This is a genomic window from Goodfellowiella coeruleoviolacea (assembly GCF_024171785.1).
Lineage (GTDB): Bacteria > Actinomycetota > Actinomycetes > Mycobacteriales > Pseudonocardiaceae > Goodfellowiella > Goodfellowiella coeruleoviolacea.
Genome location: NZ_JAMTCK010000005.1, coordinates 91,591 through 148,581 on the forward strand (window position 1 = coordinate 91,591; position 56,991 = coordinate 148,581).

Consider the following 56,991-nt stretch of genomic DNA (forward strand, 5'->3'; position numbering starts at 1 on the left):
GGCAAGATCAACACGCCACCCACCACCGGCAGCAACGCCGCGCCGCCCACCCCCACCGCGGGTACGGCCACGGGCGGTGGCGCACCGATCACCCCGCCGCCCACCACGCGCGGCCCGGCTACGACGCCGGGCACGGGTGCTGGCGGCAGCAACGCCGCGGGTGCCGGCGGGAAGGTCAACACCCCGCCCACCACGGGCAGCAACACCGCCGGCTCCACCACGTCCGGCGCCACCACCAGCACCGCCGGTGCCGGCGGCAAGGTCAACACCCCGCCCACCACCGGCACCAACTCCACCAGCACCACCACCTCCGGCACCACCACCGGCACCGCCGGTGGATCCGGTGCCGGGGCGGCCAGTCCGCCCCCCTCGGTGGGTGGCGGCAACACCGGCTCCGGTGGCGCGAGCGGCGGTGCGCACAGCACCGGCAACAGCGGCTCCGGGTCTGGTGCCGGCGGCAACGCGGGCACCGGCAACAGCGGCTCCGGGTCCGCTGCCGGCGGCAACGCGGGCACCAACACCGGCAGTGCCGGTAACGGCGCGGGCAGCGCCGGCTCGGGTGCGGGCAACGCGGGCAAGACCTGGAAGGAGCGGTGGGACGACTTCAAGACCGCCCTCAAGGACCTCGAGAAGGCGCCGCACCAGAAGATGGTCGACAAGCTCGTGAACAAGTTCGGCTGGACCCCGGAGCGGGCCGAGGACTTCGCCCGCTGGGTGAAGAACTTCGAGGGCGTTGCCGCGCCCGGCGGGACGATCAAGATCGGCGGGCGCGAGGTGCCCACCGGTAATGTCATGCACGAGGTGCACGAGATCTGGAAGGAGATCTCGGCCACCCAGAACGAGCACAAGAAGGACGACGGCAAGTTCATGACCGACCTGAAGGACTACCGCGACCAGCAGCAGAGCAAGGTCTGATCGGACCGCGCGCACCAGGCCGACGGCCGCTCCCGGGAGTCCTCGGGGGCGGCCGTCCGCGTCGGTGCGGCTCAGCCGCGGCCGAGCGCGGTGAGCACCCGGCACATCCGGTCCACCGCGGCCACCACGGTCCGCTGCTCCCAGGCGGTGAAGCAGAGCCGGAAGTAGCCGGGCCACGCGCAGGACAGGGTGGTGCCGGGCAGCAGCTTCACGTCGGCACGGGCCAGCAGGTGCTCGGCCAGCCGCTCCTCCGGGGTCGGCCGCAGCGTGGGGTCACCGAACAGCAGCGCGTTCGCCGGGGTGATCTCGGGCGGCTCGTCCGCCGGCAGGAACTCGCGCAGGTCCAGCCAGACGAACTGGGCGGTGTTGGCGTCCTCCCCGCGCACGTACCGGATGCCGTAGCCGTCCAGCACCTCGGCGACCGCGCGGAACGAGTCGGTCAGGTCCGCCTGGTAGCTCTCGACCGCGGTGTCCCAGAAGTCGCCGCCGTCGGCCGTGAGCAGGGTGGTGATGGCGAACTGCTTGAGCGAGTCGAACGGCGTGAACCAGGCCAGCGACCGGATCGACTTCGCCGTGCCCCTGGTGCCCAGCATGGCCTGGCGCACGTGCGGCGAGCGGGAGATGACGAAGCCGGTGCGGAACCCGGACAGGCCGAAGTCCTTGGCGAAGCCCCACACCACGTGCACCCGCTCCGGCGCCCGCTGGGTGGCGTTGAGGGCCAGTGCGCTGACGAACGGCGGCAGCGCGCCGAGCAGCTGCGAGTGGCAGTAGATCTCGTCGGACACGATGTGCATGTCCGTTTCGGACAGTGCCCAGTGGTAGACGGATTCGAGCAGGCCCTCGTCGTAGTTCACGCCCAGCGGGTTGTGCGGGTTGGTCAGCACCAGCAGCTTGGGCCGGTTGTGCCGGTCAAGGCGGTAGTAGGCGCGCTGGATGTCGGCCAGGGTCAGCCGGAAGTTCTCCGCGCCGGCGTGTTCCAGGTGGACCGGCACGCACCGCAGCTTGGGCACCTGCTCGAAGGACCAGTAGAAGCCCTGCCAGAACGGTGCCGGCAGCAGCACCGGACTGCGTCGGGGCACCGGCACCCTGGGCCGAGCCGAGCGTTGCGTCGGCACCACCACCGGCTTGTCCCGCAGCGGCTCCTGCAGGGCCAGCGCGACGCACTCCAGCGCCGAGGCCACACCCGCCGTGCCGAACACGTCGTCCGCGCGCACGGTCGCGCCCAGCGAGTCGGTCAGCCGCTCGGCCACCAGGCCGCGCAGCCCGCCCTCGCTGTCCGTGCCGTAACTGGTCGCGTACCGCATGGCGCTGGTCGGCAGCGCGTTCAGCTCGTCGAACACGTACTCGCGCAACTGGCCGGCCAGCAGCACGTTCTCGGCGACGGACAGGTCCGTGGGCGCGGGCAGCCGGCGCGCGCGGAGCAGTTCCCGGTAGAGCACCGAGCGCTGCTCCTCGTCGGCGGTCCTGGCAAGCAGGTCCTGCTGGGCCGCGGTCAGGTTGGCGACCGAGTGCTTCGGCTCGATCACGTCCAGTTGCCCGGTCATGTCCGCTCCTCGGCTCTGCCGGTGGCGTCCGCCTGTGCGCCCCAGTGTTGGCGGGCCGGTGGGCCGAGGACAACGGCGTGTGGCCGGAGCGTGCGCGGGCCGTACGGGGATCTCCCCCACCGGGGTGGGTACTACCCCGCCGCCGTGGGGGAGGTGGAAGGGATCACGGCCGGTTGCCGGCGGCGGCGCGGGCCGCCCTGGCCGCGCGGGCCCGGCGCTTGCGCAGGTACATCAGCAGGGCGACCACCAGGAACACGCCGGCGGCCACGGTCAGCGGCATGCCCACGTTGCCGAACGCCACCGACATCTGGTCGGGGGCGGGCTGGCCGGCGGCCTGCTGGGCGGCGTCGCGGGTGCCGTCGGACTGGGCGGCGTTGGTGGCGGTCGGGGCCTCGTCGACCAGCACGCCCACCGCCGGCATGTTCGCAGTGCTCAGCTCGAAGCCGTAGTCGAGCAGCCGGCTGGCCTGCACGTGCATCTGGACCTTGGCGGGGTCGCCGCGCAGCAGCACCACCAGCAGGCGGCGGCCGTCCTTCTCGGCCGCGCCCACGAACGTGCTGCCGGCGTCGTCGGTGGCACCGGACTTGCCGCCCAGCGCGCCGTCGTAGCTGGCCAGCAGCTTGTTGTCGTTGACGACCCGGACGGTCTTGCCGCTCTTGCCCGGCAGCGTGATCCGCTCGGTGGCCAGTGCCTCCTTGAACTTCGGGTTGGCCATGGCGGTGCGGAAGATCAGCCCGGAGTCGTAGGCCGAGGTGACCATGCCCGGACCGTCCAGTCCGGACGGTGTGGCCACCCGGGTGTCCAGCGCGCCGAGTTCCTTGGCCATCGCGTTCATCTTGCGCACCGCGTCGGTGGTGCCGCCCAGCTGGCGGGCCAGGGCGTGGGCCACGTCGTTGCCGGAGTCCATCAGCAGTGCCTGCAGCAGCTGCTCCACGGTGTAGCCGACGCCCGCCACCAGGCCGGTCTTCGAGCCCTCCTGGTTGGCGTCCTCGGCCGTGGCGGTGACCGTGGCCGCCAGGTTCAGCTCCTTGAGCACCACGTTGGCCAGCAGCACCTTGACCAGGGCGGCCGGCCGCTGCCGGCCGTGCGGGTCGGTGGTGGCCAGCACGTCGCCGCTGTCCAGGTCGGCGATCAGCCAGGAGGCGGCCGAGATGCCGTCCGGCGGCTGCTGGGCGTTGGGGGGCAGGACGAGACCGCACTGGCCCATCCGGTCACCCCCGACGGGTGTGGCGGGCACGGGCAGCGGCGTTGGCGTGGCCGCGCCGGGTGCCGGCTTCTCCGAGGTGTCCACCGGCGGGGGCGGCGTTTCCCGCCACTGGCAGGTGGAGTTGTCGACCGGGGCGGTGTCCCCGCCCGCCGTCCCGGTGGCCGAGCCGCTGGCGGAGCCGCTGGAGGAGGTCGGCTGGACCGATGACGACGGCGCGGCCGCCAGTGGCCGGAGGGGGGCCGCTGTGCCGGTTGGCGCGACGAGCACGGCAGCGGTCACCAGGGCGCTGAAGGAGAGGACCAGGGCAACAACGGGCCGGCGGGCTTTGTCAGGCACGGAATCCAGGCTAGCCACCCCGGTTGAGTGACGAACACCCACCACGGCGGATACTCACTGTTGTGAAGCTTTCCCGTGGAGCATCGCTGTTTCTGCTCGCGTTCGCGGTGTGGTCGTGGATCATCTGGCCGACGTTCCTCCGCAACATCTGGAACGACCCCAGGTCCTGGGACAACGGCCCCACCGGCTTCTTCACCGTGCACCTCGTTCTGGTGATCGTCTCGCTGGTGCTGGGCACCACGATCGGGGTGTTGGGGTGGCGCGGATTCGCGGCGAGCCGACGTAAGTAGACGCACTACATATTGGGAGAATGCTCGGGCGAGCTACCGGCCGCGCTCCTGACCACCACACCAAGGAGGCTTCACCCGTGGAATTCGTCCGGCTACTGCTGGTGTTCCTGCACCTGCTCGGCATGTCCCTGCTGGTGGCCATGTTCTTCGTGCAGCGCCGGGCCGGCGCGGACGCGCCGCTGAACAAGGGCTGGCTGCACGGCTCCGCGCTGCAACTGCTCACCGGCGCGGCGCTGTACGGGCTGATGCCGTTGACCCACGCCGACTACAACCACGCGAAACTCGGCGTGAAGATGGTGGTGCTCATCGTGATCGGCGTGCTGGCCGTCGCCAACGTCAACCGCAAGCGCATTCCCACCTGGCTGGCGCCCACCATGCTCGGCCTGGTCGTGCTCAACGTCGGGTTGGCCGTGTTCTGGCGGTGAGCCGCACCGCCGCCGGGCACCCCGGTCGGGGACGCACCACCCGGTGAACCCCGGCTGGCGCGGTGCCCGGTAACGGATCTTGATCCCCTGACGATCAACCGACCGTGCGAGCCCGGCGCACCCGGATCGGGAACCGGTGTCGCACGGTCACTTCGCGGCGGCTGGGCAGGGCAGCCGGCCGCGGAGGCAGCGGCTCACCCGGCACCGCCGGGTGAGGGCTGGAACAAGCGGAAGGGGCGCCAGGCCGACCAGCCTGACGCCCCTTCTCGTGTCACCGTTGTCGCCGTGTCGCCGCGGCCGTCGGCTCAGGTGCGGCGGAACAGCAGCGCCCGCTTGACCTCCTGGATGGCCTTGGTGACCTGGATGCCCCTGGGGCAGGCGTCCGTGCAGTTGAACGTGGTCCGGCAGCGCCACACCCCGTCCACGTCGTTGAGGATGTCCAGCCGCTCCTCGGCGCCCTCGTCGCGGCTGTCGAAGATGAACCGGTGCGCGTTGACGATGGCGGCCGGGCCGAAGTAGGAGCCCTCGGTCCAGTACACCGGGCACGACGTGGTGCAGCAGGCGCACAGGATGCACTTGGTGGTGTCGTCGAACCGGGCCCGGTCGGCCTGCGACTGCAACCGCTCCCGGGTGGGCTCGTTGCCGTAGGCGATCAGGTACGGCTTGACCGCCCGGAACGCCTCGAAGAACGGCTCCATGTCGACCAGCAGGTCCTTGTGCACCGGCAGGCCCTTGATGGGCTCGATGGTGACCGTGGTCTGCTTGCCGTCCCCGGCGAACAGGTCCTTCATCAGCACCTTGCACGCCAGCCGGTTCACGCCGTTGATCTTCATGGCGTCCGAGCCGCAGATGCCGTGCGCGCAGGAGCGGCGGAAGGTGAGCGTGCCGTCCAGGTACCACTTCACGTAGTGCAGCAGGTTGAGCACCCGGTCGGTGGGCAGCGCCGGCACCTCGAAGGACTGCCAGTACGGCTCCGGGTCGACCTCCGGGTTGAACCGGCGGATCTTCACCGTGACGGCCACGGCGCCCTCGGGCACCGGCGGCGTCGTGCCGCGCGAGCCCGACGTGGTCTGATCAGTGGGGCTGGTGGTGGACGCGGTCATCAGTACTTGCGCTCCATCGGCTGGTACCGGGTAAAGGTCACGGGCTTGTAGTCCAGCCGGATGTCGGCGGTCAGCCCCTCGCCCTGCTTGTAGGCCATGGTGTGCCGCATGAAGTTGGTGTCGTCCCGGTTGGGGTAGTCCTCGCGGGCGTGCCCGCCGCGGGACTCCTTGCGGGCCAGCGCGCCGACCACCAGGATCTCGGCCAACTCCAGCAGGAAGCCCAACTCGACCGCTTCGAGCAGGTCGGTGTTGAACCGCTTGCCCTTGTCCTGCACGGTGATGTGGGCGTAGCGCTCCTTGAGCGCCTGCACGTCGTGCAGCGCCTGCTTGAGGGTCTCCTCGGTGCGGTACACCGAGGCGTTGGCGTCCATCGTGGCCTGCAGCTCGGTGCGGATGTCGGCCACCCGCTCCTGGCCGTGCTCGGACAGCAGCAGCGCCAGCTGGTCCTCGACCAGCTTGGCCGGGGCCTCCGGCAGGTCCACGAAGTCGTGGTTGGCGGCGAACTCGGCGGCGGCGATGCCGGCGCGACGGCCGAACACGTTGATGTCCAGCAGCGAGTTGGTGCCCAGCCGGTTGGCGCCGTGCACGGACACGCACGCGCACTCACCGGCTGCGTACAGGCCGGGGACCACGTTCTCGTTGTCCCGCAACACTTCCGCGTGCACGTTGGTGGGGATGCCGCCCATGGCGTAGTGCGCGGTCGGGTAGACCGGCACCGGCTCCTTGACCGGGTCGACCGCCAGGTAGGTGCGGGCGAACTCGGTGATGTCCGGCAGCTTGGTCTCCAGCACCTCGGCGCCCAGGTGCGTGCAGTCCAGCAGCACGTAGTCCTTGTTCGGGCCGGCGCCCCGACCCTCCAGCACCTCCAGCGCCATGGACCGGGCCACGATGTCGCGCGGCGCCAGGTCCTTGATGGTGGGGGCGTAGCGCTCCATGAACCGCTCACCCGAGGCGTTGCGCAGGATGGCGCCCTCACCGCGGGCGCCCTCGGTGAGCAGGATGCCCAGGCCGGCCAGGCCGGTCGGGTGGAACTGGTAGAACTCCATGTCCTCCAGGGGCAGGCCCTTGCGGAAGACCACGCCCATGCCGTCACCGGTGAGGGTGTGCGCGTTGGACGTGGTCTTGAAGACCTTGCCGAAACCGCCGGTGGCGAACACCACGGCCTTGGCCTGGAACACGTGCAGCTCGCCGGTGGCCAGCTCGTAGGCGATGGCGCCGGTGCAGACCGGGCCCTCGTCCGTCTCGGTGAGACAGATGTCGAGCACGTAGAACTCGTTGAAGAACTCGATCCCGTGCTTGACGCAGTTCTGGTACAGCGTCTGCAGGATCATGTGGCCGGTGCGGTCGGCCGCGTAGCAGGCCCGGCGCACGGCCGCCTCACCGTGGTTGCGGGTGTGGCCGCCGAACCGCCGCTGGTCGATCTTGCCCTCGGGGGTCCGGTTGAACGGCAGCCCCATCTTCTCCAGGTCGAGGACGGCGTCGATGGCCTCCTTCGCCATGATCTCGGCGGCGTCCTGGTCGACCAGGTAGTCACCGCCCTTGATCGTGTCGAAGGTGTGCCACTCCCAGTTGTCCTCCTCGACGTTGGCCAGTGCGGCGCACATGCCGCCCTGTGCCGCGCCGGTGTGGGAGCGGGTGGGGTAGAGCTTGGTGAGCACGGCGGTCCGGGCGCGCTGCCCGGCCTCGATGGCCGCGCGCATGCCGGCGCCGCCCGCGCCGACGATCACGACGTCGTACTTGTGGAACTGCATTGCGGCTTCTTCTCCCTGGCCCGCACGGTCGGGTTCGTGGTGGTGGCGTCAGTCCCCGATGTTCGGGTCAAAGGTGAAGATCACGAACGTGCCGACCGCGAGGATCAGCACCATGGACGTGTACAGCAGCATCTTCAGCCAGAACCGGGTGGCGTCCTTGCGGGCGTAGTCGTTGATGACCGTGCGCAGGCCGTTGGTGCCGTGGATCTCGGCCAGCCACAGCATCGCCAGATCCCACAGCTGCCAGAACGGACTGGCCCAGCGACCGGCGACGAATCCGAAGTTGATCCGGTGCACCCCGTCGTCGAGGATGTTCATGATGAGCAGGTGGCCGAGCACCAGCACGACCAGCAGCAGGCCGGACAGCCGCATGAACAGCCAGCTGTACAGCTCGAAGTTGCTGCGCCGCGCGGCCGGCCGGCCCGAGGACCGGGGCTTGTCAATGGTGAGCGGCTGCTCCGTCGTCAACGCCATCTCAGTTGCCCCCGAACAAGTCCGTGATGGTGCGCTGCAGCATGAAGTAGGCGCCGGGGATCATCACCACGAGCCAGACGCCGACGATGGTCCAGAACATGCCGCGCTGGTACTTGGTGCCCTTGGACCAGAAGTCCACCAGCATCACGCGGACGCCGTTGAGCGCGTGGTAGAGCACCGCGCCGACGAGCCCGACCTCCATCAGGTTCACGACCGGGTTCTTGTACAGCTCGATGGCGCGGTCGTAGGCGTTGGGCGACACCCGCACCAGTGCGGTGTCCAGCACGTGGACGAACAGGAAGAAGAACGTCGCCACACCGGTGATCCGGTGCAGCACCCACGACCACATACCCAGGTCGCCTCGGTAGAGCCTCCCGCCGCCGCGAGAACTGCCCGCCCGCTCGGTTACATCCGCCGTCGCGGCGGAGGTGCTGGCCATGGTGAACGGCCTCCAACGTCACTGGTGGACTGTTGCCCGTCAATACTCTGTACGGGACCTTGACTCACCGGATGCTAGCCCCGCGTGCTCCAGTCGACCCAATAGCCGCCCCGCTCTGTGATCGATGGAACACGGCTGTACACGTTTGGGTGGAATCCGCCGCGCTCCGGCTCACGCCTGGTGGGGCCGGTCCTGGTGGCTGGCCTCGCGCAGCGCGGCCCGGCACAGCTGGTCGGCGGCCCTGGTGGTCTCGGGCAGCCGGTAGCGCGGGCACAGCCGCAGCACCTCGGCGCAGGCCCGGTCCAGGTCGATGCGGTGCCCCACGGACACGTACACCGGTTTGACCCCCGACCGGGTGCGCAGCGCCCGCCCCACCTCGCGCCCGCCGTCGTCGGTCAGCGGCGCGTGGTCACCCCGGTTCGGGCCGGGCGGCGGGTGGGCGGTCATCGGTGTCTTGGCCACGCCCGCGGTGGGCAGCCCGGTGACCAGCCCCAGGTGGCAGGCCAGGCCGAAGCGGCGCGGGTGGGCCAGGCCCTGCCCGTCGGCCAGCAGCAGGTCCGGGGTGACCGACAGCCGCTCCAGCGCGCCGAGCAGCGGCGGCAGCTCCCGGAACGCGAAAAGCCCTGGCACGTAGGGGAAAGCCGGCGCGGCCAGCGCGGTGGCCGAGTCGACGACGGCCAGGCTGGCCACGTCCAGCACCACCACGGCGGCGACCAGCAGGTCGCCCTCCTCGGCGTAGGCCACGTCCAGTCCGGCGGCGGTGGTCACGGTCAGTCCGTCCGGTGTGGTCGGATCGACCAGCGGGGCCAGTTCCCGTTGCAGCGCCTCGGCCCGCTCAACCGATTCAGGCCACTCGTGGGGCACGCTCACCCGCACGCGTCACCGCTCCTGGTCCGCGGGGTCCATTGGTCCACTCTCCTCGATGCGGGCCCGTGCCGTTGGGTGGCTGACGGCCAATGTAGTCACCGGGTTTCGGGTTGACCGGGCAACCCGTGGGTAACCCGGGGACACGCTGCGGTTACTCCGCGCTGTGCGCGCTGGGTTGCCGGGCCAACGATTAGGTCACGCGCGGGCCGGTCGATGTGAGCGGCCCCGGTCCACCAGGTACGGTTCGCGACTCAGAACCTCGACAACGCCCAACGGACCTGGTCGCAGGGTCGAGCATCGGCAGGGTCGGGACGTGCTTCTCACCGAGCAGAGAGGGAGATGAGCCGTGCGTCGTCGCATGCGTGGGCTCGTGGTCACGGCGGTCGCGCTGACCAGCGCGCTGTCCCTGGCCTCCTGTGCCAGGGACACCGGCACCCAGAACAACGGAGCCGGCAACACCGGCAACAAGACGGGCTGCACGCTCGCGCCCAAGCCGCCGGCCGCCTCCACCACCGCGTCCAGCTCCGCGCAGGACGAGCAGGTGGACGGCAGCAAGCTGAAGGTCGGCCTGGCCTACGACATCGGCGGTCGGGGTGACGCGTCGTTCAACGACGCCGCCGCGGCCGGTCTGGACATGGCCATCAGCAAGCTGGGCGTCAGCAAGGACAACACCAAGGAGCTGACCGCCAGCCCGCAGGAGTCCGAGGACGCCAAGCAGACCCGGCTGCGCCAGCTGGCCAGCGAGGGCTACAGCCCGATCATCACGGTCGGCTTCGCCTACAGCGACGCGCTCAAGGCGGTGGCCCCGCAGTTCCCGGACACCAAGTTCGCGATCGTGGACGCGACCGTGGACGGCGCGCCCAACGTGACCCCGCTGATCTTCGCCGAGGAGCAGGGCTCGTTCCTGGCCGGCGTCGCCGCCGCCTACAAGAGCAAGAGCTGCCACATCGGCTTCGTCGGCGGCGTGGAGACCCCGCTGATCAAGAAGTTCGAGGCCGGCTACATCCAGGGCGCCAAGGCCGCGGCCCCGGACATCAAGATCGAGAGCAAGTACCTGACCCCGGCCGGCGACAACAGCGGCTTCCAGGACCCGCCCAAGGGCAACGTGGTCGCCAAGGGCGAGATCGACGCCGGCGCCGACGTGCTCTACCACGCCTCCGGCGCCTCGGGCAAGGGCGTGTTCGAGGCGGCCAAGACCGCCAACGCGCTGGCCATCGGCGTGGACTCGGACCAGTACAACCAGGCCACCGTGGCCGACTTCAAGGACGTCATCATGACGTCGATGATCAAGCGGGTGGACGTGGCCGTGTACGACTACGTCAAGGCCGTGGCCAAGGGTGACGTGTCCACCCTGCCGAAGGTGTTCGACCTCAAGTCGGACGGCGTGGGCTACTCCACCTCCGGCGGCAAGGTCGACGACATCAAGGACGTGCTCGACGGCTACAAGGGCCAGATCGTCGACGGCAAGATCACCGTCAAGGACACGCCGGGCAACTGACGCGTCGAGGCGAGGAGCCCCATGAGCGGGTGAGCACGCGGGCCCGGGCAGCCACAACCACTGCCCGGGCCCGTCGCCTGCTTGCGGGACAGGTGACAGCCGCAACAGCAAGGAGCCGCAAGGATGAGCAGTTCCGCCGCGCCAGTGGCGGCCGGAGCGGGCGAGGCGCCACCCGCCGTCGTGCTCTCCGGGATCACCAAACGCTTCCCCGGAGTGGTCGCCAACAGCGACGTGCACCTGACCGTGCGGCACGCCGAGGTGCACGCGCTGTGCGGGGAGAACGGCGCCGGCAAGTCCACCCTGATGAAGATCCTCTACGGGATGCAGCACCCGGACGAGGGCACCATCGAGGTGAACGGCGCGCCGGTCCGCTTCCGCTCCCCCACCGACGCGATCAGGGCCGGCATCGGCATGGTGCACCAGCACTTCATGCTCGCCGACAACCTGACCGTGCTGGAGAACGTGGTGCTGGGCGCCGAGCGCCTGCACGGCATCGGCGCGCGGGCCCGGCGCCGGCTGGTCGAGCTGGCCGAGCGCACCGGCATGCGGGTGGAGCCGGACGCGCTGGTCGAACGCCTCGGCGTGGCCGACCGGCAGCGGGTGGAGATCCTCAAGGTCCTCTACCGGGGCGCGCGCATCATCATTCTGGACGAACCCACCGCGGTGCTGGTGCCGCAGGAGGTCGACGAGCTGTTCGACACCCTGCGCGGCATGCGCGAGCAGGGGTACACGTTCCTGTTCATCTCGCACAAGCTGGACGAGGTGCGGGCGATCGCGGACAGCGTCACGGTGATCCGGCGCGGCACCACGGTGGGCACGGCCGACCCGAAGTCGGTCAGCTCCCGGCAGCTGGCCGAGATGATGGTCGGTTCCGCCCTGCCCAGCCCGGAGACCAGGGAGTCCACCGTCACCGACCAGGTGGTGCTGCGGGTCGAGGGGCTGTCCCTGCTGGCCGAGGACGGCTCGGGACGGGCCGTGCTGGACGGCATCGACCTGGTGGTGCGCTCCGGTGAGGTGCTGGGCATCGCCGGCGTGGAGGGCAACGGCCAGACCGAGCTGGTCGAGACGGTCATGGGCATGCGCCACGCCAGCTCCGGCCGGGTGTGGCTGACCGGCCGGGACGGCACCACCCGCGAGCTGACCAACCTGACCACGCTGCACCGCCGCGAGGCCGGCATCGGGTACGTGCCCGAGGACCGGCACCGGCACGGGCTGCTGCTCACCCAGCCGCTGTGGCTGAACCGGGTGCTGGGCCACCAGACCCGGCCGCCGGTCTCCCGTGGACAGTGGCTGGACCTGGCCGGGGCCAAACAGGACACCCGGCGCATCGTCGAGGAGTTCGACGTGCGCACGCCCGGCATCGACGTGGCCGCCGCCGCCCTGTCCGGGGGCAACCAGCAGAAGCTGGTGGTGGGTCGGGAGCTGTCCGCCGACCCGGCGCTGCTGATCGCCTCGCACCCCACCCGGGGGGTGGACGTGGGCGCGCAGGCGCTGATCTGGGACCAGATCCGGGCGGCCCGCGCCGGCGGGCTGGCCGTGCTGCTGATCTCGGCCGACCTGGACGAGCTGATCGGCCTGTCCGACACCATCAAGGTGATGTTCCGGGGCCGGCTGGTCGCCGACGCCGACCCGGCCTCGGTCACCCCCGAGGAACTGGGCTCGGCCATGACCGGGGCCACCACCGACGTCCCGACCGGGGCGCACGGCGGGTCCACATCGGACGGACCGGGCACCGGTTCGTCCACAGCAGACAGCGAAGTGGCAGACAGCGAGGGAGGTGAGCGCGGATGAACGTGGTGCGGGGCAAACTGCTGCCACCGGTGCTGGCCATCGTGTTCGCGGCGCTGCTGTGCTCGATCGCGCTGCTGGTCTCCGGCGGCAACCCGGCCAGCGCGCTCACCGCGATGGTCGCGCAGGTCGGCGAGGGCACCACCGCGGTGGACATCGTCAACAGCGCGTCCGTGTACTACCTGGCCGGCCTGGCCGTGGCCATCGGCTTCCAGATGAACCTGTTCAACATCGGGGTGGAGGGCCAGTACCGGGTCGGCGCGGTGGTGGCGGCCATCGTCGGCGGCGCGATCAGCCTGCCGGCCGGGCTGCACGCGGCCGTGATCATCGTGGTGGCCGCGCTGGCCGGTGCCGCCTACGCGGCGATCCCGGCGATCCTCAAGGTGACCAGGGGCGTCAACGAGGTCATCGCCACGATCATGCTCAACGCCATCGCCGCGGGCGTGGTGGCGTTCCTGATCAGCCAGGACGCGTTCGGCGTGCTGCGCGGCAACAACATCGGCACCGCCGAGATCGCCGAGACCGGCTGGGTGCCCGGCATCTCGTTCGGGTCGAACGGCACGGTGTTCGGTCTGGTGCTGCTGGCCGCAGCGGTGGGCGTGGGCTACTGGGTGATGATGAACCGCTCCCGGTTCGGCTTCGAGCTGCGCGCCTCGGGCGAGTCGGCCACCGCGGCCTCGGCCGGCGGGGTCAACGCCAAGCGCATGGTGCTGGTGGCCATGCTGCTGTCCGGTGCGATGGCCGGGTTGGTCACCATGCCCGAGCTGCTCGGCCGCGACCACACCTACCTGATCACCTCGCCGACCGGCTACGGGTTCACCGGCATCGCCGTGGCCCTGCTCGGCCGCAACCACCCCGGCGGGGTCGCCCTGGGCGCGCTGCTGTGGGCGTTTCTGGACAAGTCCGCGCTGGCCCTGGACAACGTGGGCGTGCCAAAGGAGATCGTGACGATCATGCAGGGCACCATCGTGCTCTCGGTCGTGGTGGCCTACGAGATCGTGCGCCGCCTGGAACTGGCCGCCGAGCAGCGCCGGGTGGGCCGGCAGAACTCCGGCAACGGCGGGGCGCCCGGCCAGCCGGCCGGCGCGAGCGCGGGGGGTGTGTGAGTGGCCGCGACGACCACCTCGGGCGGGGAGAACCCCTCGGCCGCCCCGATGACCAGGACGCTCACCCCGCCCCGGCGCCGGCTGCCCGGCTGGGCGACCGGGATGCTGTGGGTGGCGGTCGCGGTGACCGTGCTGTCCACCACCGCCTACCTGACCAACATCCCGCAGCTGACCTCGTCCAGCACCACGCAGACCGCGGTGCGGCTGGCCCTGCCGATCCTGCTCGCCGGCCTGGGCGGGCTGTGGGCGGAACGCGCCGGCGTGGTCAACATCGGCCTCGAAGGCATGATGATCTTCGGCACCTGGGGGGCCGCCTGGGGCGGCTACTACTGGGGGCCGTGGGTGGGGCTGCTGGCCGCGGCCGTGTTCGGCGCGCTCGGCGGGCTGATCCACGCGCTGGCCACGGTGACCTTCGGGGTGAACCACATCGTGTCCGGTGTGGCGATGAACCTGCTCGGCGCCGGCGTGACCAAGTACCTGTCCACGCTGATCTTCCAGCCGCTGTCGCACAACCCGAGGGAATCGCCCCCGGTGCCCAAGTTCGAGACCTACTCGGCGGCCGGCCTGTCCGACTGGCTGGCCCAGTTGGAGGCGACCCAGCGGGTGGGCATCGCGGACGTGGCCGGCATCCTGCGCGGGCTGGTCACCGGCGTGTCCCCGCTGACCATGCTGGGCATCCTGCTGGTGCCCGTCACCTACCTGGTGCTCTGGCGCACCCGGTTCGGCCTGCGGCTGCGCTCGTGCGGGGAGAACCCGGTGGCCACCGAGTCGCTGGGGGTCAACGTGTACCTGCACAAGTACCTGGCGGTGGTGGCGTCGGGCGCGCTGGCCGGCATCGGTGGCGCGACCCTGGTGCTCAACCCCGGGCAGGCCGGGTTCCTGGAGAACCAGACCAACGGCCGCGGCTACATCGGTCTGGCCGCGATGATCTTCGGCAACTGGCGGCCCGGTGGGCTGCTGGGTGGCGCGGCCCTGTTCGGCTACTCCGACGGCCTGCAGCTGAGCAGCGGCGGCCAGACGGTGCTGGCCCTGGTCTACGGGGTGGTGCTGCTGCTGGGCGTGCTCGTGCTGGTGCAGCTGTTCCGGCGCCGCTGGCTGGCGGCCGGGGTGAGCCTGGTGGCCGCGGCCCTGCTGTACACGCTGTACTGGACCGTGGACGAGCTGCCCAGCGAGCTGACCACCTACCTGCCGCACTTCCTCACCCTGGTGGTGCTGGCGGTGGCGTCGCAGCGGCTGCGGCCACCCGCGGCCGACGGTGTGGTCTACCGCCGCGGCGAAGGCGACTGAGGCCAACGCGGCTGAGGCGAATGCGACTGGGTTGACACGGCGCCCACCCGGCTGATCCCGGGTGGGTCGCGCGAGGATGGAGGGTCGGAGCACATGACGCTGGCTGGTGACGTGGTCGACTGGGCGGTGCTGCGCGCCGAGGCGGTGCAGGCTGCCCAGCTCGCCTACTGCCCCTACTCGGGGCTGCGGGTGGGCGCGGCGGCCGTGTGCGACGACGGCCGGATCGTGACCGGCTGCAACGTGGAGAACGCCGCGTACGGGGTGGGCCTGTGCGCGGAGTGCACCATGGCCGGCCAGCTGCGGCTGACCGGCGGCGGCCGGTTCGTGGCGGTGGCCTGCCGCAGCGGGCGCGGTGAACTGCTCATGCCGTGCGGGCGCTGCCGGCAGCTGCTCTACGAGCTGGGCGGGCCGGACTGCCTGGTGGACACCCCCACCGGCATCCTGCCCATGCGGCACGTGCTGCCCGACGCGTTCGGCCCGGCCAACCTGCCCGGGGGTGGCGCGTGAGCGCCACCTTCAGCGCCATCGACGTGATCCGGGCCAAGCGGGACGGCCGGGTGCTCACCGACGCGCAGATCGACTGGGTGATCGACGCCTACACCCGGGGTGTGGTGGCCGACGAGCAGATGGCCGCGCTGGCCATGGCCGTCTACCTGAACGGCATGACCGCGGCGGAGACGGCCAGGTGGACGCGGGCGATGGTGGCCTCGGGCGAGCGGCTGGCCCTGGCCACCGACCGGCCCACGGTGGACAAGCACTCCACCGGCGGGGTGGGCGACAAGATCACCCTGCCGCTGGCGCCGCTGGTGGCGGCGTGTGGCGCGGCCGTGCCGCAGCTGTCCGGCCGGGGGCTGGGCCACACCGGCGGCACCCTGGACAAGCTGGAGTCCATCCCGGGGTTCCGGGCCAGCCTGTCGCTGGCCGAGATCAGCCGGCAGCTGGACGAGGTCGGCGCGGTGGTGTGCGCGGCGACCCCGACGCTGGCGCCGGCCGACCGCAAGCTGTACGCGTTGCGCGATGTCACCGGCACGGTGGAGTCGATCCCGCTGATCGCCAGCTCGATCATGAGCAAGAAGATCGCCGAGGGCGCGGACGCGCTGGTGCTGGACGTCAAGGTCGGCTCGGGCGCGTTCATGAAGAACTACGACAGCGCCCACCAGCTGGCCCGCGCCCTGGTGGACATCGGTGCCGACCACGGGCTGCGCGTGAGCGCCCTGCTGACCGACATGGACACCCCGCTGGGCCGGGCGGTCGGCAACGCCGTGGAGGTGGCCGAGGCCGTGGACGTGCTGCGCGGCGGCGGCCCGGCCGACGTGGTGGAGCTGACCGTGGCGCTGGCCGAGGAGATGGTGGCCCTGGCCGGGCTGTCCGCCGACCCCAGGGCGGTGCTGGCCTCGGGCGCGGCCTACGAGACGTGGTGCCGGATGATCCGCGCGCAGGGCGGTGACCCGGACGCGCCGCTGCCGAAGGCCGCGCACACGCACGTGGTCGAGGCGCCCGCCGACGGTGTGCTGACCGGCCTGGACGCGTACGCGGTGGGTGTGGCCGCCTGGCGGCTGGGGGCCGGCCGGGCCCGCAAGGAGGACCCGGTGTCGGCCGCGGCCGGCGTGCTGTGCCTGGCCAAGCCGGGTGAGCCCGTGGTGGCCGGCCAGCCGCTGCTGGAGCTGCACACCGACCGTCCGGACACCGTCCCGGCCGCGCTGGCGGCCCTGGCCGACGCCGTCACCGTCTCCGACCACGCGGTGGACGCAGCGGCGCGCCCGCTGCTGCTGACCACCCTCCACTCCCCCGAGTGACCCCAAGTGAGTGACCCCCATGTGAGTGACCGCCCCTCAGCCACCCCGCTGACCAGCCCCAACGCCTGATCATCCCCGTCCCCACCCCCGCGAGTCGACGTTGCAAACCCCCCGAGTCGCACCCTCACGCACCGCCATCCGAGTGATGCCCAGGCGCCCGCCCCAACCCGCCGCACCCGAAAACACCTCTCGGTAGTTGGAAAACCGCTCGCCATCCGCCACTCGGGTGACGATCCTGGGCGCCATGCTCATCAGGGACGCGACCACCGCTGACTGGCCCGCGATCTGGCCGTTCTTCCGGCAGATCGTCGCCGCCGGCGAGTCGTACAGCGTGGACCCGGACATCACCGAGGACGAGGCCCGCTCCATGTGGTTCCCGAAACCGCCGGGCGGCACGGTCGTCGCCGTGGACGCGGACGGGACGGTCGTGGGCACCGCCAAGGTGCAGCCCAACCACGGCGGGCCGGCCGCGCACGTGGCCAACGCCAGCTTCATGGTCGATCCGGCCCACGCCGGCCGGGGCATCGGCCGGGCGCTCGGCCAGCACATCATCGACAAGGCCCGCGCGGCCGGTTTCCGCGCGATGCAGTTCAACGCCGTGGTGGAGACCAACACCCGCGCGGTGGCGCTGTGGCGGTCACTGGGCTTCGAGGTGCTGGCCACCGTGCCCGAGGCCTACCACCACCGGGTGCACGGCGATGTCGGGCTGCACATCATGCACCGGCGGCTCTGACCTGGGCGGAAGCCCCCGTCCGGTACGCCTGCGGGCTGATGCCGTTGGCCCGCTTGAACGCGGTGCTCAACGCGAACGCGCTGCCGTAGCCGACCTGCCTGGCGATCGCGTCGAGCGTGGCGTCGGTGCCGCGCAGCAGGTCGGCGGCCAGGGCCAGCCGCCACCCGGCGAGGTAGGTCATGGGCGGCTCGCCCACCAGCGCGGTGAACCGGCGGGCCAGGGACGCCCGGGACACCCCGGTCCGCGCGGCCAGGCTGGCCACCGTCCACGGGTGGGCCGGGTTGTCCTGCAACAGCCGCAGCGCCCGGCCGACCACGGGATCGCCCTGGGCCCGGTACCAGGCCGGGGCCTCGGCGTCGGGCCGGGCGAACCAGGCCCGCAGCACGGCGATCAGCAGCAGGTCGAGCAGCCGGTCCAGGACGACCTCCTGACCGGGCTGCTCCTTGCCGATTTCCGCGCTGACCAGCGGCATCAGCGGGCAGTCCCACACGTCCTCGGTCACCACGAGCAGCGGCGGCAGCGCGTCGAGCAACCGCTGGCTGATCTCGCCGCGCAACTGGTAGGTGCCGGTGATCAGCACGTCCGAGCCGGTCAGGCCGCTGCCCCAGGTGCGGACGCCCAGGTCGGTCAACTCGCGCAGGCCCTGCCCGTCCGGTGCCGAGCAGACCCCGCCGGGGTTGATCACCGCCTGGGGCTCGGTGGCCGGGTCGTCGGCGACCGTGTACGGGTCGGGCCCGCGCACCACCGCCACGTCACCGACGCGCAGCCGCACCGCCGCTCCGTCGGCCGGGATGATCCAGGCCGTGCCGCGCACCATCGTCACCAGGGTCAGCGGTGCCTCGTCCTGGACGCGCAGCGACCACGGCGGTTCCAGGATCGAGCGGAGCAGGAACGCGCCCCGGGCCCGCGGCCCGTCGAGCAGACCCGCCAGTACGTCCATGCCGGCAGCCTAGACGCGCGCGCATGCGGTTGAGCCGCGCGACCATGTCCGAGCCGGGCACGACCGGATTGACTGGCCGCATGACCGCACTGATCGAGACGACACGCACCGCGACGCTGGTCGCGGCGACCCTGGCCGCCGGCCTGCTCGCCGGCCTGTTCTACGCGTTCACCTGTGCGGTCATGCCCGGCCTGCGCGGGTCGGCCGACCGGACGTTCGTCGACGGGATGCAGCGGATCAACGCGGCCATCCTCAACCCGTGGTTCATGCTCAGCTTCCTGGGCGTGCTGGTGTTGACGGCCGCGGCTGCGGTGCTCCAGTTCTCCGGCGGCACGCGGGCGGTGCTGGTGTGGGTGGTGGCCGCGCTGGTGCTGGCCGTGGCCACGCTGGTGATCACCGGTGTGGTGAACGTGCCGCTCAACAACGCGCTCGCGGCGGCCGGGCCGGTGGACGCGATCGCCGACCTGGCCGAGGTGCGCGCGCGGTTCGAGGCGGCGTGGGTGCGGTGGAACCTGGTGCGCACGGTGACGTCCACGGGGGCGTTCGGCTGCCTGGTGTGGGCCCTGGTGCTGCACGGCCGGTTGGCGCCGCACGCGTGAACCCCTGGCCGGGGTGACCCGGCGGAGCGCGGCCCCGGGTGGCGACACGGACTCGACGAGCCCGGCGTGGCGGTTGTCCCGCGGAGCGCGGCCCCCGGGTGGCGACACGAACGGGTGTATCGCCACCCGGATGGCGGTGCGTGAACGTGCAACTCGGGGGGTTTGCAACGTCGACTCGCGGGTTTTGTCCCCCGGACAGCCGTCACACGGGTGGATGGCTGGTCGCGCGGGCGATGCGATCGGCCAGCTGGCGCGAGTAGGCGATCAGCTCCGCGGGGCCCTCGATGGTGTAGGGCACGCCGACCATGGCGAGCACGATCGCCAGCCACTCCCACGAGTCCGGCGCGGTCACGTACCGGCAGGTGTGCTCGTCGACCGCCTCCAGCGTTCCGGCCTGCGGGATGAGCCGCGCGGAGACCACCTCCACCGGCGCGGCGAACCTGACCACGCCCTGCCGGCGGGTGATCGGGTACCGCGCGCTGTCCTGCACGAAGCTCACCGCGCCCGACTCGGGCAGCTCCCGGGGCGCGAACGTGGTGCCAGGCACGGTGAGGCCGCTGATCCGGTCCAGCCGGAAGGTGCGCCAGTCCGCGCGGTCCCGGTCCCAGCCGAGCAGGTACCAGCGCCGGCCGAACAGCACCTGGCGGTACGGCTCGACCCGCCGCTCGCTGCGCTGCCCGGTCCGGCTGGTGTAGTCGAACCGCACGTGCTGGTGGCTGTGCGCGGCCGTGCCCAGCAGGCGCAGCGTGCGCAGGTCGAGGCCCTGCTCGGGGCGGGACCCGGTCTCGATGGAGGCGGCTACCGCCCGGACCCGGTGCCGCAACCGGCCGGGCAGCACCTGTTCGAGCTTGCGCAGGGCGTTGTCCGCCGCCCCGGTGTCCCCGTCGGCGTGCGTCAACGCCGCGAACCGCAGCCCGACCACGGTGGCCACCGCCTCGTCGTCGGTGAGCAGCAGCGGCGGCATGGCCTGGCCGGCGACCAGCTGGTAGCTCCCGCCGGGCCCGCGCGCGGAGGCCACCGGGTAACCCAGGTCGCGCAGTCGGTCCAGGTCGCGGCGCAGGGTCCGGGCGGACACGCCGAGCCGGGCGGCCAGGTCCGCGGCCGGCCACCGCCGGCCGGTCTGCAACAGCGACAACAGTTCCAGCATCCGGGCGCTCGGGCTGCTCACCGCCCCCACTGTGCCGCACCGCACGGCCCACCCGGACAGCCGGACCGGCAGTTGTGGTCAGGATCTGACCACAACGCGACCTAGCGTCGGGCTCATGACCGCAGCACACCAGCACATCCGGATCACCGGTGCCCGGCAGCACAACCTGAAGAACCTCAGCCTGACCGTGCCCCGCCGGGCGATCACCGCCTTCACCGGCGTGTCCGGCTCGGGCAAGACGTCACTGGCGTTCGACACCATCGCCGCCGAGGCGCAGCACCAGCTCAACGAGACGTTCCCGCCGTTCGTGCGCAACCGGCTGCCCGACTACGGCCGGCCCGACGTGGACCTGGTCGAGGGGCTGTCCGCGGTCGTGCTGGTCAACCAGCGCCGCCTCGGTGGCAACACCCGCTCCACGGTCGGCACCATCACCGACACCTACACGCTGCTGCGACTGCTGTTCTCCCGCGTTGGCACGCCGCGGCTGGGCGAGTCCACCCGGTTCTCGTTCAACGACCCCGCCGGCATGTGCCCGCGCTGCGCCGGCATCGGCCGGGTGGTCACCCCCGACGTGGACGCGTTCGTCGACCTGGACCGCTCCCTGGAGCGGGGCGCGGTCCAGCTGCCCGGCTTCAGCCCGGGCCAGTACTGGTACCGGCAGTACGCGGACAGCGGCCTGTTCGACCCGACCACGCCGCTGCGCACGTGGAGCGCGGACGCACGGGCGGCGCTGCTGCACGGTGGTGCGGCAGCCACCCGGCTCGGGCGCGCCGTGCCCAAGGACTACCACGGCCTGCTGGACCACTTCACCCGCATCTACCTGCACACCGAAGGCGAGGTGTCCGAGCGCAAACAGGCCGTGGTGGACCGGTTCACCGTGTCGGTGCGCTGCCCGGACTGCGGCGGCCAGCGCCTCAACGAGGCGGCCCGCTCGGTGCGGGTGGCCGGCCGCACCATCACCGAGTTCACCGCACTGGAGATCAGCGACCTGGTGGACGTGGTGCGCGGCATCGACCACCCCGAGGCCGGCCCGGTGGTGGACAGCCTGGCCGACCGGCTGACCGCGTTCGTGGACATCGGCCTGGGCTACCTGACCCTGGACCGCGCCACCAGCAGCCTGTCCGGCGGCGAGTCGCAGCGGATCAAACTCGTGCGGCACCTGGGCAGCAGCCTCACCGAGATGCTCTACGTCTTCGACGAGCCGTCGGTCGGGCTGCACCCGGCCGACGTGGAGCGGCTGGCCACGCTGCTGCGGCGACTGCGCGACAAGGGCAACACCGTGCTCGTGGTCGAACACGACCCCGACGTGGTGGCCGTGGCCGACCACGTGATCGACCTGGGGCCGGGTGCCGGTGAGGACGGCGGCCAGATCGTGTTCCAGGGCAGTGTCGCCGACCTGGCGGCCACGGACACCCGCACCGGCCGCGCACTGCACGCCCGGCTGCCGCTGCGCACCGAGCCGCGAACGCCGCGCGGTGGCCTCGCCGTCACCGGCGCCGACCGGCACAACCTGCGCGGCGTGGACGTCACCGTGCCCACCGGCGTGCTCACCGTGATCACCGGTGTGGCGGGCTCGGGCAAGAGCAGCCTGGTCGGGGTGCTGCTGGAGCAGCACCCGGGCGGCACGGTCATCGACCAGAGCGCGGTGACCACCAACCGGCGGTCCAACACCGCCACCTACACCGGCATCGCCGACACCATCCGCCGCCGCTTCGCCAAGGCCAACAACGTCAGCCCGGCGCTGTTCAGCGCGAACTCCGCGGGCGCCTGCCCGGACTGCGGCGGCCTGGGCGTCACCTACACCGACCTGGCGTTCCTGGAGGGCTTCACCTCGGTCTGCGGCACGTGCCGGGGCCGGCGGTTCACCGACGAGGTGCTCCGGCACACCCTGGACGGCCGGTCCATCGCCGACGTGCTGGACCTGACCGTGGCCGAGGCGCGCTCGGTGTTCCGCGACGCCAGGATCGCCCCGGTGCTGGCCGTGCTCGCCGAGGTCGGCCTGGCCTACCTCACCCTCGGGCAGCCGCTGAACACGCTGTCCGGCGGCGAGTGCCAGCGGCTCAAGCTGGCCACCGAACTGCACCGCTCGCCGGACAACGCGCTCTACGTGCTCGACGAGCCCACCACCGGCCTGCACCCCTCGGACGTTGGCCGGCTGGTGGAGATCTTCGACCGGCTGGTGGACGCCGGCAACACCGTGGTGGTCGTGGAGCACAACCTCGACGTGATCCGCCGCGCCGACTGGGTGATCGACCTCGGCCCCGGCGCGGGCCACCACGGTGGGCGGGTGCTGCACAGCGGCCCACCCGCCCACCTGGCGCGCAACGCGCACTCGCTCACCGGGGAACACCTGCGCCGGTCGCTCGCCGCCGCCCCGGTCCACACCGGACAGTCCGGTTCCGGCGCTCACCCAACTCCGGCCAGGTGATCCGCACCGCTCCGGCGCTCACCGGCCTGAAACGACAAGCCCCGAACCCCGGGCCCGAAACGCCAGGCCGGAACGCCGGACCCGAACGCCAGGCCGGAACGACAGCCCGAATGACAGCCCCGAACGCCGGGCCCGAAGGCCGGCCCAGACCAACAGGCCCAAGCACCAGGCCCAAGCACCAGACCCGAACGCCAGGCCCAAGCACCGGACCGAAACGCCGGGCCGAAACAACAGCCCGAACGGCAGCCCCCGCCCTCCCAGGGGGGCGTCCCCTGGACCAGCCTATCCACGCAGCTCAGCGGCGTACAGCGGGCTGTGATGGGCTGTGGACAGTTTGCCGCGCCTGTGGACAACACATCAGCAACAGGGTGACGGCCACCAGCAGCGCGCTCACCCACAGTGGCGCGCGGAAGTCCAGGCCGGCGCTGATCGCCACCCCGCCGAGCCACGGGCCGAGCGCCGCGCCCACGTTCATCGCGGCGGTGGCGAACCCGCCGGCCAGCCGGGGCGCACCGGTCGCCACGTAGAGCACCCGGGTGATCAGGGTGGACCCGACCGCGAACGACAGGGTGCCCTGGACGAACACCAGCACCACCAGGGCCACCGGGTTGCCGGCCGTCAGCGCGAACACCACCCAGCCGGTCAGCAGGGCCAGCCCGCCGACCACCAGGAACCGGGTGGGCCGCGTGTCGGCGAGCCGGCCGCCCAGGTTCACGCCGGCGAACGAACCCAGCCCGAACAGCGCCAGCAGCGCGGGCAGCCAGTCGGCCGCGAGGCCGGTGACCTCGGTGGCCAGCGGCGCGAGATAGGTGAACGTGCCGAACGTGGCACCGTTGACCAGCGCGCCCAACAGCAGCGTCAGCACCAGGCGCGCATCGCGCAGCGCGGCCAGTTCCCGGCGGGCACCCACACCGGCGGTGTCGGACGCACCGGCGGTGTCGGAAGCGCCGGCGGTGTCGGAAGCGCCGGGAGGCTCGGCCGGGACCGAGCGCAGGATCGCGACCACGGCCGGCACCGACACCAGGGCCACCGCCCAGAACGCCGAGCGCCACCCCCACCACTGGCCGAGCAGGGCGCCGGCGGGCACACCGGCAACGCACGCGATGGTGGTGCCGCCCAGCAGCACGGCCGTGGCCCTGCCCTTGGCGTTCGGCGCGACCAGGCTGGCCGCCGTGGTCAGCGCCACCGCCAGGAACCCGGCATTGGCCAGCGCCGCCACCACCCGGGTGGCCAGCAGCAGGGGGAAGCTGGTGGTGACCGCGCCGAGCACGTGCACCAGCAGGAAGGTGACCAGGAAGCCCAGCAGGGCGCGGCGACGTGACCAGCGCAGGCTCACGACCGCCGCCAGTGGCGCGCCAACCACCATTCCCACGGCGAACGCCGAGGTCAGCGCGCCCGCGGCCGGGATGGACACGGACAGGTCGGCGGCGATGTCCGGCACCAGGCCGGACAGCATGAACTCGGATGTCCCCTGCGCGAAGACCGCCAGTCCGAGCAGGTAGAGAGCAAAGGGCACAGCACAACTCCGCAACCACGTCGTGGATTGACAGGGCAGCGGTTGGCCGCGGCGGCGCCCACCCCGATCAGGAAGGCACCGGTTGGCACGAGCCCACGCGACCACCGCCGGCAGCGACCCGCCGGCGTCCCGCTCGGGACGCGCGGTCAGGTCGAACACAACCCGCGGAAACGGTGATCCGGTGGCAGGGGACGCGCGGCCGCACACCCCTTCGGCAACGGGGCGGGGCAGGGCGAACGGAGCGAGCAGCCACCGGATGACCGGTGGCTAGCGTCTGGACGCCTCGGGGCTGGACACGCGCGCAGGGTAGCCAGCGCGACGGGCTCACGTCCACCCGGTTGCCGGCCGGGACCGCGCCCGGCCAGCCAGCGGGTGAGCGGGTCGGCCCAACCCAGGATGGTCGACCCGACCCAGGATGGTCAGCCCAACCCAGGATGGTCAGCCCAGGATGGTGGCGATGAGTTCGTCGCCCAGGGCCGGGGTGGCCGCGGCAACACCGGACCAGCGGCGGGTCAGGTCCGGGTCGAACTCCAGCGGCCGGCCGTGCACGTCGAGCAGCACCCCGCCGGCGGCGGGCACGGTGACCATGGCCGCGGCCAGGTCCACGATCCGGTGGGTGTCCGAACCGGGGTCGGCGAACGCGTCCACCGAGCCCTCGGCGACCAGTGCCGTCTCCAGGCAGGTGGTGGACAGGATGCGCACCCGGCTGGCGCGCGCGGCCACCCGCAGCCACGCGGCCATGCTGTTGTCCTTGGGGCGCAACAGGCACACGGCCGCGCCGGTCAGGCTGGTCCGGCCGCTGGTGCGGTAGGGGGCGGGCTCGCCGGCCCTGGCCCACCAGGAGCGGCCGGTGTCCAGCCACACGGTCAGCGCCTCACTGGCCACCCCGTCCTCGGTGACCACGCCCGCGAAGCAGCTCAGCGGCACGCCCGCGGCGGCGTTGGCCGAGCCGTCCATGGGGTCGACGACCAGGGTGACGGCCGAGCCGTGGTCGAGGAACCCGGCCTCCTCGCTGAGCAGGTTCACGCCGTTGCGCTGGGCCGCCTCGGCGATCGCGTCCTCCACCAGGGCGTCCACCCGCATGGTGGGGGTGTTGTCCGCGCCCTGGGCGATCTCCTCGGCCAGTTCGGCCCGGCTGAGCTGGTGTCGGGCGGCCCGGTAGGCGGTGGCCGCGGCGCGCGCGGCCTCGGCCAGTGCCGGGTGGGTGTTCGGGGGCAGGACGGGTTCGGCCACCGGCCAGTTGATCCGCGCCGGGTCGAGGTGATCGGAGTTCGCGGGCTGCACGGTCGTTGTCTCTCCCTCTGCTGGGCACACCTACCTGATCAGCCAGCACGGTACGCACCAGCCGGGTGCGGCGCAGGCGGCCGCGCGCCGCGAAACCCGCGGCGGTGGGCAAACCGCTTCGTCCACCGGTCACATCCGCCCATCGGTCACACCCGCCGGCCGGCATCCGTCACACCGGTGACGGACCACCTGGGCCTGGCCACCGCCGGGCGGCCCGGGTGACCCACTCAGCTCGGGTGACCCACTCAGCTCGGGCGGCCCCCGCGGTCCACCCGGCCCGGGCGGGGAACTGACGGGGAACGGGCCGCCCGGGCCGGGTGTCAGCAGGTCCAGCGCCGCGCGTCCAGGTCCAGGGTCTTGCGGATGGAGCTGAGGTTGAGCCGCCTGCTGCGCGGGCAGAACTCGGTCGGTTCCAGGTCGTACTCGATGTGGAACACGGCCTTGCCCTCGGCCACGAACGGGGCGAGCAGGTCGCACTCGTCGTACTCGGCGCACTGCTCGTTGACGGCGAAGTCGAAGACCGAGACCAGGTCGGGGATCTGCTTGAGGTCGTTCTTCAACCCGATGGACAGGCCCCGCTCGTGCGCCAGGTCGGCCAGCATCCGGTTGTAGGCCAGCTGGTCGGCCGCGGTCAGCGGGAAACCGGTGTCGTGGTTGTAGCCGTCGACCAGGTCGGTGTCCACCGCGTCGAAGCCCTTGGCGCGGCAGGTGTCGAACCGGGCGGCGAGCAGCGGGCGGAGCAGGTCGCGCTGGCGGATGTCCAGCCACCGCTCCCCCGGCCAGCCGTTGGCGTTGCCCTGCACGCGGGTGGGGAACGCGGCCCTGTCGGGGCGGAAGTCCTCGCTGGCCCCGGCGTTGACGTAGCAGATCACCCGGCGTCCCCTGGCGTGCAGCGCGCGCACGTCCTCGGCGCTGGCCCCGACCCCGTCGACCTCGTAGACCTGCGCGTCCACGCTCGGGTCGACCGGGCCGTCCAACTGGATCTGCCAGGTGGTGCCGGGCGCGGGCACCCAGCGGGCCGGTGCGGCGGGTGGCTCGGGCGGGGTGCCTGGCCGGTCCGAGCCGGTGGGCGACTCGGTGCCGCCGGTGCTGGTGGGGCTGGTCGGCCCCGGTGCGGGACTGGACGGTGCTGGGCTGGGCGGTGCGGGACCGGTGGACCGGGTCGGGCCGACGGGTGGGTCGGGCGGGGTCGGCGGCACCGGCTCGTCGCCGCCACCGCACCCGGTGAGCACCCCGCCGACCAGCGCCACCAACACCACCAACGCGGCCAGTGGTGCGGCCAGCGCCGGCGGTGACGTCGGCGCCACCAGCGGTGCACGTCCTCGGCGGCCGCTCATCGCCCACCCCGCGACGCGTGGCGCTGGTGCTCGGCCAGCCAGGCGGGCAGCCCGTCCCACGGGTTGTCCCCGCCGCGCTCGGTCAGGTACACGTGGTCGGCGCCGCGCTCGGCGGCCAGCCCCAGCGCCTCGGGCATCCGCTCCGGTGGAACCCCGTGCACCAGGTGGTACACCGGCGCCCTGCCCAGTGTCCACTGTGGCCACACCGTGTCCTGGTAGGCCGAGAACGACCCCTCGAACACGCCGAGCAGGTCGGCGTGTTCGGCGTAGCAGGGGTCCGGGCGGGCCCCGTGGTGGAAGACCACCTGCTCGGCGCCGAGCAGCCGGGCCGACTCGGCCAGTGCCGCGTAGTGGGCCACCTGACCGAAGTCGGTGCTGACCCGGTCGAAGAACACCGCGCTCACCCCGTACCAGTTCTGGTACCGGCGCAGGTCGAGGCAGGTGAGCGCGCGGGGCCGCTGGCCGTAGGCGGTGTCCACGTAGCCGAGCACGCCGCTGCCGGCCGCGCGCAGCCGCTCCAGCAGCGGCAGGAACGCGGGGTCGGGCCGGTGGCCGGGTCCGTTGGCGATGTTGAGCACCACCAGCCGCACCAGTCCGGTGGGCACGGCCAGCAGCGCCCAGTCCTCGCCGGCCAGCGCCGGGTGGAAGTAGGCGGGCACGATCAGTCCGTTGTGGACGGTGGCGTGGACGGTGCGGGTGTTCATGGCAGCGACCGCCAGTGGTCCCACACCGACCGGGGCAGCTCGATCCGCGGTGTCCAGCCCACCTCGTCGCGGATCGCCCTGATGTCCGCCTGCTGCCAGGGCACCTGGGCGGAGCGGGGCGAGCCCGCGTCCGGTTCCTCGACCACATCGCCCGTGTAGCCCGCGGCCATGGCGAACAGCGTGGCCAGTTCCCTGGCGGTCACCGCGCGGCCGCCGGCCACGTTGAGCACGGGCGCGGGCAGCACCGGGGCGGCGAGCACCGCGGCCACGGCCCTGGCCACGTCCCTGGCGTCGACGAAGTCCCTGGCCGCGTCGAGCGGTCCGAGCCGCACCTGGTCGCCGTCGGCCACGGCCTTGGCGACCTGCTCGGCGATCCGGCCGGGCAGGCCGGTGACCGGCGCGCCCGGCCCGACCGGGTTGAACACCCGCAGCACCACGACGGCCAGGCCGACGGTCCTGGCCACCTCCATGATCCGGGTGGCGGCCAGCTTGGCCACGCCGTAGCCGCCGACCGGCCGGGGCCTGGCGTCCTCCCGGACCGGCTCCCCGACCGGTACCCGGCCGTACTCGGCGGCCGAGCCCAGGTGCACCAGCCGGGCGCCGGGCGCGGCCGCCATCACCGCCCGGACCAGGGTGGCGGCGCCGGTGACGTGGCTGGCCGCGAGCACCTCGGCGTCGCCGGAGGTGGCGCCCGCGCAGTTCACCACCGCGTCCGGTGCGAGGTGGCCGATGGTCCTGGCCAGCCGTTCGGGGTCGTCGCCGGCCAGGTCGAGTTGGACGTGCCGGGTGGCCGCGGCGCGCGGGTCGGCGTGCCCAGGCGGCCCCGGGGACCGGGTGGCGGTGACCACCTCGGTCCCCTCGACGCCGCTGAGCAGCTCCAGCACGTGCCGGCCGAGAAAGCCGGTGGCACCGATGAGCAGCACGCGCATGCCGTTGTCAGGCCCCCTTCAGCAGTCGTGGTCGGACCCGGTCGAACTCGGCGTTGGCGCGGTCGTAGTCGTCCGGCCGGCCGATGTCCAGCCAGTAGCCGCCGAACGCGTACTCCTCGGGCGGCACCGGCTGGCCGAGCATGTCGGTCATCAACTCGTCGAAGCCCAGCGGCAGCCCGGGCGGGTAGGGCGCGAGCGCGGACTTGCTGATGGCGTAGACGCCCATGCTGACCCGGTAGTTCAGCGTCGGCTTCTCGGTGAAGTCGATCACCCGGCCGTCCCGGGTGGCCAGCACCCCGAAGTCGACCTTGACCTCGCGCTGGTAGGTGGCCACGGTGATCGGCGGTCTCATCCGCTCGTGGCGCTCCAGCAGTTCCCGGTAGTTCAGGTCGGTGAGCACGTCACCGTTCATCACCAGGAAGTGCTCGGGCAGCCGGTCCAGGATGCGCAGCACCGGGCCGATGGTGCCCAGCGGGGCCTCCTCGGTGGCGTAGTCGATGTCCAGTCCCCACCGGCCGCCGTCGCCGACGTAGGAGCGGATCAGGTCGCCGAGGTAGCCGATGGCCAGGGTGGCCCGGTCGAAACCGTGCTGGGCCAGCTGGTTCAGCACGATGTCCAGGATGGAGAACTCGTCGCCGATCGGCATCAGCGGCTTGGGGAGCCTGGTTGTGTACGGCCGGAGCCTGGTGCCTTTTCCACCGGCCAGAATGATCGCGTGCACGACAGCCTCCGCAGTGGGTGCTCGAAGTGGTGGTGGTCTCGCTGCTACTGGTGGTACTGCCCGGGGCGGTAGCGGGCGAGGTTGGTGGGGTCGAGGAACCAGTCGATGGTCTGGGCCAGTCCCTCGTCCCTGGTGTGCCGGGGCTGCCAGCCGGTGCGCTCGCGCAGCTTGCTCGCGTCGCACACCAGCCGCAGCACCTCGGAGTCCTTGGGCCGGATGCGCTGCGGGTCCTGGGTGATGTCCACGTCGACGTCCATCAGCCGGGCGATGTCGTGGGCGAGGTCGCCGATGGCGACCTCGGTCCCGGTGCCCGCGTTGAACAGTTCACCGAGCACGGCCGAGGCCGGCGCGGTGCCCACGGTGAGGAACGCCTCGACCGTGTCGGCCACGAACAGGAAGTCCCTGGTCGGGTCGAGCGCGCCGAGCTGGATCCTGGTCTGCCCGGCGGCGAGCTGGCTGACCACGGTCGGGATCACCGCCCTGGCCGACTGCCGGGGGCCGAAGGTGTTGAACGGCCGCAGCGTCACCGCGGGCACGCCGAAGCTGAGGTGGTAGGACTCCACCAGCTTGTCCGCGCCGAGCTTGCTGGCGGCGTAGGGCGACTGCGCCTGCAGCGGGTGCGACTCGGCGATGGGCACGGTGCGCGCGGTGCCGTAGGTCTCGCTGGTGGAGGTGTGCACCAGCCGCGGGGTGCGCAGTTCGCGCACGGCCTCCAGCACGGTGAGCGTGCCGAGCACGTTGGTGTCCACATAGGAGCGTGGGGCGCGGTAGGAGTAGGGGATCGCGATCAGCGCCGCCAGGTGGTAGACGACCTCGGCGTCGGTCACCAGTTCCCGCACCGACCCGGGGTCGCGCACGTCCCCGAGCACCACCTCGACCTGGTCCAGCACGTCCGGTTCCAGCGAGTCCAGCCAGCCCCACGAGCCGATCGAGTTGTACAGGGCCATGGCCCGGACCCGGTGGCCCTGCCGGACCAGCCGCTCCACCAGGTGGGAACCGATGAAGCCGTCCGCTCCCGTCACGGCGACGAGATTCGTCATGGGTGTGCTCCTTGTTGTCCTGTTGCCGGCGGGGCCCCGGTGGGTGTGCCACCGCCGATGCCTGGGTGGGGTGACGCCGGAGACGCCGGTGGGGTGACGCGGGTGGTGCGGGTGGTGCGGGTGGCTCGCGCCGGGCGGGTCAGTGGTGTCGGGCGGGATCGGCCAGGGCGACCAGGGCGTGCGTGGCCAGCACCGCCAGCAGGGCGAGGCTCACCGCGCACTGACCGACCACCAGGTCGAGCAGGCCGGTGCCGACCAGCGCGATCTCGGTCAGCAGCGCCAGCGCGCAGGTGCCCAGCGCGACCAGGGGGAACCCGCAGGTCTGCAGCATCAGGCTGAGCATCAGCGCCGCACCGAGCGCCAGGTAGGCCACGCAGCACAGCAGGGCCGTCCACAGTGGATCGGCGTACCCGGTCGGGATGGCGATGGCCAGGGCGGCCAGCACCAGCACGGCGGTGCTGGCCAGGTAGCGGCCGACGGTGCCGGCGAGCGTCCGCCTGGCGCCGCTGGCGAACCCGCGCAGCCCGTGGCTGCCGCGCAGCAGGTCGTAGATCCTGGCCCGGTACCGGTAGAGCAGCCACTCCGCCGGCCCCATGCTCAACGACAGCGGCAGCACCACCATCGCGGCGAACGGCGCGGTGCCGATCACCGAGGGGAAGGCCACCAGTCCGGCGACGGTCAGCCCGTAGCCGGCGTGCGGCAGCGCGTTGGCCAGCTCCCGCCCGCTCACCTGCGGCCGGCCATCCCACCGCGCGCCCTGTTCCGGCTGCGGCGACCAGCACAGCGCCAGTTCCAGGACCAGCACCACCGAGGTCGCCAGCGCCGGCACGGCCAGCGGGAACAGCCAGGCCGGGCGGTCGAGCACCAGGAAGGCGGCGGAGGCCAGCACGGCCGGCGCCAGCGAGATCAGCAGCCAGCGTTCCCCGCCCTGCACCAACAGCACGGTGGCCGCCATCAGGTAGGCGCCCTGCCCGATGGCGAACAGCAGCGCGGACCAGGACTCGGTGATGCTGCCGACCAGCGTGACCGTCACCGTCAACGCCGCCGACACCGCCAGCACCGCGGCGAGCATGCCGCCGCGCAGCAGCGCGACCAGGCCGGGCGCGTTGGGTTGGCTCATCCGGGCGTAGCCGAGGTAGGCCAGGCCCTGGCTGAGCGACCACGCCAGCAGCACCGAGACCATGACCAGGGTGAACCCGGTGCGCCCGGCGATCAGCGGCGCGGCGGCCGTGTAGCACAGCGCGGGCAGGCCGAACAGCAGGCCCCGCACCAGGTGCGTGGCCGGTCTGGCCTGCCACGGGTTGGGCGGGGCGGCGCGGTCGGTCGGTGCCGACGGGGTGTGCTGGCGCAGGTGCTCGGCCAGGTCGAAGACGTTGGGCAGGCCGTAGCGGGCGCGCACGGCCTGGTCGGTCAGTCCGTCGGCCTCCAGTCCGGCGGCGATCTCCAGCACGTCCACGGCGTTGGCGCTCAGCGCGGCCTGCCGCTGGCCCAGCTCCGCCAGCGGGTCGGCGGCCCGGGTGGGGCCCGAGGCGCCGGTGCGCGGCTGGTGCGCGGGCAGTGCGGCGCCGCCGGTGTCCGGCAGCGTGTCCGGCACCTCGAACTTCACGCCGAACCGGAGGTTGTCGGCCGTGGCCCGCAGTTCGGGCACGGCCCCGGCGCTCACCGGGCGCCGCCGTGCTGCCCGGCCAACATGGCGTAGATCTGCTCGAACGTGCCCACCGCCCGGTCCACGGTGAAGTACTCCAGCGCGCGTTCCCGCGCGGCCTTGCCCAGCTGTCTGCGCAACTCGTTGTCGCGCAACAGGACCAGGAACGCCTCGGCCATGGCTTCTGGGTCGCGCGGCGGCACGACCAGTCCGGTCTCGCCCACGGCCTCACTCACCCCGCCAACGTCGGTGGCCACGCACGCGCGGCCACAGGTCATCGCCTCGATCACGCTGTACGGGAAGCCCTCGGAGATGCTGGACAGGGCGACCACGTGCCCTGCCGCGTAGGCGTCCCTGATCAGCTCGATCCGGCCTTCGAAGGTGGCGGCGCCGCCGATGCCCAGTCGGTTGGCCAGCTCCCGGCACCGGTCGAGGTAGTGCTGGCCGCCCTTGGGCGCCGAGCCGAACATCCGCAGTCGTGCCTCGGGAATCTGCTGGTGCACCAGGACGAACGCGCGCAGCAGCGTTTCCAGGTCCTTGATCGGGTCGATCCGGCCGACCCAGCTGATGGTGGGCAGCTCGGGTTCGTGCTCCAGCGGCGGGAAGTCGGCCGGGGACACTCCGTTGTAGACGGTCCGGATGATCTGGTTGTCCGCGCCGAGCCGTTCCTCCCAGCGCTGGTTGTACACGTTGCCGGGGGTGATGGACGCGGCCTCGCGGTAGGCCAGCGCGCACAGGTTGCGCAGGAACGCCAGGTGCATCAGCTTCACCGGCCAGCGGTAGGCGGTGTCGTTGCGGTACGACAGGTAGCGCTCACGCAGGTAGATGCCGTGTTCGGTGAGCAGGACGGGTGTGCCGTGCGCCCACTTGGCGGCCAGCGCCGGCAGCACGGCCAGCCCGTTGGCCACGCAGTGCGCGACATCGGCCCGGACGGGTGGGTGGTTCAGCGGCCGCAGCGAGTGGCCGATCAGCCGCAGCACGGTGAGCGCGTCCAACACGGTCATGTCCTTGGCGCCGTGGGGTGTGCCCGGTCCGGCCGGCTCCCCGCCGGCCCCCTGCCCGCTGGCTAATCGGCCGCCAGGAACTTCGCCGCCGGGCACTTCGCCACCGGGCAGGTCAACCCCGGGCAGGTCAACCCCGGGCTGGGCCGCGCTGGGCTGTGCAGCGCTGGCCGGGCCCGCCCCCGCGGGGACCGCACCAGCTGGACCAGCGCCAGCCGCACCGGGGCTGGCCGGGCCGGGGCCGGCCGGGCCGGGGTGCTGGGCGGCGGTGCCGCGCCACGACGCCGCCTGGTCGCGGTGCCGGGCCGCGCGCGCCTGCCACGCGTCCAGCAGCGCGCGCACCACGTCGGCGCCGCGCAGGCTGGCGTCCAGGTCCTCGTCCTGCGCGTAGTCGAACAGCGCGCGCAGCACCGCGCCGAACCGGGCGACCACACTCCCCTCGGGTGCCACCGCGGCGGACTCGCTAGCACGGTTTCCGCCAACCGCCCGCCCGTTCACCCGATCGGGACGAGGTTGTCCACAGGCGTCCGAGTTGTCCACAGGCCGCGCCGGAACCCTGTTCTCCGCCGCGGGCGCCGATAGGCTGGACCCGGGGTCGCCCCCCTGGGAAGGGTGGGGGTGTGGGGTCGACCGGAACGACGGACGCCCCGCCGCCCCGGTCGCCACCTGGTCGGGATCGGCCAGCAGCACGTCGAACAGCTGCCTGGCCAGCACCTGGAACCGCTGGCGGGCCGCCCGGCCGGGCCGGCGGCGGCGCTGGCTCTCGTCCCACAGCGGCACCGCCACCACCGAGCACACGTTGGCGGGCAGTTCCCAGGTCACCCGCTCGGCGGCCCCGCCGACCAGGGCGACCACCTCGAACTGGTGCGTGCCCATCCCCCGGACCAGCTGGTCGCACCACACGCTCACGCCACCGAAGCTGTGCGGGTAGGTGCCCTCGGTCATCAGTGCTATCCGCATGCGCCCCTCACCCGACTGCCGCGGCTGGCCACGCCGACGCGGCCGGCAGGGTCAGCACCAGCTCGTTCTGCCCGGCGGGAATCGCCTCGAACGAGGACCGCTCCCCCGCGTAGGCCGCGCCGAAGGCGGTGGCGCCCTGCTGGGTGCCGGTGGGCGCGGTCATGGGCACGGCCAGCCCGGCCGGGGCCTGCACGGTGACCGTGTCGCCGCGCACGTACCCGCTGACCTGGCCGGCGTTCACCGCGGCCCGCCACGCGTCCTGGTCGGCCAGCACCGCGCCCGCGTCGGCGAGCCTGGGGTTGACCAGTGGCGTGTTGGCCGCGAACACCCCTCGGTACGCGGACAGCACCGCCTCCAGCACCGGGTAGATCAGCCGGTCCTCGGCGAGGTTGGCCTGGTGCACGTAGTGCGGGCGCGGGTCGTTGGCCAGCGCGAAGCCCAGCGTCGTGGTGACGATGGTGGGCAGGATGTGGGACTGGAAACCGGTGTTCAGGTCCAGCGGCTTGATGCAGGTCGTGGTGTCCGGGTGGTCCTCGCAGATGCCGCTGCCGCCGTCCGCGCGCGAGGTGTAGATCCAGTTGTACTCGTCGACCTCCTCCCGCACGGTGGCCACGTTGTAGAACACGTTGATCGGGTGGCGGGGCACCGCGGTGGCCGCGCCGATCTGCCTGGCGCCGGTCTCCCTGGACGCGTCCAGCCCCACCCAGCGCAGGCCGTTCTGGGTCAGCGCGGCCACGAAGTTCGGGTTGTCGTCGGGCTGCTGCGGCAGGATCCTGGTGCCGGAGTGCTCACCGGACACCAGTTCGTCGCGCCGCACGGCCAGGCCGTGCTGGTCGGCCCAGGCCAGGTTCTTGGTGATCTCCTCGGTGATCTGGGCCTGGCTGACGTACTGGGTCCGCCCGGTGGCCGGATCGGTCTTGCAGCGCCACGGGATCACGGTGAAGTCCTGCACGCAGCCGAGGAACTCGTGCGAGTAGGTGTGGTTGACCCAGCGGAACTCGTCCTGCGCGGCGAGCAGGGCCGTGGTCAGCGGGTCGCTGCCGTTCAGCTCGGTGGCCAGGTCGCTGCCCTCGGCGTTGTAGAGGAAGTCGAACTGGTAGTCGTTGGCCCGCTGCCAGTCGACCGCGTGGGTCACGTCCGCCACGCTCATCCGGATCGGCGTGGTGTCGGGCACGCCGGCCGGGCAGTCGCCCGAACCCGGGGTGCAGTCGCCCGGGATGCTCCACCGGCCGTCGCCCACGAAGATGTCGTCCACGTGCACCGACAGGTAGTTCCGGTACTGGCCCAGGTGGATTCCCCTGGTCATCCAGGTGACCACGCCGTGCGCCAGGTAGCGGGCCTGCGCCTGGTAGCCGTTGGCGCTGAAGGTGAGCACCAGCTGTTCCCGGCCGTCGGAGGTGTGGTGCACGCCGGCCAGCACACCCGTGGCCGTCCCGCCCGGCGCGGTGGCGGTGACCAGCGGGTCGAAGCTGCCGACGTAGGGGTTGTTGACCACCGGGTCGGCCAGGTAGCCGTAGGTCTCGGTGATGGCCGGGTCGGCGTCCTGGACGGTGAACCCGCCGCGCAGGTAGTTGAACGGCCCGGCGGTGGCGGCGCTGGTCAGGCTGGCGGAGGCGCCGTCGAGCGGACCGCTGTAGCTCGGCGGGGTCAGGCCGACCGCCGCGCTGGGGTAGGAGTAGGCCAGGACCTGGCGGATGTGGAAGCTCTTCTCGTAGGCCTGCAGGGCCAGCCGCTCGTCCGACTGCAGGCCGGACGGCGCGTCGTTGGGCACGACCACGGCCTGGAACCTGCCGCGCGGTTCGCCGTTCACCTGGTCGGCGAGGAAGTCGGCGGTGACGTGCGTCCGGTCGGCCCTGGTGAGGTCGATCTCGGTGGCGGGCACGCCTTCGAGGTCCAGCTGCCGGCGGATGGCCGCCACCGACGGGCCGCCGTCGGAGATCACCAGCACCCGCAGGTCAACGCGTTTGGCGGGGTCCTCGGCCGCAGCCGAACCGGGCATGGCCGACATACTCGTCAGCGCGAGAAGGGCCGCCACGGCGGCGCGGGTAACAACTGTGTATTGACCTCTTGATCTCACGCCACACTCCGTCCGCGCGCCAGAAATGCGCAGCTACTGGCCCAGCTCAATCATTTGAGTCCTGGGGGTTGTGTCTCCAAACACCAACATCGCCGCGCGCAGAAAAGCGTTACCACCAATTTTCCGTAGCTCACCTCGTGAAACACACTACGACGTATGGCGTGTCGAATTAACCCGAACGGCCCTGTATTTCGCCAGATCACGAACCTAACGTCGCTGGTCAACCTGTTGCACCTACAATCAGTTACCGCGAACACAGCGAGCGATCAACTTATGCCGGGCCACTCCGGAACCCGGAGAGCAGCGCACAATTTAATATGTTGAGGGGCAAACAACTCTTCTCGGGCAACTCTTCTCCGTGCTATAGTCCCTCCCTTTGATCAACAGTCCACCCCTGGCCCCCGGGAAATAAAAAGTGGCCACCGCCGGCCACTCCCGCCGCAAGTCTTCGCCAGGAATGAACTCTTTTCGGACATCCCCGCGCCGCACCAGGCGGAAAACGGATATGCAGAAGCGGCGGGGAGGCCACCACCCGGCCGCGCGGTGAGGCGTCACGCGGTCAACACCTGTTGCCGCAACCGCGGCACCGCCACACCACCACACCGCCGCACCGCCACACCGCGGCACCGCCACACCGCCGCACCACGGCACCGCACCGCGCGGCGTCGCGGCCCGGCCGAGCCGGTGAGTCGTCCGAAGTGGACGCAGCACCGCGCACACCGTGCCAGTCACGCCACAGGGCGTCCGCCATCGGCGGGTACCGTCGGGCAACTGCCGCGCGGGCGCAACAACAACCTGGGGAGGCCTGGTGACCGCGACACAACTCGCCGACGACCTGCTGGAGATCAGCTTCGACGCGGAGCCGCTCACCGCCACGCTGTACGGCGTCCGCGACCGGGACGACCGCCTGACCGACCACAGCGAGGCGGCCGCGCGGGCACTGCGCGCCCGGCTGGCGGACGTGGCCGCCAGGGCCGCCGCGCTCGACGGGACCGGGCTCGACCTGGAGGACCGGATCACCCGCGCCGTGGTGATCCAGCAGGCCCAGGCCATGCAGGACCACCTGGCCGCACGCGCGGTCGAGTACACCGTGGTGGACTCGATGTTCGCGCCCGTCGGCGAACTGCTCAGCCTGCTGCCCAGGGTGGGCCTGGCCGAGCCCGAACACGCCAGGGCCTACCTGGCCCGGCTGGGCGCCATCCCCGAGGTGCTCGCCACCCTGCGCCAGCGCCACCGGGTCGGCATCGCGGCCAACCGGGTGGCGGTCCGGCCACTGGTCGAGGCCACCGTGGCCTATCTGGACCGCTACCTGGCCGAGCCGGCCAATGACCCGCTGCGGGTGCCAACGCCCGCCTACGGCGACGCTGGCGGGCCGGACGGGGCCGCTGGCGGGCCCTCCGCCGCCGAGTTCACCGCCGAACGGGACCGGCTGCTCACCGAGGCGGTGTACCCGGCGTTCGCCGAGTACCGCGACTTCCTGCGCACCGAGGTGGCGCCGCCGGCCCGGCCGGCCGACCGGCCCGGCCTGTGCTGGCTGCCCGACGGCGACACCGCCTACGCCGGGCTGGTCCGCGCGCACACCACCACCGAGCGCAGCGCCGAGGAGCTGCACCAGACCGGGCTGGACCTGATCGACGCGCTGGCCGAGGAGTACCGGGAACTCGGCGCGAAGGTGTTCGGCACCACCGACCTGGCCGAGATCTTCCGGCGGCTGCGCGAGGACCCGGCACTGCGCTGGACCAGCCGGGAGGAACTGCTCGACGGCGCCAGGCAGGCCATCGCCAGGGCCGAGCGGGCGGCGCCGGCCTGGTTCGGCCGGCTGCCCAGCCAGCGCTGCGTGGTGGAGCCGGTGCCCTCGGTGGAGGAGGCGGGCGCGGTGACCGCCTACTACATGCCGCCGGCCATGGACGGCACCCGGCCGGGCACCTACTTCGCCAACACCTACCTGCCCGAGGAGCGCTACCGCTACATCGCCGAGGCGATCGCCTTCCACGAGGCCGTGCCCGGGCACCACTTCCAGATCAGCCTGGCCCAGGAGCAGTCCGGCCTGCCCATGCTGCGCCGCATCGCGCCGGTCACCGCCTACATCGAGGGCTGGGCGCTGTACACCGAGCGGCTGGCCGACGAGATGGGGCTGTACTCCGACGACCTGTCCAGGCTGGGCATGCTCGTCGAGGACTCGATGCGGGCCGGCCGGCTGGTGGTGGACACCGGGCTGCACGCCAAGGGCTGGTCGCGGCAGCGGGCCGTGGACTACCTGAGCCAGCACACGGCCATGGCGCCGCTGGAGATCAGGGCCGAGGTGGACCGCTACATCTCCGCGCCGGGCCAGGCGCTGTCCTACATGGTCGGCCGGCTGGAGATCCAGCGGCTGCGCGCGCACGCCGAGCGGGCACTCGGGTCGCGCTTCGACATCCGCGCGTTCCACGACACCGTGCTGGGGCACGGGCCGCTGCCGCTGGCCGTGCTGGCCGAGGTGGTGGACGCCTGGATCGCCGAGCACTGAGTTCACCGGCGGCACCCGGGCCGCCGACCGCCGCGGCCGGCCGCTGTGGTCCTGACCACAGCGGCCGCGCGATCACCGCTCGGGTGCCACCCGTCCCGGGCACCGGCGCCCCTGACGACACGGGCGGTAACCACCGCTGACGCTCGACCACGCCCCGCACCGACCTGCCACACAGCGGTGCGGGGCGGCATAACCGCAGGTCGGTCCGGGTGTGGCCGGACCTGAGTGCCCCCGGTCGGATTTGAACCGACACTGTGACCCTTTTAAGGGGCCTGCCTCTGCCGATTGGGCTACGGGGGCAGCGGGCAGCCTAGAACTTCCTTAACGTTTAGTGGAGTGTGTTTACGGCAACTCGCCCACATGGCCCAGTGGGATGGGCCGTTGGAGTCACATGGGTAAAGGACCAATGGCGGTCAACCCAAGGACAATCTCGTGATGCGGATCACAGCCCAGGGCTTCCTCGACCAGCTCGTCACGCAGCGCCGCGGTGAACCCCACGCCCAGTCCCATGGCGGTGGCGATCAGGTACGCGGTCTGCGACAGGTGCCCCACGTCCATCTGCACCACGCGGTAGGCCCTGGCGGTGTCGTAGCGCCAGCGGGTCCGGTCCAGCACCCCGGTGTAGACCAGCAGCGCCGGCGCCGCGCCCACCCAATCCTGGTCGCCGGCCGCGGCCACCACCCGCTCGCGGTCCCAGGCGGGCCCCAGCGGCTCCAGCGCGTGGCCCAGGCCGTCGTAGTGGTACCACCCCGGTCCAACCCCCTCAACATCACTGGCATGCACGTACAGCTCGACCGGATGCCGGCCCCCGCCCGACGGCGAGGTCTTGAACACCGTGCCGGATCGACCGATGGCGGGTCGACTCGGGGACACCCCGCCCAGCAGCCGCAGCAGGTGGGCCAGCTCGGCCACGGGCAGCGGGCCGGCCGCGAACGCCCGGTCGGTGCGCCGCCGCAGCAGCACGTCCAGCAGCCCCTGAGCGGCCCAGTCCGGCCGTTGCGGCAGCGCGGGCAGGGGCAGCGGCGCCGGGCCGTGCTCGGTGGCGCGGCGGCGGAACGGCGGCGGCGCGGCCTCGCCCCCGCTGAGCCTGGCCTCCAGGGCGGCGTCGTGCTCGTCGGCGTCCTGGTAGGGCGTGTCCCGCAGGGTGCGGCTGGCGAAGTGGTAGTGGCGGGCGCCGGCACCCCAGGACGACCACGCGGCCAGCAGGCCCCGTTCCGCGCGGTGCTCGGCCGAGTCCTCGGCGATCAGCACGCGGGCGTCGAGCAGTTCGTCGATCAGCGAGCGGATCGTGGCCCGCTCCGGCCCGCCCAGCGGCGCCAACAGCTCGTCCACGTCGGTGAACCGGGCGAAGCGGCGGCAGAGCAGTTCGGCGGTCTCGGTCAGCTGGAACTGGCGGTGGCGCAGGTAGTCGTCCCAGACCAGGTCGCCGTCCCGGTAGAACAGGGCGGCGTGCTCAGCGACCTTGATCCGCACCCGCCAGCTCCCGGAATCGGGCGGCCACCCAGTCGTGCACCGCGTCGGACACCTCGTGGGACTCGGCCCGGTGCTCGAACCACCGCCAGTCGCAGGACACGTTGACTTCCAGGAACACGTACTCGTCGCCGGTCACCAGCAGGTCGAACGCGGCGACCTGCAACTTCCAGTAGCGGGCCAGCGCCAGCAGGGGCTGCGCCAGCTCGGCGGGCACCTCGGTGCGGGTGACGTGCACCGACTCCGGGTCCACCCACAGCTGCGCCGGGTCCAGCTTGTCCACCTGGTAGGCGATCAGCCGCTCGCCGACCACGAACACCCGCAGCTCGGTGTCGGCGGGCACGTACTGCTGCACGATCACCGGCGCCGGCTCCGGGGTGTCCGCGGAGCGGCTGGTGTCCAGCGGGCGGGGGAACAGGCCGTGCTGCACGCCCGAGCGCGGCTCCAGCAGGTGCCGGCCGGCGGTCTTCACGATGCACTGGCCGCCACCCGGCCTGGTGCGGCCGGGGCGGGTGGTCACCGAGGTGCGCGGCACCCGCAGGCCGAACGCGGCGGCGTCGCTGAGCTGGGTCAGCCGGTCCAGGTGGGCGGTGGCGCGCGGCGGGTTCACGTGCGCCCAGTCGGAGCGGTTGGTCAGCCAGCTGGCCACCGCGCCCCACTGGTCCAGGGCGTAGGCGCCGGTGAGGGTGCCCGGGTCGACCGGCAGCGCGGCCAGCTCGAAGTGCCGGCGCCACACCAGCAGCGGGCGCAGCAGCCAGCGGTCCAGTTCGACCAGGGGGGTGTCGGTGTAGACGGTCAGCGCCAGGTCCAGGCACCGGTCCACGTCCAGGCGGGCCATCCGGATGCCGCGCTCGGCCAGCGCGATGGACAGCTCGTTCATCTCCATGTCCGCCGAGCGGGCCAGCACCAGCACGCACGGCTCCGGGCTGCCGTCACCCTCGGTGACCATGCCCAGTCGGTGCACCTGTTCCTGGAAGTCCAGACAGGTGATGGGCGAGCGGAAGCGGTATTCCTGCCCCTGCAGCAGCAGCGGTGCCGGCGCTGGGGCGGGTGTCGGAGGAGCCGGACTGGCGGGTGGCCGCAGCGCGACGGTCGCCGCAGCGGACGGGGGATTCTCGTCCGGACGCCCCCGTCCGGGACCGGGCATGCTCAGTCGTCCTTCTTACTGCGGAAGACCTTCTGAGCCTTGGCATACTCTGCGGCGTACTCGGCGAGCGCTCGGTCCTCGATCTCGCCACGGCGAAGCTGGGCAGCCAGCTCCTCGATCGACATCGCAGTCACCTCTCTCCCCACCTGAGCATCACACGTTCAGGCGACACACAAGCAGTAGTCTTCGGCTCACCTTACGCAATGTCAAGACAGCCGGGCGACTACTTAGCCCATTTGGGGGATCAAGTTCCACGAACGTTAACTTCGGGCCGTAAACAGCCGCATGATCATTACACCGATCAGCGGGCGTACGTCACCCAATTGGCGTAGCCGGCTCTACCGAGCCGGCCGCGCCCGCCACGACTCGCCCAATGGGCCCGTCAGCTGTTCGCCGCGCGGACGAAATCCGCCTTCGGGTCGTTGATCTGGCCCAGCGACACCACCTCGCGGCGCAGGAACAGCGCCATGGTCCAGTCGATGAGCACCCGCAACTTGCGGTTGAACGTGGGCATCATGCTGACGTGGTAGCTGCGGTGCATGAACCACGCGGCCACGCCCTTGACCTTGATGCCGTACACGTCGGCGACACCCTTGTACAGGCCCAGTCCGGCGACCGAGCCGAGGTACTTGTGGAAGTACTGCTTGGGCTCGCGACCCCGCAGCACCGCGATGATGTTCTTGGCCAGCAGCTTGGCCTGCCGCACCGCGTGCTGCGCGTTGGGCACGCAGGTCGCGTTCGGGTCCTCCTGGGTCCGGGACAGGTCGGGCACGGCCGAGCAGTCGCCCGCGGCCCACGCGTCCGCGACCCCCTCCACCTGCATGGTCGCCGTGCAGCGCACCCGGCCGCGCTCGTCCAGCGGCAGGTCGGTGTTCTTGAGCATCGGGTTGGCCTTCACGCCGGCCGTCCAGATCACCGTGTCCGCGTCGAACTCGGTGCCGTCGTCCAGGATGAAGTGGCCGCCCTCCATGGTCTTGACCCGCGTGTCCAGGAAGACCTTGATGCCGCGCTTCTCCAGCTGCTTGACCGTGTAGACGCCCATCTTGGCGCTCACCTCGGGCATGACCCGGCCGGTGGCCTCGATCAGCACCCAGTTCAGGTCCTCGGGCTTGAGGTTCTCGTAGTACCGCAGCGCGTAGCGGGTCATGTCCTCCAGCTCGGCCAGCGTCTCGATGCCCGCGAAACCGCCGCCGATGACCACGAAGCTGAGCAGCTTGCGGCGCTGCTCCGGGTCGAGCGTGCTGGCGGCCTTGTCCAGCCGGTCGAGCACGTGGTTGCGCAGGAAGATCGCCTCGCCGATGGTCTTCACCGCGATGCCCTGCTCGGCCAGCCCCGGGATCGGCAGCGTGCGCGCGATCGAGCCGGGGGCCACCACCAGGACGTCGTAGTCGACCTGCTCGACGTGCCCGTCCAGCGCCTCGACGGTCAGCGACTTGTTGGCGTGCTTGATGTTGGTCACCCGGCCGGTGAGCACGTGGCAGCGCTTGAGCACGCGCCGCAGCGGCACGACCACGTGCCTCGGCTCGATCGAACCGGCCGCCGCCTCGGGCAGGAACGGCTGGTAGGTCATGTGGGGCTGCGGATCGATGACCGTCACCGATGCCTCACGGGACCGCAGCTTGGACTGGAGTCCAAGAGCGGTGTACATGCCGACGTACCCACCGCCGACGATCACGATCCGAGTGGGTTTCGTCTTCACAGCAGCCATACACACATGGTCGCACCGCGCAACCCCCTCTTGCGCGTCAAGAGAGCCCGGTGTGACCATGGTCGCCAGTGATACCCACCACTATCGCTGTCGCCGGACGGCGGAACGTCCGCTTTGGCGAGTTCCCCGCACCGCGCGCCAAGCCCGTTGTGACGCCCCGACCAGCGCAATCACCCGCCCGAGTACAGGATGCACACACAGGGCGATCCTCTGCTCCCACAGGGTGATCACCGGGTGGGGACCACGGCGACGGAGATCACGCCGCGCTGGCCCGCCGGCCGATCACCCCCGCGGTGTCGACCAGGGCGGCCGCGGTCGTGCCCCAGAGCACCAGCGCGCCGCCGAACCCGGGCACCGCCCACCACGCCCAGTCCAGTCCGGCCGCACCGCCCAGCACGGCGGCGAGCCCGGCCACCGCGCACAGCAGCACGGCCAGCAGCAGGAACCGCCGCGACCCGAAGATGCCGACGAACGGCACGAAGTGCAGGCCGACGACGAGCAGCACCCAGGCCGGCACCGCCTGGGGCAGCGCGAACACCCCGGTGAGCACCCGCGCGCCCGCCATGATCGCGACCACCATGACCAGCACGGCCAGCCCGTAGCGCCGGCCGAACGGGCTCCGCTCCCGCCCACCGCCGGCCGGCAGCCCGGCACCGAGGCGGCCGATGCGGACCAGCCAGCCGACCAGCGCCAGCGTCACCACCACGCCCGCCACGACCAGGGCGGTGGCCGCGCCGGGCACCGACGGCGCCGCGGAGAACCACCACCCCGCGCCGAAGCCCACGCCGATCAGCGACGTGACCACCAGCGTGGCCAGGTGTCCCTTGGTGAAGTGCTCGTCCGCCATCGTGCCGTCCCGTCCCCAGTGTCTGTCGCGCCGCCGTCCGCCGCCGTCGTCCCACCGGCTGGTGGCGTCACGACGACCTGGGCTTTCACCGGAGATCCTAGGCAGGGCGGCGGGGTGTCCACAGAGTCCGTCCACACCGGACACTTGACCTCAAGTTATCTGGAGGTATCAGACTCCCCGGCATGACCTCGAACCCAGCGGAGCACCCGGTGCTCACCGACACCAGCACCGACCACGAGCAGGACATCGCCGCGATCCGGCAGATCATCGCCGACGTGGAGAAGGCCTTCAACACCAACGACCCCGACCTGATGGTGGCGCACTTCGCCCGGGACGCCGCCGTGGTCAACGCCGTGGGCGCGCGCATGTCCGACTGGGACACCCTGGTGCAGGCCAACCGCGCCGGCCTGGCCGGTTTCCTCCGCGACCAGTACGTGCGCTACGAGGTCGCCGACATCAGGTTCGTGCGGCCCGACGTGGCCCTGGCCCACAAGACCGCCAGGGCCACCACCGCCGACGGCGAGCTGATCGACGCCGAACCGTCGATGATCGCCCTCTACGTGCTGGTCAGGGAGCAGGGCCGGTGGTGGGTGGTGGCCAGGCAGAACACCCTGATCCCGACCGCGTGACCCGGCTGGCCGCTCACTCCAGCCAGAACCCGGTGCGCCGCCGCCACACGTCCAGCAGGTCCGCGTCCCCCAGGACCTCGATGCTGGCGGCGGGCCGCCGGTAGACGAACAGCAGCAGGTCGGCGACCGGGCCGCGCGCGGCGGCCGCGGCCCGCTCGTGGCCGCGCCGCCAGGCCGGGGCCGCGCCGGTGAGGTCGACCAGCCACTCCGCCACCAGCTCCGGTGCGGTGTCGGTGGCGTGCAGGTGCAGGGTCCGACCGGGACCGAGCAGTTCGGGCTGGCCGGCCCCGGTCCCGAACGCCTCCGGCGAGGTGCCGAAGTGCATCCACTCGTCCAGCGCGTCCACCGCGACCTCCGGCGCGACCGCGAACTCCGCGCCGGCGGCCAGGGCCGCGTCCGCCCGGTGCACGACCGTCTCGTGGGTCATCCGCCGCGCCCAGAACAGCACCGTCTCGTCCGGTCCCGGCGACCACACCGGTAGATCCGGGCCGGCCTGGCGCAGCGTGTCGGCCAGCCGCGCGGCCCCCTCGGCCAGCCAGCCGTCCAGCTCGACCCCGTCCTCGTCGAGGTAGCCGGCGAGGTCGTTGACCCGCGCGTCGGAAACCTCCTCGCCGGCCCTGGTCCGGACGACCGTCTCGGCCCAGCGGTGCGCCTCGCCCAGGTGGCGCAGCAACTGGCCCAGGTTCCAGCCCGGGCAGGACGGCACCGGGCCGCGCATGTCCGCCCCCCGGACGTGGTCCCGCAGCAGATCGGTCTGCGCCACGATTTCCGCGCAGCAGCGGTCAAAACCCAGCGCGCTCATGCCGTCACCGTACTGACCGGCCAGCGGGCCGCCGAACGGTTTTCCCGCCGGCGGACGCACCGGAACGGCGGCCGTGCTGCTACTCGCGCACCGACACCACCGCGTGCCCGAAGCGAACGCGAAGGACGGCCCGGTCAGCGCGCCGGGTCGGGTGCCGCGGCGTGAACCCGACCGGTGGCGGTGTCGACGTGCAGCACGCCGGGTCCTTCGGGCAGGGGGGTTTCCAGGTAGCGGCTGCGCAGGCCGTCGGATTCATGGCCCGACTCCCGCGCGCTGACCACCGCCTGGCGTTCGGCTTCCTCGCGGGAAATGCGCCTGCCACCCTCAAGCACCACCACGTGGTGCAGGTGGACGACTCGGCCGTCCGCGGGATCGTAGAGCGCCACCACGTGCGTGAGCGCCACACTCGGGGCGTTTCCAGCGCCTGCCGACTCCATTCTCACTCCCCCCGGAGGCCGACGCTCGGCCAGTAGAACAGGTTCATCAACCAGTGAACCAGTACGCACTCGACTTCCACGGTCAGATCGATGCCGGTCACCCCGTTCTTCGCGACGACATTCCTACCCGACGAGGCGGGGAAGTTGAGTTCACCCGTGCTGCCGTCCGGGTTGGTGAACTGCACGCGCGTGAGGGCCGTGGTGGCGTTGGCGTATCCCTCGCACTGCCGGTAGGTGACAAAACGCGACAGGGAAACCTCCACAATGGTGTTTCGCGGCGGCTGCTCCACGTGGAAGGTCATCGACGTCACGCGGCCAGCAGGACCTGACACATTCCCCAGGAAGGTTTGCATGCCATCCACGGGCATCGCCTCCGCTCAGCGGCGAATGGGATTCGGACATCCCGCTGTGACTGTAACCCGGGTTTTCCAACTCCAGGTCGCGATTTCCACTTCTGGGTGATGCCAGCGGTGATGACGCGGACACGTGCTCCGGATTGGCGTTCCAGTAGTCCACGATCTCGACGTTCTCCGGCCCGGCGTCCGGCCACGGGAAACAGGTGCGCCACTGCTGATCGATCCGGGTGCTGTGCTGCCCTGTTCGCTCCCCCTGGCACCGCTCCAGCCGGTTGCCCGGTGGGACGCGCAGGTCATGGTCTCCTCGGCGTCAAGAATCGCCAGCGGTGACCGTCCAGTGCGGTTCGAGGTCGACGAGGTGTCCGGTGATGGACTCCAGGTCGGCGGACGGTACCGCCCGGTCCCGCAGGCTGGGAAACAGTTCTGCCTGGTACCGGGCGTGCTCGGCAGCCGAGACCCACTTGGTCAGGACGAGGAACTCCTGGCAGCCGCGCTGTCCGAACAAGCCTGCCAGGCAGCCGGGCGCCGCGCTCATTCCTGGGTTCCACACGGTTTTCTGCACCTGCGCAAAATGGTCGACCCGGTCTGGTTTCACCACGCAGTGGGCGAGTCGGAGGACGCCCGACCCTGAGGTGCCGGCAAGGCTCTGCCCGAAGTCCGCACGCCGTTCGAAAAGCCGGACGTCGATTTTGGACCAGGTCCCGACCTGCCGTTGCGCCAGAGCGTCGTGAGCCCCACTCATGAAGTGCTCGTACGCGTCCTGATCGACCCAGAACGAGAAGATGTGCGCCACCTGGGAACCGTCGTGGCTCCAACCTCCGAGTTGCCCCAGGAAACCGGGCAGTCCGGCCAGGTCCGCCCACTCCTGCTGGCCACGGTCGAAACCCGCGCTGTCGGCGACATCGCACCGAATCCACTTCACTAGCACGTGTCCACCGTAGCCAGGCGCTTGCGGTCCACCGCGTTCAGGAAAGTCCCGCCGCGTCCTCCGCCCGCACCGGCAGACCTGCCGCGGTGGCGGACGTGAACCGCATGGCAACGATGTTGAAAGTGTCGTCGTTCAGGCCGCTGTCGGCGACCAGGAGGTCACCAGTCTCCGCGACGGCGGCACCGGCCCTGCTCCGATGCAGGCGACAGGCCTGCCGCCCACCTCCACAAGCATGTAAAATGCATGCATGGTGGCGTTGCAGATTCGGAACGTTCCCGAGCACGTGCGGGCCGCACTGGTCGAGCGCGCGCGAGTACGAGGTCAGTCGTTGCAGGCTTTCCTGCTCGCCCTCGTGGAGGCGGAAGCCCAACGGTCAACCAATCGCGCTGTCCTGGCCCGGTTCTCGGGTCGCACCGACGGCAGCCGGTCGGCCGGAGGCGAGACCGCGAACGAGTTGCGTGCCCTGCGTGAACAGCGCGACCAGGCGTTGGACGGGCACTGATGCTGGTGGTGGACGCCTCCGCGCTGGCTGAGGCACTGTTGGAGGACGGTCCCAGCGGGGATGACGCGCGCGACGTGCTCTGGGCCGACGACCGGTGGGCCGCTCCGCACCACCTCGTGGTGGAGTTGCTCTCCGTGATCCGAGGACGGCTGCTCGGCCGGAAGATCACCCTGGAACGGGCCGACGAGGCGGTGGCCGCACTGTCCGAGCTGACCATCGACAAGGTCGATCCCACTCCGCTCGTGCCACGGATCTGGGAACTGTGCGGCAACATGACCGCCTACGACGCCGCGTACGTCGCCGCCGCCGAATCCCAGAACTGCCCGTTGGTGACCGGCGACGCCCGGTTGGCGCGGGCTCGCGGGGTGCGTTGCGAGATCCGTCTGACCGGTGGGCGTTGACGTTCCACCGCACCACCCACCGATCACGCTGGCGGCTCCTCCTCGACCACCGGCAGGCCGGCGGCGGTGGCGGCACGGCGCAGCACATCCCGCAGCATCGGCGGGGTCAGCCGGCCGGTGAAGGTGTTCTGCTGACTCACGTGGTAGCAGCCGAACAGGTGCAGTTCGCCGGTGCCCTCGGCGGCGGACAGGGTCACCTCGACGCCGTGGCCGAACTTCGGCGCGGGTCGGGGCACCCGCCAGCCGGCGGCGGACAGCACCGGCAGCAGCGCCTGCCAGCCGAAGCCGCCGAGCACCAGGATCGCGCGCAGGGTGGGCCGCAGCAGCTCCAGTTCCCTGGCCAGCCACGGGCGGCAGTTGTCCCGTTCGGACGGCAGGGGCTTGTTCTCCGGCGGGGCGCAGCGCACCGGCGCGGTGATCCGGGTGCCGAACAGGCGCAGGCCGTCGTCGGCGCGGTGGCCGTGCGGCTGGGAGGCCAGGCCGACCGCGTGCATGGCGGCGAACAGCACCTCGCCGGACCGGTCGCCGGTGAACATCCGGCCGGTGCGGTTGGCGCCGTGCGCGGCCGGGGCCAGGCCGACGATCGCCAGGGCCGCGTCGTGCGGGCCGAACCCCGGCACCGGCCGGCCCCAGTACGTCTCGTCGCGGAACGCGGCCCGCTTGACCCTGGCCACCTCCTCCCGCCAGGCCACCAGCCGGGGGCAGCGCCGGCACGTCGGCACCAGTTCGTCCAGTTCGACCAGGTCGCGCACGCGATCAGCGGGGTGGGCCACGCCAGCGGATTCTTCCGGCCCCGGCGCGGATCGGCAGCTTAGGGTGTGCAGCCATGGCAACGAGGAACACGAAGGACCGGGCGACGTCGGCGTCGGCCGAGGCGGAGGCCGCCGACCGGAACACCGCCGAGGCACCCGGCCGGGCGGCCGGCGACCACGGCCCCGAGGACGACCTGGTCAGCACCAGGCACACGCTGACCGTCAAGCGGCGCAAGCTCGCCTACACCGCCACCACCGGTCGGCTGGTGCTGCGCGAGGAGGTGCACACCGACGGCGCGTTCGACGGGCACCTGCCCAAGGCCGAGGTGTTCCTGACCGCCTACACCCTGGACGGCGCCGATCCCACCCAGCGCCCGGTGACCTTCGCGTTCAACGGCGGCCCCGGCTCGGCCAGCGTGTGGCTGCACCTGGGGCTGCTCGGGCCGCGCCGGGTGCTCTCCGGCGACGTCGGCGAGCTGGTGCCGCCGCCGTACGGGCTGGCCGACAACCCCGAGACCCTGTTAGTCCACAGTGACCTGGTGTTCATCGACCCGGTGTCCACCGGGTACTCGCGCGCGGTGACCGGCGGGAAACCCGACGCGTACCACGGTTTCCAGGGCGACATCGAGTCGATCGCCGAGATCATCCGGTTGTGGACCTCACGCAACGGCCGGTGGCTCTCGCCGAAGTTCCTGGCCGGCGAGTCCTACGGCACGCTGCGCGCCGCCGCCCTGGCCGAGCACCTGCAGTCCCGCTACGGCCTGTACCCCAACGGGATCATGCTGATCTCGGCGGTGCTGGACTACATCACCAACGACTTCAACGAGGGCAACGACCTGCCCTACCCCCTGCACGTGCCCACCTACGCGGCCATCGCGCACCACCACGGCCGGCACGGCGACCGGCCGCTGGCCGACGTGCTCGCCGAGGCCGAGGAGTTCGCGATCGGGGACTACCCGTGGGCGCTGGCGCGCGGGCACCGGCTGACCGCGCGGGAGCGGTCCGCCACCGTGGCCCGGCTGGCCGCGCTGACCGGGCTGTCCGAGGACTACGTGGACCGGGTCAACCTGCGCATCGAGCACATCCGGTTCTTCACCGAGCTGCTGCGGGACCGCCGCCAGGTGGTGGGCCGGCTGGACGGCCGGTTCGTGGGCTGGGACCCGGACGCGGGCCGCGAGCACTTCGCGGCCGACCCGTCCCTGTCCGCCCTCACCGGCGCGTACACGGCCGCGTTCAACCACTACGTGCGGGCCGAGCTGAACTACCACAACGACCTGCCCTACGAGGTGATCACCCGCCGGGTGCGGCCGTGGTCGTTCCGCGAGTTCGAGGGCGCGCACGTGACCGTGGCCGACAAGCTGGCCGCGGCCATGCGGGCCAACCCGCACCTGAAGGTGCACGTGTCCTCCGGCTACCACGACGGCGCCACCCCGTACTTCGCCACCGAGCACACCCTGGCCCACCTGGCCATCCCCGAGGTGCTGCGCGACAACATCGAGACGGCGTACTACCCGGCCGGCCACATGATGTACGTGCACGAGCCCAGCCGGCTGCGGCAGTCCGCCGACCTGGCCGGCTTCGTGCGCGCCAACACGAACCGCTGACCGGGGGCCGGTGGTCGGGAACCGGCGGGCCGGTCGCTGGCGCGGGTGGTGCCCCGGGTGGTCCACGGCACCCGGTGGCACCGGTTTCCCGCGCCGCGACCGGCCGTTCCCCTGGTGGAGCCGCAGTTCGAGCACGGGACGCGCTCGGCTACGGCGGGCCCGAACTCCCGGTCACCCGGTGGGCGGGAGCGCGGGCGCTGATCACCACGCGACCGGCAGCGCGCGCAGCCCGTACACCACGCTGAAGGCGCGGAAGTCCAGCTCGTCGGTGACCACCCGCAGGTCGGGGAAGCGGCGCAGCAGCGCGGGGAACGCCGTGCGCATCTCCATCCTGGCCAGTGGCGCGCCCAGGCAGTGGTGCACGCCGTGCCCGAAGGCCAGGTGGTTGGCCAGGCCCCGGGTGATGTCCAGCCGCTCGGGGTCCTCGGCCAGCGCGGGGTCGCGGTTGGCCGCGGCCAGCGTGCACACCACCAGTTCGCCCGCGCCAATGGTCTGCCCGGCGATCTCCACCTCGGTGGTGGTCACCTTCATCGTGCCGGTGTGCACGATGGACAGCCAGCGCAGCAGTTCCTCCACGGCCGCGTCGATCCGCTCGGGTTCGGCGCGCAGCAGCCCGACCTGGTCGGGGTGGCGCAGCAGGGCCAGGGTGCCCAGGCTGAGCATGTTGGACGTGGTCTCGTGGCCGGCGATGAGCAGCAGGTTGGCGATGCCGACCAGTTCGTCGGTGCTCAGGTCGGCACCGTGCTCGCGCACCAGCATGCCCAGCAGGTCCTCGCCCGGGTCGGCCTTGGCCCTGGCGACCAGTTCGCCCATGTAGGCGCGGAACTCCCGCTGGAGTTCGGCCCGCTGGTCCAGTGGCAGCGACACGTCCAGCACCCGGCTGGACCGGTGCTGGAAGTCGGCCCGGTCGGCGTAGGGCACGCCCAGCAGCTCGCAGATCACCAGCGACGGGATGGGCAGCGCGAAGTCGGCCACCAGGTCGGCGGGTGGCCCCGTGCGCTGCATCGCGTCCAGGTGGTCGGTCACGATCTCGTGCACCCTCGGTTCCAGCCGGCGCATCCGGCGCACGGTGAACTCCGGGGTGAGCATCCGCCGCAGCCGGGTGTGGTCGGGCGGGTCGAACGCGAGCATCTGGCCCGCGCGCAGCCGCTTGTTCTCCTCCTCGCTCAGCCCCGGGCTGCGCAGCAGGCCCAGGTCCTGGGCGCGCTGGTTGCTGAACAGGTCGGGATTGCCGAACACGAACCGGACGTCGGCGAACCGGCTGACCAGCCAGGCCGGCACGCCGAAGGCCGTGGTCACCTTGCGGATTCCCGGGCCGTCCCGCAGTTCGGCCAACTCCGGGATCGGGTTGAACTCGTCGCGCCGCATGTACAGCGGCAACACCGGTGTCTCGGTCACCTGGGCCTCCTGATGCCCCCGTTGGTCGTCCCCCAGAAGCGTTGTCCCCGCAGCGGAAACGATAGATGGCTATCAAAGGTTCCGGCCCGCGCGGGGCGGGGCGCGCGAGGCCGGCTCGGACACCGGGCGGTGTGCCCCCGCACGACCTACGATCACGTGCTCGACCGGTTGACCGGTCAGCCGCACCAGGACACCCGGCAGTGCCCACCGAAATGAGGTTGTCGTGTCCGTCGACGACGTCCTGCCCGCCCTGGAACAGGAACTGGCCGCGATGTGGCGGCGGGCCAGGGCCGCGGGCCGGGCGGCCGCGCGCGAGCTGCACCCCCGGCTCGACCCCACGGCCTACCCGCTGGTCCTGCTGCTGTTCGAGGCCGGCCCGCTGCGCATGTCCGACCTGGCGGCCGGCCTGCTGCTGGACAAGTCCACGGTGACCAGGCAGGTCGACGCGGCCGCGCGGCTCGGCCTGGTGGAGCGCACCACCGACCCCGGTGACGCCAGGGCGCGGCTGGTGGCGCTCACCCCGGCCGGCCGCGACCGGCTCACCGCCCTGTTGACCGAGCGGCGGACGCACTGGCGCGCCGCGCTGGCCAGCTGGGACCGCGACGAGGTGGTCGCGCTGACCCGGCTGCTGCACAAGCTCGGCAACACCGGCATCGGCTGAGCACAGCCCCGCGGGACAAAAGGTTGCTTGGGGCAACCAACCGATATATGGTTGCAAGTATCAACCGATTGGGTGTTGGCCGCGCGCACGCCACCACTCGGCACCTGAACCACGACCCGGTTCCGGCCCAGCCGAGTCACCCCGACACGCCACTCGTCACCCACCACTCGCCCCAAGGAGACCACCAGTGGTCACGCCTGCCCAGGCGTCGCGACGTGCCTCGCGCCCCACCGACCTGCCACCCGCCGAAGCCGGCGGCCAGATGACCCACCGCCAGACCCTGGAAGCGCTTTCCGGGCTGCTGCTGGCGATGTTCACCGCGTTCCTGTCGTCCACGATCGTCGCCAACGCGCTACCGACGATCATCCCCGAGCTGCACGGCACGCAGAACCAGTACACCTGGGTGGTCACCGCCACCCTGCTGGCCTCCACCGCCAGCACCCCGATCTGGGGCAAGCTCTCCGACCTGGTCAGCAAGAAGCTGCTGGTGCAGATCGCCATCACGGTGTTCACCGTCGGCTCGGTGCTGGCCGGCTTCTCCCAGTCGGTCGACCAGCTGATCATCTGGCGGTCGCTGCAGGGCCTGGGCCTGGGCGGGTTGCAGTCGCTGGTGGTGATCGTGATCGCGGCCATGACCAGCCCGAGGGAACGCGGTCGCTACAGCGGCCCGATCGCCGCGGTCATGTCCGTGGCCACCGTGGCCGGTCCGCTGCTCGGCGGGCTGATCGTGGACACCGACTGGCTCGGCTGGCGCTGGTGCTTCTTCGCCTGCGTGCCGCTCGCGGTGATCTCGCTGGTCGTCATGCAGCTGACGCTGAAGCTGCCGGTCATCCGGCGCGAGGTCAGCATCGACTACCTGGGCGCGGCGCTGATCGCCGGCGGCGTGTGCGACCTGCTGATCTGGGTGACCCTGGCCGGCAAGCAGTTCGCCTGGGGCTCGTCCACCTCGCTGCTGCTGGTCGCGCTGGGCGTGGTGCTGCTGGCCGCCGCGGTCATCACCGAGACCAGGGTGAAGGACCCGATCATCCCGCTGCGGCTGTTCCGCGACCGCACCACGGCCCTGGCCACCGTCGCCAGCATCGCGGTGGGCACGGCGCTGTTCGGCGGCTCGGTCTTCCTCGGCCAGTACTTCCAGATCGCCCGCGGCTACTCGCCCACCGCCGCCGGCCTGCTCACCCTGCCGATGATCGTCGGCTCGATGGTGTCCTCCACCGTGTCCGGGTCGCTGATCACCCGGTGGGGCAAGTGGAAGGTGTTCCTGGTCGTCGGGTCCATCTGCATGCTGGCCGGCTTCGCCCTGCTCGGCACCATCGACCACAACACCAACATGGTGCTGCTCGGCGCGTTCCTGCTGGTCCTCGGCATCGGCATGGGCATGACCATGCAGAACCTGGTGCTGGCCGTGCAGAACACCGTGGCCCCCACCGACCTGGGCACCGCCAGCTCCACCGTGGCGTTCTTCCGCTCGCTGGGCGGCAGCATCGGCGTGTCCGTGCTCGGCGCCGTGCTGGCCACCCGGGTCAGCGACCTCACCCTCAGCGGCCTGACCGCCGCGGGCGTGCCGCTGCCGGCGGGCGGCGGCTCCGGTTCCGCCGAGATCGGCATCAGCAACCTCAACCAGCTGCCCGGACCGATCGCCGACGTGGTGCGCGGCGCCTACGGCGACGCCACCGCGCTGATCTTCCTGATCTCCGCCGCCCTGTCGATCATCACGGTGCTCGCGGTCCTGGTCATCAGGGAGGTCCCGCTGCGCACCCAGAACGCCATGCAGCAGCAGGCCCAGCCCGAGAAGGCCGACGCCACCGCCGAGTCCTGACCGAGTCCTGACCGCCCCGCCCGACCCGATCCCGCCAGACCCCGCCTGCCCTGGGAACGCCGCCGTTCCCGGGGCACCGGCCTGTTCTCACCCGAATGGCCCTGCCTGAGATGTCGACTCGCGGGGTTTGCACAGTCAACTCGCGGGGTTTGCCGGGCCCGGCGGTCTTGCAACCTTTCCTCGCCGGCCGTCCGTAGGTACCGCCGAACACCGGCGAGGAGGACGTGTTGAAAGCTGAGGAAGACGAGCGGTTCCGAGAGTTCGCCCGCGCCCGGACACTGGCGCTGCGCCGCACGGCGTACCTGCTCTGCCACGACTGGCACCTCGCCGAGGACCTGGTGCAGACCGCGCTGCTCAAGCTCTACCGGGTGTGGCGGAGGCTGCACGGCAGCGAGGTCATCGACAACTACGCGCGACGGGTGTTGCTGCGCTGCTGGCTGGACGAGCAGCGCCGGCCGTGGCGCCGCCGGGAACGCCGGGACGGGGTGGTGCCGGACCTGGGTGACGGCCGGCTCGACCCGGCGGACCGCCCAGCGCCGGGCTGGCTGTCCGACCTGCTGGTGCGCGCGCTCCAGGAGTTGCCGGCGCGGCAGCGGGCCGCCGTGGTGCTGCGCCACTGCGCCGACCTGTCGATCGCGGACACCGCCGCCGCGCTGCACTGCTCGGAGGGGACCGTCAAGAGCCAGTGCGCCCGCGGGCTGGCCACCCTCCGCGGGGTTGTCACCAGGTGGGAAGCCGAGGAATGCCACGGAGTCGTCGGGAGGAACGCGTGATGGACGAGAACGAGATCAGCGCCGGCCTGCGCGGCCTCACGCTGCCAGAACCAGCGTTGGGCTTCGATCCGGACGAGGTCGCCACCCGTGCGGCCAAGCGGCTGCGCGGTCGCCGGGCGGCCCTGGGCACCGGGCTCGCCGTGCTCGCTCTGGGAGTCGCGTCGGTCGCGGTTGTCGGCAACAGCACCGGCGCCGACCAGCACGCCCCCGCCGGGTCGGGACAGGCACCAGCCGGGCAGCCGACCGGCCTGTCGACCTCGGCGTCACCGACCACCGCCACCCCGCTGGAGCGCAACCAGGCCCACCTGCGCGAGGTGCTGCCCACGGTGCTCCCCGAGGCCACCGACATCAGCGTCGGCGCGTTCGACGATGGCTATGGGGGTGTTTTCACCAGCGTGGTGACCTTCACCGACTCCGCCGGGCCGGGCACGTTCAACGTGACGGTCACCACCGCCGCGGGGGGTGCTGAGCACATGACCCCGCTGGCCGAACGCTGCGGTCCCAACGAGGCCGACCAGGGTGAGGGCGGGCTCAAACCGAACCGCCGGCCCGACGGTTCACCGCTGCGGTGCGACAAGATCCCGCAGCCCGGCGGTGGCACCCTGGTGCTCAAGGAAACCGCCGAGGGTGCCCCGGCTGCCCCGATTCGGGTCAACGCCCTGCACGCCAGCTACTACCGGCCTGACGGCAGCGTCGTCAACATCTGGAACGGCGACAGCACGCCACCCCCCAACCCCGTTTCCCGCGCCAGAATCGCGTTGACCGAACAGCAGTTGACCGCGGTGGCCACCGATCCCCAGCTCCGCCTGCCGTAGTCGGCGGCCGGCGGGGCAACAGCGGGCCCAACGGGCGCGGTGCGCTCAGCGGGCTCACCCCGCGGCTGGCGCGCCCTGCGGCTCCTCCCCCTCCGCCCCGGCGGCCTCGCCGGCCGGGTCGCCCGCCGCCTCGGGGTCGTCGAGGTCGTCCGGGTCGTCCAGGTCGGTGTCCTCGGGCACGGCGGTGAGCTGGACGTGGTCGCTGACGGCCTGCTGCACGATGTCGGTGATCTGGGCGACGGTCAGGTTCTCGTTCGCGGCCAGGGCGGCCACGGCGGCGGTGAGCGCGCTGATCTCCGCCCTGGCGTGGCGGAGTTCGGCGCGCAGTGACAGCAGGTGGCCCAGGGCGTTGTCCACGTCCCCGGCCGGGCGGCCGTCCAGCGAGAGGGCGGCCTGCTCCTGGCGGTGCACCTCGCGCAGCATGTCCACGGCGGTCAGCTGGCGGGGCTCCTCGCCGAAGGTGATGGTCTCCCAGCCGGGGAACACGCCGACCTGGCGGCCGGGGTAGCCGGCGAGCTGTTCCCGCACGTCGCGCAGCAACTCGCGATCCTCATCGGTGAACATGTCGTCCTCCTCCTCGCACGGCCACTGGCCGAAGTCGCTGGCGTTGGAGTCGTTGACGTCGCAGGCGATCCCGCCGACGTGCACGGTGCCCAGGCGCTGGAACAGGTGCGCCCGCAGGTCGGCCCGGCCACCGGACCAGGCCGCGGTCTGCCAGGCGTAGCGGGCCGTGCCCACGTCCAGGCAGTGCCCGACCACCGAGAAGCTGCCGTACACCCCCACCCGCGCCGCGCCCAGCACGGACGCGGCACCGCGCAGGTAGTCGTCGATGGCGCCGAACTGCCCCGGCTGGGCGTCGAAGTCCACGGCGAAGTAGATCGGCCGGCTGCCGGGCATGCCCACCGCGGCCGCCTGGTCCGCCGCGGACCGGGCGTCGGCCTGGCCGCCGGCGTAGCCGGACAGCGCCCGGTTGGCCGTGGTCTCGAACACCAGTGCCACGGCCACCCCGTTGTTGACCATGTCGGCGAACTCGCGCGCGGTGATGTTCTTGGGGTTGCCCGGGGTGGACACGTACCGGAGCACGAACCCGTAGCCCGCCGCGCGGACCGCGGCGCCCGACGGCGGCCCGGTGGAGTAGTCGAGTCCTCGCACCGCACTCCTCCCTCCAGACTGCCTCCCTTCGGGGGCCCACCACATTCTGCGAGCGAGCCGGTGCCGATCCGGGTCGCACGCGCGGGGACTCCCCCGGTTCCGTGACGCCCGCGCGCGGACTTCCCCCGATTGTTCCGCCGTTCGGCGGGTACCCACTGGCCCATGTCGAGCAGTTGGTGTCTTGCCGCGGCGGCCAGTCCCGCCGACCTGGTCGCGGCCCGCACCCAGATGGGGTTCTCCCTGGGCTGGCACATCGTGATCGCCTGCTTCGGGGTGGGCATGCCGGCGATCACCGTGCTCGCCGAGTGGCGGGCCATCCGCACGGGTGACGGCGTGCACGAACTGCTCGCGCACCGCTGGGCCAAGGCGATGGGGGTGCTGTTCGCGGTGGGCGCGGTGT

52 protein-coding genes, 1 tRNA gene and 2 pseudogenes (1 of these 55 only partly in view) are annotated in these 56,991 nt (G+C 71.9%); 22 read left to right on the forward strand and 33 right to left on the reverse strand.

Annotation, left to right across the window (positions count from 1 at the left end; translation table 11 throughout):
• Positions 1-915, forward strand: a pseudogene (locus LX83_RS11900) (hypothetical protein); the annotation flags it as partial.
• Between the two features lie 71 nt (positions 916-986).
• Here LX83_RS11900 and LX83_RS11905 read toward each other — a convergent pair.
• Complete coding sequence (locus LX83_RS11905; RefSeq protein WP_253770389.1) at positions 987-2,459, reverse strand: aminotransferase class I/II-fold pyridoxal phosphate-dependent enzyme; 1,473 nt, start codon at positions 2,457-2,459, stop codon at positions 987-989.
• A 163-nt stretch (positions 2,460-2,622) separates the two neighbouring features.
• Positions 2,623-4,002: a D-alanyl-D-alanine carboxypeptidase family protein gene (locus tag LX83_RS11910; RefSeq protein ID WP_253770391.1), complete on the reverse strand. Its 1,380-nt coding sequence runs from the start codon at positions 4,000-4,002 to the stop codon at positions 2,623-2,625.
• A gap of 62 nt (positions 4,003-4,064) precedes the next feature.
• Here LX83_RS11910 and LX83_RS11915 point away from each other — a divergent pair, with 62 nt between their 5' ends.
• Positions 4,065-4,292 (forward strand): SCO4848 family membrane protein, encoded by a 228-nt coding sequence (locus tag LX83_RS11915; protein ID WP_253770392.1) that lies wholly within the window; start codon positions 4,065-4,067, stop codon positions 4,290-4,292.
• Between the two features lie 77 nt (positions 4,293-4,369).
• Positions 4,370-4,717 carry a hypothetical protein gene (locus tag LX83_RS11920; protein ID WP_253770394.1) on the forward strand — a complete coding sequence of 116 codons (348 nt, stop codon included), beginning with the start codon at positions 4,370-4,372 and terminating at the stop codon, positions 4,715-4,717.
• Positions 4,718-5,022: 305 nt separating this feature from the next.
• On the opposite strand, the gene LX83_RS11925 is transcribed toward LX83_RS11920, so the two are convergent.
• The 5 genes from LX83_RS11925 to LX83_RS11945 form a co-directional block, all read right to left on the reverse strand.
• Entirely contained in the window at positions 5,023-5,820 is a 798-nt protein-coding gene (locus LX83_RS11925; protein ID WP_253770396.1) for a succinate dehydrogenase iron-sulfur subunit, read from the reverse strand.
• Positions 5,820-7,571: a succinate dehydrogenase flavoprotein subunit gene (gene sdhA / locus LX83_RS11930; protein WP_253770398.1), complete on the reverse strand. Its 1,752-nt coding sequence runs from the start codon at positions 7,569-7,571 to the stop codon at positions 5,820-5,822. The genes LX83_RS11925 and sdhA overlap by 1 nt, the downstream gene beginning before the upstream one ends.
• Before the next feature lie 48 nt (positions 7,572-7,619).
• Entirely contained in the window at positions 7,620-8,045 is a 426-nt protein-coding gene (locus tag LX83_RS11935) for a succinate dehydrogenase hydrophobic membrane anchor subunit (protein ID WP_253770400.1), read from the reverse strand.
• A gap of 1 nt (position 8,046) precedes the next feature.
• Entirely contained in the window at positions 8,047-8,484 is a 438-nt protein-coding gene (gene sdhC / locus LX83_RS11940) for a succinate dehydrogenase, cytochrome b556 subunit (protein WP_253770402.1), read from the reverse strand.
• A 171-nt stretch (positions 8,485-8,655) separates the two neighbouring features.
• Positions 8,656-9,360: an endonuclease V gene (locus LX83_RS11945; protein ID WP_407649533.1), complete on the reverse strand. Its 705-nt coding sequence runs from the start codon at positions 9,358-9,360 to the stop codon at positions 8,656-8,658.
• A 349-nt stretch (positions 9,361-9,709) separates the two neighbouring features.
• Between LX83_RS11945 and LX83_RS11950 the strand changes: the two genes are divergently transcribed.
• The 7 genes from LX83_RS11950 (at position 9,710) to LX83_RS11980 (ending at position 17,559) form a co-directional block, all read left to right on the forward strand.
• Positions 9,710-10,849: a BMP family lipoprotein gene (locus LX83_RS11950; RefSeq protein WP_253771121.1), complete on the forward strand. Its 1,140-nt coding sequence runs from the start codon at positions 9,710-9,712 to the stop codon at positions 10,847-10,849.
• A 123-nt stretch (positions 10,850-10,972) separates the two neighbouring features.
• Entirely contained in the window at positions 10,973-12,640 is a 1,668-nt protein-coding gene (locus tag LX83_RS11955; protein ID WP_253770404.1) for an ABC transporter ATP-binding protein, read from the forward strand.
• On the forward strand, positions 12,637-13,743 hold the full coding sequence (locus LX83_RS11960; RefSeq protein WP_253770406.1) for an ABC transporter permease: 1,107 nt from the start codon (positions 12,637-12,639) through the stop codon (positions 13,741-13,743). The genes LX83_RS11955 and LX83_RS11960 overlap by 4 nt, the downstream gene beginning before the upstream one ends.
• 48 nt (positions 13,744-13,791) lie before the next feature.
• Complete coding sequence (locus tag LX83_RS11965; RefSeq protein WP_253771123.1) at positions 13,792-15,030, forward strand: ABC transporter permease; 1,239 nt, start codon at positions 13,792-13,794, stop codon at positions 15,028-15,030.
• A 93-nt stretch (positions 15,031-15,123) separates the two neighbouring features.
• On the forward strand, positions 15,124-15,537 hold the full coding sequence (locus LX83_RS11970; protein ID WP_253770408.1) for a cytidine deaminase: 414 nt from the start codon (positions 15,124-15,126) through the stop codon (positions 15,535-15,537).
• Positions 15,534-16,826: a thymidine phosphorylase gene (locus LX83_RS11975; RefSeq protein ID WP_253770410.1), complete on the forward strand. Its 1,293-nt coding sequence runs from the start codon at positions 15,534-15,536 to the stop codon at positions 16,824-16,826. The genes LX83_RS11970 and LX83_RS11975 overlap by 4 nt, the downstream gene beginning before the upstream one ends.
• 244 nt (positions 16,827-17,070) lie before the next feature.
• Positions 17,071-17,559: a GNAT family N-acetyltransferase gene (locus tag LX83_RS11980; RefSeq protein WP_253770412.1), complete on the forward strand. Its 489-nt coding sequence runs from the start codon at positions 17,071-17,073 to the stop codon at positions 17,557-17,559.
• Here LX83_RS11980 and LX83_RS11985 read toward each other — a convergent pair.
• On the reverse strand, positions 17,540-18,499 hold the full coding sequence (locus LX83_RS11985; RefSeq protein WP_253770415.1) for an AraC family transcriptional regulator: 960 nt from the start codon (positions 18,497-18,499) through the stop codon (positions 17,540-17,542). The two genes, LX83_RS11980 and LX83_RS11985, sit on opposite strands and share 20 nt — an antisense overlap.
• A gap of 80 nt (positions 18,500-18,579) precedes the next feature.
• On the opposite strand from LX83_RS11985, the gene LX83_RS11990 reads away from it, so the two are divergent.
• Positions 18,580-19,098: an anthrone oxygenase family protein gene (locus LX83_RS11990; RefSeq protein ID WP_253770417.1), complete on the forward strand. Its 519-nt coding sequence runs from the start codon at positions 18,580-18,582 to the stop codon at positions 19,096-19,098.
• 202 nt (positions 19,099-19,300) lie between these two features.
• Here the strand turns inward: LX83_RS11990 and LX83_RS11995 are convergent, their stop codons facing one another.
• Positions 19,301-20,266 carry a helix-turn-helix transcriptional regulator gene (locus LX83_RS11995; RefSeq protein ID WP_253770419.1) on the reverse strand — a complete coding sequence of 322 codons (966 nt, stop codon included), beginning with the start codon at positions 20,264-20,266 and terminating at the stop codon, positions 19,301-19,303.
• 94 nt (positions 20,267-20,360) lie between these two features.
• Between LX83_RS11995 and LX83_RS12000 the strand changes: the two genes are divergently transcribed.
• Positions 20,361-22,673, forward strand: a complete 2,313-nt coding sequence (locus tag LX83_RS12000; RefSeq protein WP_253770421.1) for an ATP-binding cassette domain-containing protein — start codon at positions 20,361-20,363, stop codon at positions 22,671-22,673.
• Positions 22,674-22,968: 295 nt separating this feature from the next.
• Here the strand turns inward: LX83_RS12000 and LX83_RS12005 are convergent, their stop codons facing one another.
• The 10 genes from LX83_RS12005 to LX83_RS12050 all read right to left on the reverse strand — a co-directional run bounded on the left by LX83_RS12005 (position 22,969) and on the right by LX83_RS12050 (position 35,809).
• Positions 22,969-24,189, reverse strand: coding sequence for a Cmx/CmrA family chloramphenicol efflux MFS transporter (locus LX83_RS12005; RefSeq protein ID WP_253770423.1), 1,221 nt, complete (start codon positions 24,187-24,189; stop codon positions 22,969-22,971).
• A gap of 438 nt (positions 24,190-24,627) precedes the next feature.
• A complete protein-coding gene (locus tag LX83_RS12010) occupies positions 24,628-25,473 on the reverse strand; it encodes an inositol monophosphatase family protein (protein ID WP_253770425.1) in 846 nt (281 codons plus the stop codon).
• Positions 25,474-25,793: 320 nt separating this feature from the next.
• Complete coding sequence (locus LX83_RS12015; protein ID WP_253770427.1) at positions 25,794-26,780, reverse strand: endo alpha-1,4 polygalactosaminidase; 987 nt, start codon at positions 26,778-26,780, stop codon at positions 25,794-25,796.
• Positions 26,781-26,806: 26 nt separating this feature from the next.
• On the reverse strand, positions 26,807-27,514 hold the full coding sequence (locus LX83_RS12020) for a spherulation-specific family 4 protein (protein ID WP_253770436.1): 708 nt from the start codon (positions 27,512-27,514) through the stop codon (positions 26,807-26,809).
• Positions 27,511-28,443, reverse strand: coding sequence for an NAD-dependent epimerase/dehydratase family protein (locus tag LX83_RS12025; protein WP_253770438.1), 933 nt, complete (start codon positions 28,441-28,443; stop codon positions 27,511-27,513). The genes LX83_RS12020 and LX83_RS12025 overlap by 4 nt, the downstream gene beginning before the upstream one ends.
• 7 nt (positions 28,444-28,450) lie before the next feature.
• On the reverse strand, positions 28,451-29,164 hold the full coding sequence (locus LX83_RS12030) for a nucleotidyltransferase family protein (RefSeq protein WP_253770440.1): 714 nt from the start codon (positions 29,162-29,164) through the stop codon (positions 28,451-28,453).
• Positions 29,165-29,208: 44 nt separating this feature from the next.
• Positions 29,209-30,204, reverse strand: coding sequence for a GDP-mannose 4,6-dehydratase (locus LX83_RS12035; protein WP_253770442.1), 996 nt, complete (start codon positions 30,202-30,204; stop codon positions 29,209-29,211).
• A gap of 139 nt (positions 30,205-30,343) precedes the next feature.
• Complete coding sequence (locus LX83_RS12040) at positions 30,344-31,867, reverse strand: hypothetical protein (RefSeq protein WP_253770444.1); 1,524 nt, start codon at positions 31,865-31,867, stop codon at positions 30,344-30,346.
• Positions 31,864-33,810, reverse strand: a complete 1,947-nt coding sequence (pelF, locus tag LX83_RS12045) for a GT4 family glycosyltransferase PelF (protein WP_253770446.1) — start codon at positions 33,808-33,810, stop codon at positions 31,864-31,866. Before pelF ends, LX83_RS12040 begins: the two co-directional genes overlap by 4 nt.
• A 7-nt stretch (positions 33,811-33,817) precedes the next feature.
• Complete coding sequence (locus LX83_RS12050; RefSeq protein WP_253770448.1) at positions 33,818-35,809, reverse strand: hypothetical protein; 1,992 nt, start codon at positions 35,807-35,809, stop codon at positions 33,818-33,820.
• An 883-nt stretch (positions 35,810-36,692) separates the two neighbouring features.
• On the opposite strand from LX83_RS12050, the gene LX83_RS12055 reads away from it, so the two are divergent.
• Positions 36,693-38,393 carry a DUF885 domain-containing protein gene (locus LX83_RS12055; RefSeq protein ID WP_253771126.1) on the forward strand — a complete coding sequence of 567 codons (1,701 nt, stop codon included), beginning with the start codon at positions 36,693-36,695 and terminating at the stop codon, positions 38,391-38,393.
• A gap of 226 nt (positions 38,394-38,619) precedes the next feature.
• On the opposite strand, the gene LX83_RS12060 is transcribed toward LX83_RS12055, so the two are convergent.
• From LX83_RS12060 to LX83_RS12080, 6 genes are all read right to left on the reverse strand, one after another.
• A tRNA-Leu gene (locus LX83_RS12060) sits at positions 38,620-38,693 on the reverse strand.
• 87 nt (positions 38,694-38,780) lie between these two features.
• Positions 38,781-39,866 (reverse strand): SagB family peptide dehydrogenase, encoded by a 1,086-nt coding sequence (locus LX83_RS12065; protein ID WP_253770450.1) that lies wholly within the window; start codon positions 39,864-39,866, stop codon positions 38,781-38,783.
• Positions 39,847-41,010, reverse strand: coding sequence for an ATP-grasp domain-containing protein (locus tag LX83_RS12070; protein WP_253770453.1), 1,164 nt, complete (start codon positions 41,008-41,010; stop codon positions 39,847-39,849). The genes LX83_RS12065 and LX83_RS12070 overlap by 20 nt, the downstream gene beginning before the upstream one ends.
• A gap of 2 nt (positions 41,011-41,012) precedes the next feature.
• Positions 41,013-41,135: a hypothetical protein gene (locus LX83_RS37800; protein WP_301328104.1), complete on the reverse strand. Its 123-nt coding sequence runs from the start codon at positions 41,133-41,135 to the stop codon at positions 41,013-41,015.
• A gap of 257 nt (positions 41,136-41,392) precedes the next feature.
• Positions 41,393-42,718 carry an NAD(P)/FAD-dependent oxidoreductase gene (locus tag LX83_RS12075; protein WP_253770455.1) on the reverse strand — a complete coding sequence of 442 codons (1,326 nt, stop codon included), beginning with the start codon at positions 42,716-42,718 and terminating at the stop codon, positions 41,393-41,395.
• Between the two features lie 256 nt (positions 42,719-42,974).
• Positions 42,975-43,565 carry a hypothetical protein gene (locus LX83_RS12080; protein ID WP_253770456.1) on the reverse strand — a complete coding sequence of 197 codons (591 nt, stop codon included), beginning with the start codon at positions 43,563-43,565 and terminating at the stop codon, positions 42,975-42,977.
• Positions 43,566-43,747: 182 nt separating this feature from the next.
• Between LX83_RS12080 and LX83_RS12085 the strand changes: the two genes are divergently transcribed.
• The gene (locus tag LX83_RS12085; RefSeq protein WP_253770458.1) at positions 43,748-44,194 is read left to right on the forward strand and encodes a YybH family protein; all 447 of its coding nucleotides are present in this window, start codon (positions 43,748-43,750) and stop codon (positions 44,192-44,194) included.
• A 13-nt stretch (positions 44,195-44,207) separates the two neighbouring features.
• Here the strand turns inward: LX83_RS12085 and LX83_RS12090 are convergent, their stop codons facing one another.
• The 5 genes and pseudogenes from LX83_RS12090 to LX83_RS12110 all read right to left on the reverse strand — a co-directional run bounded on the left by LX83_RS12090 (position 44,208) and on the right by LX83_RS12110 (position 46,717).
• On the reverse strand, positions 44,208-44,996 hold the full coding sequence (locus LX83_RS12090; RefSeq protein WP_253770460.1) for a maleylpyruvate isomerase N-terminal domain-containing protein: 789 nt from the start codon (positions 44,994-44,996) through the stop codon (positions 44,208-44,210).
• A gap of 134 nt (positions 44,997-45,130) precedes the next feature.
• Positions 45,131-45,433 (reverse strand): hypothetical protein, encoded by a 303-nt coding sequence (locus LX83_RS12095; RefSeq protein ID WP_253770462.1) that lies wholly within the window; start codon positions 45,431-45,433, stop codon positions 45,131-45,133.
• A gap of 2 nt (positions 45,434-45,435) precedes the next feature.
• Entirely contained in the window at positions 45,436-45,795 is a 360-nt protein-coding gene (locus LX83_RS12100) for a hypothetical protein (RefSeq protein WP_253770464.1), read from the reverse strand.
• Positions 45,796-46,003: 208 nt separating this feature from the next.
• Positions 46,004-46,081 (reverse strand): annotated as a pseudogene (locus tag LX83_RS38670) (type II toxin-antitoxin system RelE/ParE family toxin); the annotation flags it as partial.
• Positions 46,082-46,099: 18 nt separating this feature from the next.
• Positions 46,100-46,717, reverse strand: a complete 618-nt coding sequence (locus LX83_RS12110; protein WP_253770466.1) for a YdbC family protein — start codon at positions 46,715-46,717, stop codon at positions 46,100-46,102.
• A 247-nt stretch (positions 46,718-46,964) separates the two neighbouring features.
• Here LX83_RS12110 and LX83_RS12115 point away from each other — a divergent pair, with 247 nt between their 5' ends.
• Both LX83_RS12115 and LX83_RS12120 read left to right on the forward strand, forming a co-directional pair.
• On the forward strand, positions 46,965-47,219 hold the full coding sequence (locus LX83_RS12115) for a FitA-like ribbon-helix-helix domain-containing protein (protein WP_253770468.1): 255 nt from the start codon (positions 46,965-46,967) through the stop codon (positions 47,217-47,219).
• Positions 47,219-47,620, forward strand: a complete 402-nt coding sequence (locus tag LX83_RS12120) for a type II toxin-antitoxin system VapC family toxin (protein WP_253770470.1) — start codon at positions 47,219-47,221, stop codon at positions 47,618-47,620. The genes LX83_RS12115 and LX83_RS12120 overlap by 1 nt, the downstream gene beginning before the upstream one ends.
• A gap of 23 nt (positions 47,621-47,643) precedes the next feature.
• Here the strand turns inward: LX83_RS12120 and LX83_RS12125 are convergent, their stop codons facing one another.
• Entirely contained in the window at positions 47,644-48,393 is a 750-nt protein-coding gene (locus LX83_RS12125; RefSeq protein WP_253770472.1) for a uracil-DNA glycosylase, read from the reverse strand.
• 53 nt (positions 48,394-48,446) lie between these two features.
• Here LX83_RS12125 and LX83_RS12130 point away from each other — a divergent pair, with 53 nt between their 5' ends.
• Positions 48,447-49,976: a S10 family peptidase gene (locus LX83_RS12130; protein WP_253770474.1), complete on the forward strand. Its 1,530-nt coding sequence runs from the start codon at positions 48,447-48,449 to the stop codon at positions 49,974-49,976.
• Between the two features lie 201 nt (positions 49,977-50,177).
• Here LX83_RS12130 and LX83_RS12135 read toward each other — a convergent pair whose 3' ends face one another.
• Positions 50,178-51,374 (reverse strand): cytochrome P450, encoded by a 1,197-nt coding sequence (locus LX83_RS12135; protein ID WP_253770483.1) that lies wholly within the window; start codon positions 51,372-51,374, stop codon positions 50,178-50,180.
• A 223-nt stretch (positions 51,375-51,597) separates the two neighbouring features.
• On the opposite strand from LX83_RS12135, the gene LX83_RS12140 reads away from it, so the two are divergent.
• From LX83_RS12140 to LX83_RS12155, 4 genes are all read left to right on the forward strand, one after another.
• On the forward strand, positions 51,598-52,035 hold the full coding sequence (locus tag LX83_RS12140; RefSeq protein ID WP_253770484.1) for a MarR family winged helix-turn-helix transcriptional regulator: 438 nt from the start codon (positions 51,598-51,600) through the stop codon (positions 52,033-52,035).
• A gap of 187 nt (positions 52,036-52,222) precedes the next feature.
• Complete coding sequence (locus LX83_RS12145) at positions 52,223-53,851, forward strand: MFS transporter (RefSeq protein WP_308203957.1); 1,629 nt, start codon at positions 52,223-52,225, stop codon at positions 53,849-53,851.
• A gap of 227 nt (positions 53,852-54,078) precedes the next feature.
• Positions 54,079-54,624, forward strand: a complete 546-nt coding sequence (locus LX83_RS12150) for a SigE family RNA polymerase sigma factor (protein ID WP_253770486.1) — start codon at positions 54,079-54,081, stop codon at positions 54,622-54,624.
• Positions 54,624-55,439, forward strand: coding sequence for a hypothetical protein (locus LX83_RS12155; protein WP_253770488.1), 816 nt, complete (start codon positions 54,624-54,626; stop codon positions 55,437-55,439). The genes LX83_RS12150 and LX83_RS12155 overlap by 1 nt, the downstream gene beginning before the upstream one ends.
• Positions 55,440-55,493: 54 nt before the next feature.
• On the opposite strand, the gene LX83_RS12160 is transcribed toward LX83_RS12155, so the two are convergent.
• Positions 55,494-56,591 carry a DUF1906 domain-containing protein gene (locus LX83_RS12160; protein ID WP_253770489.1) on the reverse strand — a complete coding sequence of 366 codons (1,098 nt, stop codon included), beginning with the start codon at positions 56,589-56,591 and terminating at the stop codon, positions 55,494-55,496.
• Between the two features lie 162 nt (positions 56,592-56,753).
• Here LX83_RS12160 and LX83_RS12165 point away from each other — a divergent pair, with 162 nt between their 5' ends.
• On the forward strand, positions 56,754-56,991 hold the start of the coding sequence (locus LX83_RS12165) for a cytochrome ubiquinol oxidase subunit I (protein ID WP_253770491.1). Its footprint extends 1,121 nt past the window's final position; the window shows 238 of its 1,359 coding nt (coding positions 1-238); the start codon lies at positions 56,754-56,756; its stop codon lies off the right edge, out of view.

What these genes read in the sequence shown, in the direction of transcription:
- LX83_RS11905 (WP_253770389.1), bottom strand. Translation starts at nt 2,459, where the DNA reads ATGACCGGGCAACTGGACGTGATCGAGCCGAAGCACTCGGTCGCCAAC.
- LX83_RS11925 (WP_253770396.1), bottom strand. Translation starts at nt 5,820, where the DNA reads ATGACCGCGTCCACCACCAGCCCCACTGATCAGACCACGTCGGGCTCG.
- sdhA (WP_253770398.1), bottom strand. Translation starts at nt 7,571, where the DNA reads ATGCAGTTCCACAAGTACGACGTCGTGATCGTCGGCGCGGGCGGCGCC.
- LX83_RS11935 (WP_253770400.1), bottom strand. Translation starts at nt 8,045, where the DNA reads ATGGCGTTGACGACGGAGCAGCCGCTCACCATTGACAAGCCCCGGTCC.
- sdhC (WP_253770402.1), bottom strand. Translation starts at nt 8,484, where the DNA reads ATGGCCAGCACCTCCGCCGCGACGGCGGATGTAACCGAGCGGGCGGGC.
- LX83_RS11950 (WP_253771121.1), top strand. Translation starts at nt 9,710, where the DNA reads ATGCGTGGGCTCGTGGTCACGGCGGTCGCGCTGACCAGCGCGCTGTCC.
- LX83_RS11955 (WP_253770404.1), top strand. Translation starts at nt 10,973, where the DNA reads ATGAGCAGTTCCGCCGCGCCAGTGGCGGCCGGAGCGGGCGAGGCGCCA.
- LX83_RS11960 (WP_253770406.1), top strand. Translation starts at nt 12,637, where the DNA reads ATGAACGTGGTGCGGGGCAAACTGCTGCCACCGGTGCTGGCCATCGTG.
- LX83_RS11965 (WP_253771123.1), top strand. Translation starts at nt 13,792, where the DNA reads ATGACCAGGACGCTCACCCCGCCCCGGCGCCGGCTGCCCGGCTGGGCG.
- LX83_RS11970 (WP_253770408.1), top strand. Translation starts at nt 15,124, where the DNA reads ATGACGCTGGCTGGTGACGTGGTCGACTGGGCGGTGCTGCGCGCCGAG.
- LX83_RS11980 (WP_253770412.1), top strand. Translation starts at nt 17,071, where the DNA reads ATGCTCATCAGGGACGCGACCACCGCTGACTGGCCCGCGATCTGGCCG.
- LX83_RS11985 (WP_253770415.1), bottom strand. Translation starts at nt 18,499, where the DNA reads ATGGACGTACTGGCGGGTCTGCTCGACGGGCCGCGGGCCCGGGGCGCG.
- LX83_RS11990 (WP_253770417.1), top strand. Translation starts at nt 18,580, where the DNA reads ATGACCGCACTGATCGAGACGACACGCACCGCGACGCTGGTCGCGGCG.
- LX83_RS12000 (WP_253770421.1), top strand. Translation starts at nt 20,361, where the DNA reads ATGACCGCAGCACACCAGCACATCCGGATCACCGGTGCCCGGCAGCAC.
- LX83_RS12020 (WP_253770436.1), bottom strand. Translation starts at nt 27,514, where the DNA reads ATGAACACCCGCACCGTCCACGCCACCGTCCACAACGGACTGATCGTG.
- LX83_RS12025 (WP_253770438.1), bottom strand. Translation starts at nt 28,443, where the DNA reads ATGCGCGTGCTGCTCATCGGTGCCACCGGCTTTCTCGGCCGGCACGTG.
- LX83_RS12035 (WP_253770442.1), bottom strand. Translation starts at nt 30,204, where the DNA reads ATGACGAATCTCGTCGCCGTGACGGGAGCGGACGGCTTCATCGGTTCC.
- pelF (WP_253770446.1), bottom strand. Translation starts at nt 33,810, where the DNA reads ATGCGGATAGCACTGATGACCGAGGGCACCTACCCGCACAGCTTCGGT.
- LX83_RS12050 (WP_253770448.1), bottom strand. Translation starts at nt 35,809, where the DNA reads ATGCCCGGTTCGGCTGCGGCCGAGGACCCCGCCAAACGCGTTGACCTG.
- LX83_RS12070 (WP_253770453.1), bottom strand. Translation starts at nt 41,010, where the DNA reads ATGCCCGGTCCCGGACGGGGGCGTCCGGACGAGAATCCCCCGTCCGCT.
- LX83_RS37800 (WP_301328104.1), bottom strand. Translation starts at nt 41,135, where the DNA reads ATGTCGATCGAGGAGCTGGCTGCCCAGCTTCGCCGTGGCGAGATCGAG.
- LX83_RS12075 (WP_253770455.1), bottom strand. Translation starts at nt 42,718, where the DNA reads ATGGCTGCTGTGAAGACGAAACCCACTCGGATCGTGATCGTCGGCGGT.
- LX83_RS12080 (WP_253770456.1), bottom strand. Translation starts at nt 43,565, where the DNA reads ATGGCGGACGAGCACTTCACCAAGGGACACCTGGCCACGCTGGTGGTC.
- LX83_RS12085 (WP_253770458.1), top strand. Translation starts at nt 43,748, where the DNA reads ATGACCTCGAACCCAGCGGAGCACCCGGTGCTCACCGACACCAGCACC.
- LX83_RS12090 (WP_253770460.1), bottom strand. Translation starts at nt 44,996, where the DNA reads ATGAGCGCGCTGGGTTTTGACCGCTGCTGCGCGGAAATCGTGGCGCAG.
- LX83_RS12095 (WP_253770462.1), bottom strand. Translation starts at nt 45,433, where the DNA reads ATGGAGTCGGCAGGCGCTGGAAACGCCCCGAGTGTGGCGCTCACGCAC.
- LX83_RS12115 (WP_253770468.1), top strand. Translation starts at nt 46,965, where the DNA reads ATGGTGGCGTTGCAGATTCGGAACGTTCCCGAGCACGTGCGGGCCGCA.
- LX83_RS12120 (WP_253770470.1), top strand. Translation starts at nt 47,219, where the DNA reads ATGCTGGTGGTGGACGCCTCCGCGCTGGCTGAGGCACTGTTGGAGGAC.
- LX83_RS12130 (WP_253770474.1), top strand. Translation starts at nt 48,447, where the DNA reads ATGGCAACGAGGAACACGAAGGACCGGGCGACGTCGGCGTCGGCCGAG.
- LX83_RS12155 (WP_253770488.1), top strand. Translation starts at nt 54,624, where the DNA reads ATGGACGAGAACGAGATCAGCGCCGGCCTGCGCGGCCTCACGCTGCCA.